50 protein-coding genes, 1 other RNA gene and 2 other annotated features (2 of these 53 running past the window's edge) are annotated in these 57,671 nt (G+C 40.9%); of the genes, 46 read left to right on the top strand and 5 right to left on the bottom strand.

Annotated elements, in window-relative coordinates:
* The 11 genes from obgE to yajC all read left to right on the top strand — a co-directional run.
* A protein-coding gene (gene obgE, locus ACFQ19_RS05000) for a GTPase ObgE (RefSeq protein WP_379591005.1) crosses the window boundary here: on the top strand, positions 1 to 1,232 show its 3' portion. Its footprint begins 49 nt before the window's first position; 1,232 of the gene's 1,281 nt are visible here — the last part of the coding sequence; the start codon falls outside the window, past its left edge; its stop codon occupies positions 1,230 to 1,232.
* A 45-nt stretch (positions 1,233 to 1,277) separates the two neighbouring features.
* Entirely contained in the window at positions 1,278 to 2,132 is an 855-nt protein-coding gene (pheA, locus tag ACFQ19_RS04995; RefSeq protein ID WP_379591003.1) for a prephenate dehydratase, read from the top strand.
* A gap of 275 nt (positions 2,133 to 2,407) precedes the next feature.
* Entirely contained in the window at positions 2,408 to 3,586 is a 1,179-nt protein-coding gene (gene safA, locus ACFQ19_RS04990) for a SafA/ExsA family spore coat assembly protein (protein WP_379591002.1), read from the top strand.
* Positions 3,587 to 3,643: 57 nt separating this feature from the next.
* Positions 3,644 to 4,144: a YhcN/YlaJ family sporulation lipoprotein gene (locus ACFQ19_RS04985; protein WP_379591001.1), complete on the top strand. Its 501-nt coding sequence runs from the start codon at positions 3,644 to 3,646 to the stop codon at positions 4,142 to 4,144.
* An 84-nt stretch (positions 4,145 to 4,228) separates the two neighbouring features.
* On the top strand, positions 4,229 to 4,960 hold the full coding sequence (locus ACFQ19_RS04980) for a YebC/PmpR family DNA-binding transcriptional regulator (protein ID WP_379590999.1): 732 nt from the start codon (positions 4,229 to 4,231) through the stop codon (positions 4,958 to 4,960).
* A gap of 62 nt (positions 4,961 to 5,022) precedes the next feature.
* A complete protein-coding gene (ruvA, locus tag ACFQ19_RS04975) occupies positions 5,023 to 5,634 on the top strand; it encodes a Holliday junction branch migration protein RuvA (RefSeq protein WP_379590998.1) in 612 nt (203 codons plus the stop codon).
* 18 nt (positions 5,635 to 5,652) lie between these two features.
* Positions 5,653 to 6,660, top strand: a complete 1,008-nt coding sequence (gene ruvB, locus ACFQ19_RS04970) for a Holliday junction branch migration DNA helicase RuvB (protein WP_379590996.1) — start codon at positions 5,653 to 5,655, stop codon at positions 6,658 to 6,660.
* Entirely contained in the window at positions 6,660 to 6,851 is a 192-nt protein-coding gene (locus tag ACFQ19_RS04965) for a DUF2905 domain-containing protein (RefSeq protein WP_379590994.1), read from the top strand. Before ruvB ends, ACFQ19_RS04965 begins: the two co-directional genes overlap by 1 nt.
* Before the next feature lie 34 nt (positions 6,852 to 6,885).
* Complete coding sequence (gene queA, locus ACFQ19_RS04960; RefSeq protein WP_379590992.1) at positions 6,886 to 7,914, top strand: tRNA preQ1(34) S-adenosylmethionine ribosyltransferase-isomerase QueA; 1,029 nt, start codon at positions 6,886 to 6,888, stop codon at positions 7,912 to 7,914.
* Between the two features lie 59 nt (positions 7,915 to 7,973).
* Positions 7,974 to 9,113 carry a tRNA guanosine(34) transglycosylase Tgt gene (gene tgt, locus ACFQ19_RS04955; protein ID WP_379590990.1) on the top strand — a complete coding sequence of 380 codons (1,140 nt, stop codon included), beginning with the start codon at positions 7,974 to 7,976 and terminating at the stop codon, positions 9,111 to 9,113.
* Positions 9,114 to 9,129: 16 nt separating this feature from the next.
* Positions 9,130 to 9,399, top strand: a complete 270-nt coding sequence (gene yajC, locus ACFQ19_RS04950) for a preprotein translocase subunit YajC (protein ID WP_379590988.1) — start codon at positions 9,130 to 9,132, stop codon at positions 9,397 to 9,399.
* A 66-nt stretch (positions 9,400 to 9,465) separates the two neighbouring features.
* On the opposite strand, the gene ACFQ19_RS04945 is transcribed toward yajC, so the two are convergent.
* Positions 9,466 to 9,846 carry a TIGR04086 family membrane protein gene (locus ACFQ19_RS04945; RefSeq protein ID WP_379590987.1) on the bottom strand — a complete coding sequence of 127 codons (381 nt, stop codon included), beginning with the start codon at positions 9,844 to 9,846 and terminating at the stop codon, positions 9,466 to 9,468.
* A gap of 367 nt (positions 9,847 to 10,213) precedes the next feature.
* Between ACFQ19_RS04945 and ACFQ19_RS04940 the strand changes: the two genes are divergently transcribed.
* Entirely contained in the window at positions 10,214 to 10,339 is a 126-nt protein-coding gene (locus ACFQ19_RS04940) for a hypothetical protein (protein ID WP_379590986.1), read from the top strand.
* Positions 10,340 to 10,726: 387 nt separating this feature from the next.
* Here ACFQ19_RS04940 and spoVB read toward each other — a convergent pair whose 3' ends face one another.
* Entirely contained in the window at positions 10,727 to 12,277 is a 1,551-nt protein-coding gene (gene spoVB / locus ACFQ19_RS04935; protein ID WP_379590984.1) for a stage V sporulation protein B, read from the bottom strand.
* Between the two features lie 183 nt (positions 12,278 to 12,460).
* On the opposite strand from spoVB, the gene ACFQ19_RS04930 reads away from it, so the two are divergent.
* From ACFQ19_RS04930 to ssrS, 12 genes are all read left to right on the top strand, one after another.
* On the top strand, positions 12,461 to 12,760 hold the full coding sequence (locus ACFQ19_RS04930; protein ID WP_379590983.1) for a post-transcriptional regulator: 300 nt from the start codon (positions 12,461 to 12,463) through the stop codon (positions 12,758 to 12,760).
* 44 nt (positions 12,761 to 12,804) lie between these two features.
* Entirely contained in the window at positions 12,805 to 15,057 is a 2,253-nt protein-coding gene (gene secDF, locus ACFQ19_RS04925; protein WP_379590981.1) for a protein translocase subunit SecDF, read from the top strand.
* 190 nt (positions 15,058 to 15,247) lie between these two features.
* Positions 15,248 to 15,622, top strand: a complete 375-nt coding sequence (locus ACFQ19_RS04920) for a LapA family protein (protein WP_379590979.1) — start codon at positions 15,248 to 15,250, stop codon at positions 15,620 to 15,622.
* Positions 15,623 to 15,714: 92 nt separating this feature from the next.
* Positions 15,715 to 18,030 carry a single-stranded-DNA-specific exonuclease RecJ gene (recJ, locus tag ACFQ19_RS04915; protein ID WP_379590977.1) on the top strand — a complete coding sequence of 772 codons (2,316 nt, stop codon included), beginning with the start codon at positions 15,715 to 15,717 and terminating at the stop codon, positions 18,028 to 18,030.
* Complete coding sequence (locus tag ACFQ19_RS04910; RefSeq protein ID WP_379590976.1) at positions 18,020 to 18,532, top strand: adenine phosphoribosyltransferase; 513 nt, start codon at positions 18,020 to 18,022, stop codon at positions 18,530 to 18,532. The genes recJ and ACFQ19_RS04910 overlap by 11 nt, the downstream gene beginning before the upstream one ends.
* A gap of 263 nt (positions 18,533 to 18,795) precedes the next feature.
* Complete coding sequence (locus tag ACFQ19_RS04905) at positions 18,796 to 20,988, top strand: RelA/SpoT family protein (RefSeq protein ID WP_379590974.1); 2,193 nt, start codon at positions 18,796 to 18,798, stop codon at positions 20,986 to 20,988.
* Positions 20,989 to 21,002: 14 nt separating this feature from the next.
* A complete protein-coding gene (dtd, locus tag ACFQ19_RS04900) occupies positions 21,003 to 21,449 on the top strand; it encodes a D-aminoacyl-tRNA deacylase (RefSeq protein WP_379590972.1) in 447 nt (148 codons plus the stop codon).
* A 75-nt stretch (positions 21,450 to 21,524) separates the two neighbouring features.
* Entirely contained in the window at positions 21,525 to 21,698 is a 174-nt protein-coding gene (locus tag ACFQ19_RS04895; protein ID WP_379590971.1) for a sigma factor-like helix-turn-helix DNA-binding protein, read from the top strand.
* 50 nt (positions 21,699 to 21,748) lie between these two features.
* Positions 21,749 to 21,968: a binding site (T-box leader), on the top strand.
* 99 nt (positions 21,969 to 22,067) lie between these two features.
* The gene (hisS, locus tag ACFQ19_RS04890; RefSeq protein ID WP_379590970.1) at positions 22,068 to 23,348 is read left to right on the top strand and encodes a histidine--tRNA ligase; all 1,281 of its coding nucleotides are present in this window, start codon (positions 22,068 to 22,070) and stop codon (positions 23,346 to 23,348) included.
* Positions 23,349 to 23,351: 3 nt separating this feature from the next.
* A complete protein-coding gene (gene aspS, locus ACFQ19_RS04885; protein WP_379590968.1) occupies positions 23,352 to 25,130 on the top strand; it encodes an aspartate--tRNA ligase in 1,779 nt (592 codons plus the stop codon).
* Positions 25,131 to 25,569: 439 nt separating this feature from the next.
* The gene (gene gdhA / locus ACFQ19_RS04880; protein WP_379590966.1) at positions 25,570 to 26,940 is read left to right on the top strand and encodes an NADP-specific glutamate dehydrogenase; all 1,371 of its coding nucleotides are present in this window, start codon (positions 25,570 to 25,572) and stop codon (positions 26,938 to 26,940) included.
* Positions 26,941 to 27,017: 77 nt separating this feature from the next.
* A non-coding RNA gene (gene ssrS / locus ACFQ19_RS04875) (6S RNA) lies at positions 27,018 to 27,200 on the top strand.
* Positions 27,201 to 27,276: 76 nt separating this feature from the next.
* Here ssrS and ACFQ19_RS04870 read toward each other — a convergent pair.
* Both ACFQ19_RS04870 and ACFQ19_RS04865 read right to left on the bottom strand, forming a co-directional pair.
* Complete coding sequence (locus ACFQ19_RS04870; protein ID WP_379590964.1) at positions 27,277 to 27,960, bottom strand: RsfA family transcriptional regulator; 684 nt, start codon at positions 27,958 to 27,960, stop codon at positions 27,277 to 27,279.
* Between the two features lie 455 nt (positions 27,961 to 28,415).
* Complete coding sequence (locus ACFQ19_RS04865) at positions 28,416 to 29,684, bottom strand: replication-associated recombination protein A (RefSeq protein ID WP_379590963.1); 1,269 nt, start codon at positions 29,682 to 29,684, stop codon at positions 28,416 to 28,418.
* A 204-nt stretch (positions 29,685 to 29,888) separates the two neighbouring features.
* On the opposite strand from ACFQ19_RS04865, the gene cymR reads away from it, so the two are divergent.
* From cymR to mtnN, 17 genes are all read left to right on the top strand, one after another.
* A complete protein-coding gene (cymR, locus tag ACFQ19_RS04860) occupies positions 29,889 to 30,314 on the top strand; it encodes a cysteine metabolism transcriptional regulator CymR (protein ID WP_379590962.1) in 426 nt (141 codons plus the stop codon).
* A gap of 21 nt (positions 30,315 to 30,335) precedes the next feature.
* Positions 30,336 to 31,478, top strand: a complete 1,143-nt coding sequence (locus ACFQ19_RS04855) for a cysteine desulfurase family protein (protein ID WP_379590961.1) — start codon at positions 30,336 to 30,338, stop codon at positions 31,476 to 31,478.
* Positions 31,479 to 31,490: 12 nt separating this feature from the next.
* Positions 31,491 to 32,603, top strand: a complete 1,113-nt coding sequence (gene mnmA / locus ACFQ19_RS04850) for a tRNA 2-thiouridine(34) synthase MnmA (protein WP_379590960.1) — start codon at positions 31,491 to 31,493, stop codon at positions 32,601 to 32,603.
* A gap of 15 nt (positions 32,604 to 32,618) precedes the next feature.
* Positions 32,619 to 33,293 (top strand): tetratricopeptide repeat protein, encoded by a 675-nt coding sequence (locus tag ACFQ19_RS04845; RefSeq protein ID WP_379590958.1) that lies wholly within the window; start codon positions 32,619 to 32,621, stop codon positions 33,291 to 33,293.
* 12 nt (positions 33,294 to 33,305) lie between these two features.
* On the top strand, positions 33,306 to 35,642 hold the full coding sequence (recD2, locus tag ACFQ19_RS04840; protein ID WP_379590957.1) for an SF1B family DNA helicase RecD2: 2,337 nt from the start codon (positions 33,306 to 33,308) through the stop codon (positions 35,640 to 35,642).
* 65 nt (positions 35,643 to 35,707) lie between these two features.
* The gene (locus tag ACFQ19_RS04835) at positions 35,708 to 35,896 is read left to right on the top strand and encodes a hypothetical protein (protein WP_379590956.1); all 189 of its coding nucleotides are present in this window, start codon (positions 35,708 to 35,710) and stop codon (positions 35,894 to 35,896) included.
* A gap of 94 nt (positions 35,897 to 35,990) precedes the next feature.
* Positions 35,991 to 37,067, top strand: coding sequence for an AI-2E family transporter (locus tag ACFQ19_RS04830; RefSeq protein WP_379590954.1), 1,077 nt, complete (start codon positions 35,991 to 35,993; stop codon positions 37,065 to 37,067).
* Positions 37,068 to 37,177: 110 nt separating this feature from the next.
* Positions 37,178 to 37,385: a binding site (T-box leader), on the top strand.
* Positions 37,386 to 37,586: 201 nt separating this feature from the next.
* Positions 37,587 to 40,229, top strand: a complete 2,643-nt coding sequence (alaS, locus tag ACFQ19_RS04825; protein ID WP_379590953.1) for an alanine--tRNA ligase — start codon at positions 37,587 to 37,589, stop codon at positions 40,227 to 40,229.
* Between the two features lie 91 nt (positions 40,230 to 40,320).
* A complete protein-coding gene (locus ACFQ19_RS04820) occupies positions 40,321 to 40,590 on the top strand; it encodes an IreB family regulatory phosphoprotein (RefSeq protein WP_379590952.1) in 270 nt (89 codons plus the stop codon).
* On the top strand, positions 40,587 to 41,012 hold the full coding sequence (gene ruvX / locus ACFQ19_RS04815; RefSeq protein WP_379590951.1) for a Holliday junction resolvase RuvX: 426 nt from the start codon (positions 40,587 to 40,589) through the stop codon (positions 41,010 to 41,012). The genes ACFQ19_RS04820 and ruvX overlap by 4 nt, the downstream gene beginning before the upstream one ends.
* Complete coding sequence (locus ACFQ19_RS04810) at positions 41,012 to 41,287, top strand: DUF1292 domain-containing protein (protein WP_379590950.1); 276 nt, start codon at positions 41,012 to 41,014, stop codon at positions 41,285 to 41,287. The genes ruvX and ACFQ19_RS04810 overlap by 1 nt, the downstream gene beginning before the upstream one ends.
* Before the next feature lie 268 nt (positions 41,288 to 41,555).
* On the top strand, positions 41,556 to 42,674 hold the full coding sequence (gene mltG / locus ACFQ19_RS04805) for an endolytic transglycosylase MltG (RefSeq protein ID WP_379590949.1): 1,119 nt from the start codon (positions 41,556 to 41,558) through the stop codon (positions 42,672 to 42,674).
* Positions 42,675 to 42,786: 112 nt separating this feature from the next.
* Positions 42,787 to 43,425, top strand: a complete 639-nt coding sequence (locus ACFQ19_RS04800; protein WP_379590948.1) for an O-methyltransferase — start codon at positions 42,787 to 42,789, stop codon at positions 43,423 to 43,425.
* Between the two features lie 21 nt (positions 43,426 to 43,446).
* Positions 43,447 to 44,085: a uridine kinase gene (gene udk / locus ACFQ19_RS04795; protein WP_379590947.1), complete on the top strand. Its 639-nt coding sequence runs from the start codon at positions 43,447 to 43,449 to the stop codon at positions 44,083 to 44,085.
* Positions 44,086 to 44,277: 192 nt separating this feature from the next.
* Entirely contained in the window at positions 44,278 to 44,754 is a 477-nt protein-coding gene (gene greA, locus ACFQ19_RS04790) for a transcription elongation factor GreA (RefSeq protein WP_379590946.1), read from the top strand.
* Between the two features lie 265 nt (positions 44,755 to 45,019).
* Positions 45,020 to 45,772 carry a YrrS family protein gene (locus ACFQ19_RS04785; protein ID WP_379590945.1) on the top strand — a complete coding sequence of 251 codons (753 nt, stop codon included), beginning with the start codon at positions 45,020 to 45,022 and terminating at the stop codon, positions 45,770 to 45,772.
* Positions 45,773 to 45,787: 15 nt separating this feature from the next.
* Positions 45,788 to 46,477 (top strand): 5'-methylthioadenosine/S-adenosylhomocysteine nucleosidase, encoded by a 690-nt coding sequence (mtnN, locus tag ACFQ19_RS04780; protein ID WP_379590944.1) that lies wholly within the window; start codon positions 45,788 to 45,790, stop codon positions 46,475 to 46,477.
* 351 nt (positions 46,478 to 46,828) lie between these two features.
* Here the strand turns inward: mtnN and ACFQ19_RS04775 are convergent, their stop codons facing one another.
* A complete protein-coding gene (locus ACFQ19_RS04775) occupies positions 46,829 to 47,722 on the bottom strand; it encodes a LysR family transcriptional regulator (protein WP_379590942.1) in 894 nt (297 codons plus the stop codon).
* A 120-nt stretch (positions 47,723 to 47,842) separates the two neighbouring features.
* Here ACFQ19_RS04775 and gltB point away from each other — a divergent pair, with 120 nt between their 5' ends.
* From gltB to ACFQ19_RS04750, 5 genes are all read left to right on the top strand, one after another.
* The gene (gene gltB, locus ACFQ19_RS04770) at positions 47,843 to 52,417 is read left to right on the top strand and encodes a glutamate synthase large subunit (RefSeq protein WP_379590941.1); all 4,575 of its coding nucleotides are present in this window, start codon (positions 47,843 to 47,845) and stop codon (positions 52,415 to 52,417) included.
* Positions 52,410 to 53,906, top strand: coding sequence for a glutamate synthase subunit beta (locus ACFQ19_RS04765; RefSeq protein ID WP_379590939.1), 1,497 nt, complete (start codon positions 52,410 to 52,412; stop codon positions 53,904 to 53,906). The genes gltB and ACFQ19_RS04765 overlap by 8 nt, the downstream gene beginning before the upstream one ends.
* Positions 53,907 to 54,620: 714 nt before the next feature.
* Positions 54,621 to 55,532, top strand: a complete 912-nt coding sequence (gene spoVK, locus ACFQ19_RS04760) for a stage V sporulation protein K (protein ID WP_379590937.1) — start codon at positions 54,621 to 54,623, stop codon at positions 55,530 to 55,532.
* Between the two features lie 67 nt (positions 55,533 to 55,599).
* Positions 55,600 to 56,841, top strand: coding sequence for a GTPase HflX (gene hflX / locus ACFQ19_RS04755; protein WP_379590936.1), 1,242 nt, complete (start codon positions 55,600 to 55,602; stop codon positions 56,839 to 56,841).
* 3 nt (positions 56,842 to 56,844) lie between these two features.
* A protein-coding gene (locus tag ACFQ19_RS04750; protein ID WP_379590935.1) for a methionine gamma-lyase family protein crosses the window boundary here: on the top strand, positions 56,845 to 57,671 show its 5' portion. The gene runs 415 nt beyond the window's last position; only the first 827 of its 1,242 coding nucleotides appear in the window; the start codon lies at positions 56,845 to 56,847; its stop codon lies off the right edge, out of view.

Genomic DNA, 57,671 nt, shown 5'->3' with positions numbered 1-57,671 from the left:
ACGGACTTGTAGCTTACCGCCGGGAAAAATATGTTCCTAAAGGCGGACCTGCAGGAGGTGACGGCGGAAATGGAGCGGATATCGTCTTTAAAGTCGATGAAGGTTTAAATACTTTAATGGATTTCCGTTACAACCGTCATTTTAAAGGAAAACGCGGGGAAAATGGCATGAGCCAGAACCAGCATGGGAAAAATGCAGCTGCCTATGTCATTGCTGTACCGCCGGGAACCACTGTGGCAGATGAAGATACCGGCGAAGTGATTGCAGATTTAACCACACACGACCAGGAAGCGGTTATCGCCAAAGCCGGGCGCGGAGGAAGAGGCAATTCAAGATTTGCCAACCCGCGTAACCCTGCACCGGATATGGCGGAAAACGGGGAACCGGGTCAAGAACGAAATATTAAAGTGGAGCTAAAACTGATTGCCGATGTGGGATTAGTCGGTTTTCCAAGTGTTGGTAAGTCCACATTATTATCTGTAGTCAGTGCAGCAAAGCCAAAAGTTGCAGCTTACCATTTTACAACGGTAGCTCCTAATCTTGGCGTCGTAGATACGGAAGATCACCGCAGTTTTGTGCTGGCGGATTTACCGGGATTGATTGAAGGTGCTTCCGAAGGGATTGGCCTTGGTTATCAGTTTCTGCGCCATGTGGAACGCACCCGGGTGATTGTTCATGTGATTGATATGGCCGGAACAGAAGGGCGCGATCCATACGAAGATTATATGAAAATTAATGAGGAACTGGCTTCATATGATCCGCAGCTTTTAGCCAGACCGCAGATTATTGCTGCCAATAAAATGGACATGCCTGATGCAGAAGCACATTTAAATGCATTTAAAGAAAAATTGGGAGAAGAGATCCCGATATATAAAATTTCAGCTATTACAAAAGAGGGTCTCAGAGATCTATTATTTGCTGTAGCAGATAAATTAGAAGAGATACCAAAATATGAACCGGAGATCGAGCAGGCAGATGAGACGGTTGTTTATCGCCATCAGAAGGAAGAAGATCCTTTCCATATTACCAGGGATCCGGACGGCGCTTACGTACTGTATGGCCACCGGATTGAAACTTTATTTAAAATGACAAACTTTCAACATGATGAAGCTGCACAGCGTTTCTCCCGTCAGTTACGAGGAATGGGTGTTGACAAAGCACTCCGTGACCGCGGAGCAAAAGACGGTGATACAGTCCGGCTGTTAGATTATGAATTCGAATTTATGGAATAGTTTTGAATAGGAACTTAGAGCAGTTCTTGATTTGTTTAGGAGGAAATGAAGTTGACGAGTATTGGTTATTTAGGCCCTAAGGGAACATTTACAAAATTAGCAGTAGACGCCACTTTTAACGGAGAACATAAAAAAGCATTTAAAACCATTCCAGAATGTATCGATGCCGTAAATAACGGGGAAATTGATATCGGTGTGGTGCCATTAGAAAATGCGATTGAGGGCACTGTGCAGCTTACGGTAGATTATTTGATTCATCAAGTACGGATACCGGTAGCTGGAGAAATTGTAGTACCTATTGAACAACATCTGCTTGTCCGGGACGATATTATTCACGACGAAGCTGAAATCAAAGAAGTACATTCCCACAGTCATGCAATCGCGCAGTGTCATCAGTATCTGCATCAACATTTGAAGAATGCACAGATAGCCTTTACCTCTTCAACGGGAAGAGCGGCGGAGATCGTCAGCAGTTCTGATGCTCCAATTGCAGCAGTTGGAAACCGTTCTGCTGCTTCAGAATATGGATTGAAAATATTTAAGGAAAATATTCATGATTATCCGAACAATCATACGCGCTTTCTTGTGCTTTCCCATCAACCGGAAAAAGTGAAAATTAAGAGTGAGCCCAAAGGAGATAAAACAACGCTCTTAATTACATTGCCAAGTGATAAGGCGGGGGCACTGCATCAGATTCTTTCTGCGTTTGCGTGGCGTAAAATGAACTTATCTAAGATTGAATCCAGGCCCACAAAAACCGGGCTGGGAAATTATTTCTTTATTATTGATGTGAATCAAGCTTATGATGACGTGCTTCTACCGGGCGCCAAGGCTGAACTTGAAGCGCTTGGATGTCAGGTTACGATTCTCGGATCTTATTCTGTATATAATATTTTATAAGTGCCCGATGATTTAAAATGACGTTAACCGTTTTATAGCAAATATAGAAAAAGTGCTGAGCATTTATATGTGCCGGCACTTTTTCTATATTTGGCTTCCATTTGCACAGTAGATCCATAGCTGCTGCCTATCACCCTGCCAGGCAATGTGCTGCTTTATTTCATTCCCGCTGTCTTTACGAACATATACTTATATGCAACTTTTTAGTTTTCATGCATATGCTGATATAGAGCATTAGCCCATTTCAATTACGAAAGGGAAGGGAGTACGTTATTTTGAAAATACACATTGTGCAGCTTGGAGATACATTATGGAAATTGGCAGAGAAGTATAATGCTTCTTTTGAAGAATTAAAAAAAGTCAATTCACATTTGGCTAATCCCGAAAAGCTTATGCCTGGCATGAAAATAAAGATACCCGGATCCAAAAAAGCCGTCCAAAAAAACAATGCCAAAAAAGAGCAAACAGCACCTGGTGCAACAAAAAAAGAAACGCAAACGTCGCCGAAAGAACAACAGAAACCTGTGCAAAAAAAGGAACAACAGAAGGAACAACCAAAAGAGCAGCAAAAAGCAGAGCATCCATATAAACAAAAATCACCGACGCCCATTGCTGTGTTAACAGAAGATGATCAAAAAGAAAAGAAAAAAGAACAGTTCGAAGCAGTTATGCCGAAAATGCCACAGGCTCCAGCGATGCCTATTTTAGAAAAGGAAATGAAGACAGACAAAAAACAAGTACAAATGAAACAGCCTCCGAAGCCGGAAAAACCGAAACAGGAAAAACATACATCAGATGAAAAGAAGCAGCCATCAAGTATGCCATCACCAAAACCGCAACAAACCGAACAGCCGGCAGAGATGCCTTGTGAACCAATTGCTTTCATTCCGCAAATGATGCCGGTCTTTTATATGCCTTGTCCGCCAATGCCGCCGCAGATGCATCCTTATCCTGTACAGCCGGCCATGCAGCAAGGATTTCCTATGATGCCGCCAATGGGGGATTGTGGTTGTGGCGGACAAAATTATTCTCAGCAGGTACAAGGTGATTTTTATCCAATGCCTGGAGGGTTCCCTGAAGGTCCGTTCGGGATGCCGGAGATGCAGTTTCAGGAAATGCCTAATCAGCAACACCAAGCGATGCATCCGCCGAATCAGCAAGCATCGAACCATGGGTCCTATAGGATGCCTTCATCAAATAACCCAAATAATCAAACATCTGCATCCAGCCCGAATACTGGTGATCCGTCCTTTTCAGCTTATCAACCAAACCCGATGCCGACATCCGCATCCTTTATGAATGCACCGAGACAGCCGGAAAGACCGTCCGGAAATCAACGTTATTTTCAGCCTGATTATACGGCGGCACCCAATTCTTCACAGGAGCATCCGTTTTTCCCGAAACCGCCATTTTATCCAGAACATCCCGATGAAAAACATGACTCCGATTCATAAAAAATGTGTAAAAAATCCTTCCTGATCCATACTAAAAGTATGAGGGAGGATTTTATTATGTTGAAAATACAATATATGTTTTACGCTATATCGATTATATTATTGATGACAGGCTGTGCGAACACAACAACAGAAAAGCATACAGACAATGAACAATCCGTTCAGCCGATTCACTATGAAGAGAACAATACGCAAACACCTGTGAAGCGAGGACACGAGATAGTAAGACAAAATGAAGCTCCGTCTTTGGAATCTTTTGATCGAGAAGAAGCGGCTGCATTTCAAGAAATGATTCGTAAGCATCCAGATGTAGAGGACGTACAGGTGGTTACCGAAGCAAACCGGATTGTTGTGGCTGCTCAGATGAAAAAAGGAACAGACAGTAGTGATTTTGAGGAAATAAGTCAGGATATTGAACAAATGGTGGATACAGACAAACAGCTGTTCATTTATAATAATACGGCAAAATGGGAACGAGCAAAAGATTTTAATGCACGTGAGGAAGCAAATCAAATGGGAGAAGATACGGAACGTCTGTTTCAAAATTTATTTGAATAACGGCGATAAAAAGAGGGTTTTCCTTTTCTGATGGGACTTTTTTTGATATAGTAAAAAAAGAGTTTCGAGAGAGGAGTATGTCTAATGGCTGGACATTCCAAATGGAAAAATATACAAAAGAGAAAAAATGCGCAGGATGCCAAAAAAGGTAAAATTTTCATGAGGCATGCCAAGGATATCTATATTGCTGCAAAAAGCGGAGGCGGAGATATCGAAACCAACGCTGCTTTAAGAACCGCTGTGGATAAAGCCAAGGCAGATAATATGCCGAATGATAATATAGAGAGAAATATTAAAAAAGCAACCGGAACATTAGATGGCGCCACTTACGAGGAAATCACCTATGAAGGTTATGGACCTGGCGGTGTAGCGGTCATTGTAAATGTGTTAACAGATAATAAAAATCGGACTGCTGGAGAAATCAGACATGCTTTTAAAAAGCATGGCGGAAACCTGGGCGAAAATGGAAGTGTCTCCTTTATGTTTGACCGTAAAGGTTATATCGTCGTTGAGAATGAAGACGGGTCGATTGATGAAGACTCAATAACTTTAGATGCACTGGAAGCAGGTGCAGAAGATGTCAGTGTCGACGATGGCGCTTATGAAATTTACACAAGCCCGGAAGATTATCAGGACGTTGTCTCTTATTTAGAAGAGCAGTCTTACAAGCTTGCTGATGCAGAAGTCACTTATATTCCGCAAAATTATAACCCACTGTCTTCTGAAGACGAAGAGAAGATGATGAAGTTAGTGGATGCATTAGAAGAAAGTGAAGACGTGCAAGATGTTCATCATAATCTGGAGTCGAATGAATAAACTTCTATTTACTAAAATAGAAGTTTATTCATTGATTCCATTTAAAGCAAAAGGAGCTTAACATGATTGCATATATAAAGGGAAAACTTACTTCGATAAAAGAGAATGCTGTCATTGTGGATGTACACGGGATTGGGTATGAGATTCATTGTCCCAATCCTTATGTATTTGAACCGGAAATGAATCAGCAAGTCCAAATACATACGCACCATCATGTCAGAGAGGATGCACAAATCTTATTCGGTTTTCGGAATACAGATGAGAAATATTTATTCACGAAACTTATTTCCGTATCCGGAATTGGCCCTAAAGGTGCATTGGCAATACTGGCAGGTGTGAATATACAAGGTTTTATTGCAGCAGTTGAGAATGAAGATGAACGTTTTTTAACGACTTTTCCAGGAGTCGGGAAGAAAACAGCCCGCCAGATTATTTTGGACTTAAAAGGAAAATTAGTTCATGATTTTGCGATAGAAAATACAGTAGAACAACCTTCTGAAGCTGCAGTAAGTACCGGGGAGCGTGAAATTGTTTCTGAAGCGCTGGATGCATTGAAAGCATTAGGCTTTACCTCGAGTGAACTGAAGAAGATCACGCCGCAGTTGAAAGCAGATAACACGCTCACAAACACGGATGAAGTGATTCGTAAAGCATTCAGTCTGTTAGCAAAATAATAGAAAGGAGCGTTTGCCTTGGATGAACGGATGATTGACGGAAACTTGCAAGATGAGGACGTATCTGTAGAGCAAAGTATAAGACCGCTGCAGTTAGAAGATTACATTGGTCAACCAAAGGTAAAGGAAAATTTAAGTATCTTTATCCAAGCAGCAAAAATGCGGGAAGAACCGCTTGATCATGTATTGCTGTTCGGGCCGCCGGGATTGGGTAAAACGACACTGGCTTCTATTATTGCAAATGAGATGGGAGTACAATTCCGATCTACTTCTGGACCTGCCATTGAGCGGGCAGGAGATTTAGCGGCAATTTTGTCTTCATTGGAGCCGGGGGATGTATTATTTATTGATGAAGTACATCGCCTCCCGCGCTCTGTGGAAGAAGTATTGTACCCAGCAATGGAAGACTTTTTTATTGATATTGTGATAGGAAGCGGACCAAGCGCCCGCAGTGTCCGCATTGATTTGCCTCCGTTCACCCTTGTAGGGGCGACAACACGTTCTGGGCTGTTAAGCGCACCGTTACGTGACCGGTTTGGGGTGCTCAGCCGGCTGGAATATTATGATGTAGCGGACCTGCGGCAAATCGTCATGCGTACAGCCGATATATTTCACATGACTATAACGGAAGATGCCGCTGTAGAAATTGCCAGCAGATCCAGAGGAACACCGCGAATTGCCAACCGTTTACTGAAAAGAGTGCGGGACATTTCCCAGGTAAAAGGAGAAACAGAAATTAGTTATGAAACATCACGACAGGCTTTAAAAATGCTGCAGGTCGATGATGCCGGCTTGGATCATATTGATCACAAGTTGTTAAAAGAAATTATAGAAGGTTTTCATGGCGGTCCTGTCGGCTTGGATACCATCGCAGCGACGATTGGGGAAGAATCGCAGACCATTGAAGAAGTATATGAGCCTTTTCTGCTTCAATTAGGTTTTATTCAGCGGACCCCAAGGGGCAGGAAAGTTACATCAAAAGCCTATGAACATTTCGGAATACCAACGATAAACGGAGAAGAATGATGGGAAAAATCTTTATCATTGCCGGAATTGTTCTGATTGTCATTGGTCTCATTTGGTCATTCATCGGAAGACTGCCGGGTGATTTTACGTTTCAAAGAGGTAATATGACTTTTCATTTTCCGTTGATGACTTCTATTCTCGTTAGTGTTATATTAACGTTGATTTTGTTTATTATAAATAGATTCAGATAAGGTTTGAACGCCAAGAAGAAAGCAAGGGATGAACATGAATATAGAAGATTTTGATTTTGACCTGCCTGAAGAATTAATTGCGCAAACGCCGCTGCAAGATCGGAGTGCGTCCAGACTCTGTGTGTTAGATAAGCAGACAGGCCATATACAACACCAGCATTTTTCCGATATTATAGATTATCTTCAGGCAGGAGACTGTCTTGTATTAAACGATACGAAGGTGCTTCCTGCCCGTTTGTATGGCGTGAAAGAAGATACCGGTGCGAAACTGGAAGTTCTTTTACTCCATCAGGAAGAAGGCGATAGCTGGGAAGTGTTAGTAAAACCTGCGAAGAAAGTAAAAGAAGGAACAGTCATTGATTTTGGGGATGGCTTATTACAAGCAATTTGTACGGATATCAAAGAGCATGGCGGGCGTACGCTGGAATTTTCTTATCAAGGTATTTTTTATGAAATATTAGATCAGCTTGGTGAAATGCCGCTGCCGCCTTATATTAAGGAACAGCTGTCTGAAAATGACCGGTATCAGACGGTTTATGCAAGAGAAAAAGGGTCAGCCGCTGCACCCACTGCCGGCCTTCACTTTACCGATGAATTATTACAGCAGGTGAAGGATAAAGGAGTCGAGATTATTTTTATTACCCTCCATGTCGGACTCGGTACATTTCGTCCAGTCAGCGTAGATTCTGTAGAAGATCATACGATGCACAGCGAGTTTTATCGCATGTCGAAAGAGGCTGCTGACGCATTAAACAAAGCGAAGCAAGAGAGAAGAAGAATTATTTCCGTAGGCACGACTTCGACCCGTACATTGGAAACCATTGCTCGCGATCATGAAGGCGCCTTTGCAGAAGCAAGCGGCTGGACAGATATTTTCATCTATCCGCCATATCAATATCAGGCGATTGATGGATTGATTACGAATTTTCATCTTCCTAAATCGACACTTATTATGCTTGTCAGTGCTTTGGCAGGGAAAGATGAAGTGCTTCATGCCTACCGTGAAGCGGTGAAAGAGCGTTACCGCTTTTTCAGTTTTGGAGATGCCATGCTAATTATCTAGCCTTATCATGTATAAATACGTTATGATATGTTTAGGCTGAAGAAAAGGGAAGATGAATGATGACACCGATAACGTATGAATTAATAAAAACAGATAAACAGACAGGAGCGAGGCTTGGCCGAGTCCATACACCGCATGGTTCGTTTGATACACCTGCTTTTATGCCGGTCGGCACGCTCGCAACAGTAAAAACAATGAGTCCGGAAGAATTGCATTCGATGCAGGCAAATATTATCTTATCGAATACCTATCATTTATGGCTGCGGCCGGGTGAAGATATTATTGAGGAAGCCGGCGGTCTGCATAAGTTTATGAATTGGGATAAAGCTATTTTGACAGATTCGGGCGGTTTTCAGGTATTCAGTTTAAGTGATATGCGCCAGATAGAGGAAAAGGGTGTTCATTTCCGGAATCATTTAAATGGAGAGAAACTGTTCTTATCACCGGAAAAAGCAATGCATATACAAAATGCATTAGGTTCTGATATTATGATGGCATTTGATGAATGTCCGCCATACCCTGCAGCATATGATTATATGAAGTCATCTGTTGAACGGACATCCAGGTGGGCGGAACGTTGTCTTGAAGCGCATAGGCGACCGGAAACCCAAGGGCTTTTCGGAATTGTTCAGGGCGGCGAATATGAGGAACTGCGAAAACAAAGTGCAAGGGACTTAGTCTCCCTCGACTTTCCCGGCTATGCGATTGGCGGGTTATCGGTTGGCGAACCAAAAGATGTTATGAACCGCATGCTGGAATACACGACACCATTATTGCCGTCAAATAAACCGCGGTATTTAATGGGGGTAGGTTCTCCGGATGCACTCATTGATGGTGCAGTGCGTGGAATTGATATGTTTGACTGTGTACTCCCGACCCGGATTGCTAGAAACGGAACTTGCATGACGTCAAACGGCAGATTAGTCGTCCGGAATGCAAAATATGCACGTGATTTCACACCGATAGACGAGCATTGTGACTGTCATGTTTGTAAAAATTACACACGAGCTTACATCCGGCATTTAATAAAATGCAACGAAACATTTGGATTCCGACTTACGACTTATCATAACCTGTATTTTCTGTTAAAATTAATGGAGCAAGTCCGAACTGCTATAAAGGAAGATCGACTTGGTGACTTCAAAGAGTCATTCTTTGAACAATATGGATTGAATCAAGAGAATCCAAAGAACTTTTAGGAAGGAGTGGGAACATATGGGAGCTGAAATGATTACACCAATTTTATGGATTGTACTTATGTTTGCTATTTTTTACTTCTTACTTATTCGTCCGCAGCAAAAGCGTCAGAAACAAGTAAGACAGATGCAGGATAGTCTTCAAAAAGGCAATGACATCATAACTATCGGCGGTCTTCATGCGAAAATCCATGCGATTGATGAAGGCACCATCGTGTTAATTACGGAAGAAGGAACCAAATTAACATACGATCGTTCTGCAATCAGAGAAGTAAAACAAGAATCGTAATGAAAAAAAGCTAATGACATAGTCGTTAGCTTTTTTATTAGATTTACGATAGCGTCTCAAGTTTTATTACTCTTCTGCGGGACTTGAAAAATTAACACCGATAATGCCGCCTAAAATAGCCGCAATCAGGTAAAAGCCGTGATACATCACTTGTGTTAAAGTGAAACCTTGCTGGTATCCGAGAAACTGCACCAGAAAAACAAATCCTGTAAATCCTGCTCCGATGCACACACCTAGTAACCATCCTTTTGCTTTTCCTTTTAAACCGGTAATGCATCCGCATGAGAATAGAATGAGCAGTCCGATAATAAAGGTAGTCCAGGATAATGTTGCTTCTGTCATGTTTATCATTTTTAAAAATAATCCCAACGCAAAGCTCGAGATAAAAAGTAAAACGAACAATATAATCCAACCATAAAGCAAGGACGTCCATTGAATTTTTTCCATTGTTTTATCTCCTCTCCAGTTTGATCCTTATTCTAAATTTATGCTTGGACATTTCATTTAGAAGAATTATTTACTCAACTTTTGCACTTTAAAGAGTAACTTCCATTTCATAGGCACAGGGGTTGATTGTTTCTTCTATGCAGCTGAAGATGGGAAGGTAAGGTGTAAGGCGACCGCTGCGGCGGACCGTTTTGCTTTCCGACGTACAGGACGTACTAGTGCAGACGTTGCAACAACGGTTTTAATGGGGTGAGTAAGCGCAACCCCAGGACGTTGCGACTTTAGTCTGCCTAGGGGCACGCTCTTCAGCTAACTTTTGCCAAGAAGAGCGCTTGGCAAAAGGGCATCTTCAGAGGGTGCTGATCCCTTGTCCAGCTACAAGCGTCAAAAACTAGACAACTTCCCGAAAGCGCCCTACGATAAAGAAGACTTAGCGATTGGCAAGCCGGCAGGCGCAGACAGAGCTAAAGTCGCACTTATGCCCCGCGGGTGAAAGTCATCATCCGTTCGTAAGCTCACGGTGATTCCTTTATCTCGTAAGCGATGGAAGTTCGACCAAGGTCGAACCACCCCCAAAGATCGGGGGCGCAGTTGTTACGTTTTTAAACGACGCTTTCCGCTTTCCTCACAGGAGTCAAAACGATCCGCCTCCGCTAGTGGGATTTTCTATACAGATAAATAGCTGAAGCCGTCCCCATGGAAAGCGTAGGGCTTGGCCGGAGCGGTTGCTATACGCCATACCCTGTTCAAAAAAATAGAAGGAAGCTCTAACGAAAAGCAAGTATGGTAATAGAAAGCATGTTCATCCTGGAACAGCAACGTTTATATGCTTATTCTTAGCTGCGAAAGTCGAGTTATTTAAAAGACAGATGCCGGAATATCATTTCTTTTTTGATAAAAAAGGCAGTTGTTTTAATTCTTCTTTTCGGATGAAACGTAATAGAATCAGTAAGATAAGATAAATCAAAACAATGACTGCCAGCAGCAAGATCAACGTAATGACATTGGTATCTGCTGTGTAGAATTGATTTTTTATATATAAGGTCAGGAGAAAAGTAATTCCCGCTAAGGTAATCATTCGAACAATTTCTTTTGCGGCAGGGAAATAATTGATTTCTTTTTTCAGTACGGTGAGATGAAGTAAAGTAACAAGAACAACATTGGCGCAGATAGCAATTGCTGCTCCCCGGATACCTAAATGAGAGCTTGTTGCCAACAGCAGCATCGTACCGAATTTTAAGATAACCCCAATCAAGGTATTCCACATGGCCGGTCTGGCTAAATCCAAAGCTTGGAGTGCTGCTTGAAGCGGTGCCTGGATGTATAAAAATAAGAAAAAAGGCGCCATGATAATCAGTAACGGAGCTGCGGAATCCGAATCATACATCAAATGGAGCAAATCTGCTGCAAATAAAGTCATGATAATCGTAGCGAGTGCACCGGATGCAAAAGAAATACGAATAGACTGGTGAATACGATTATGAATGAGTTCTGTTTGATTTTTAACTGCTGCTTCTGAAATAGAAGGAACCAGTGCAATGGATAAGGAACTTGTAATAAATGTCGGTAAAAATAATAATGGCATGGTGTAACCCATTAATTCTCCATATTGCCGGGTTGCGACTGCTGTTGTAATACCGGCCAAAGCAAGCGACTGAACGATAATAATCGGATCGAGAAAGTTCGAGATGGAACCAATCATTCTATTTCCCAGTGTAGGCATGGAAATAGATAACAGTTCTTTCGCTGTTTTCTTTCCAGTTAGAACGGTTTCTGTAAAATGTTTTCGTATTTTCAACTTTCTTTTTTGGCGAAATTTTCGAATCATGTATAGAAGCGATGCAAATTCACCGATAATAATACTGAACATAGCACCAGCAGCTGCGTATTCTACGCCATAAGGCAGCAGAATGTAAATAAATATACCGACAAATGCAATGCGGACGATCTGTTCCAATACTTGGGCAATGCTTTGGGGTTTCATATTTTGTTTCCCTTGAAAATAGCCCCTTAATACTGCTGACACAGCTGCAATCGGGATAATGGGGCTAATAACAACCAAGGGCAGCAATACGCGTTCATCCGTAAACAAGGTAACAGATAATAAAGGAGCAGCCAGTATCAGCAGCACTGTAAATAAGATGCTTGCGCTTAAGGTGATTGCGAGAGACACTGCAACTATCTGTTTTATTTTTTTCGAATCATTTTGCGCGTCTGCTTCTGCTACACGCTTAGAAATGGCAACAGGAAGACCAAATTGTGTCAAAGTTATCACTAAAAATAAAGTAGGCAAAGCCATCATATAGAGCCCGACACCTTCCTCACCCATAAAGCGAGCTACCACCATGCGGTTAATAAAGCCCATAAAACGGGTAAGCATCCCGGCGATAATTAAAATCAATGCTCCTTGGATAAAGGATTGTTTTGTCATTTGTGTTGCCCCGCCTTCTCAAAAAAATAAATTTGATATACAATGATATATATGCTGAATGATGGACAAACCATGACAGTTGAATAAAAAAGGCGTACAATAAGGAGTCGTATTAAAAAAACTATCAAATACGGCTGACAAACACGTCATAGAGATGAAACAGAAATGGTGGGATGAAATGAAATGGATAATCAACATGTAGATGCATGGAAAGATATGATTTATCCGGCACTGATAAGCAAGAAGGAAGAATTGGAAATGCTGGGTTATGAACAGGCAACCCCGGAAGATGTATGGAAGTGTCTTTCCGTGAAAGTTTGGAAGGGTGAGCCTGAAAAAAGGCTGCATGAAATGGTGCAGGATATTTTTCATTTGAAATCATCTGTTTATTTAAGCTATTTAACCATTCAATCCTATGAAAATGATGATCTGGCTGCTTCCGTGGAAGCATTGCTGGGGAATACGGAAAACAAGGAAAGTTAACGTTCGTTAGAAAAGGTTGATATACGAAGGAGGAAGTGCAAACGATGAAAAAAAGAGGCAGAATCGTTGCCTTTTTTCTTGTCATCGCAGTTTTGGCAGGAGTAATTGGAACAACGTTCAGCAGTCTGGCAAAAAACGTGAATCTTGGTTTGGATTTGCAGGGTGGCTTTGAAGTACTATATGAAGTTGAACCTGTGGAAGAAGGCCAGGAAATCTCAGACAGTTTATTGGAAGGAACCGTTGAAACGCTGAATGACCGTGTGAATCGTCTCGGAATCAGTGAAGCGGACATTAATATAGAAGGAGAGGACAGGATCCGGGTACAGCTTGCTGGAGTGGAAAACCAGGCGGAAGCAAGAGAGCTGTTGTCCTCATCGGCTCAATTGTCTTTCCGGGATGTGGATGACAATGAATACCTGGACGGATCAGACCTTGTAGATGGAAGTGCCAGCCAGGATTATAATCCGAATACGAATGCACCCATTGTTACTTTACAATTGCAAGATGCATCCAAGTTTGGTGAGGTAACGGAAGAAATCAGCCAAATGGCAGATAACCGCATGGTCATCTGGATGGATTATCAGGAAGAGGAAGATTCTTTCCAGGAGGAAATGACCAAAGAAGACCCTAAATATGTCTCTGCTCCGGGAGTAAGTGAACCCATTCATTCCAATGATGTCATGATTGAGGGAGACTTTACCGTAGAATCAGCACAGCAAATGGCTGACATTATTAATTCCGGTTCACTGGATGTACATATGAATGAAATTTTCTCTACATCTGTAGGTGCACAATTCGGTGAACAGGCATTGAATGAAACGGTGATTGCAGGAATGATTGGGATTGCTTTAATCATTCTTTATCTATGCGCATTTTATCGCTTCAGCGGAATCATTGCTTCCATTAATTTAGTGGTCTATGTATTCCTGGTCGTATTAATATTTGAATTGCTCAATGGCGTACTGACATTGCCGGGTATAGCTGCCCTGATCCTGGGAGTGGGAATGGCAGTCGATGCGAACGTAATTACGTTTGAACGTATTAAAGAAGAGTTACGTGTCGGTAAATCTGTAAAAGCTGCTTTCCAATCTGGAAACAAAAACTCACTCATCACTATATTAGATGCGAACTTAACGACCTTAATCGCTGCAGCTGTTCTATTTGCATTTGGTACAAGCTCAGTTAAAGGTTTTGCGACCATGCTGATTATCAGTATCGTTGTCAGCTTCATTACAGCTGTATTCGGTACGCGCTTTTTCTTAAACTTATGGGTTCAAAGCGGCTTCTTAAGAAAGAGAAAAGGCTGGCTTGGTGTGAATAAAAACAACATCCAGGATATTGAAGACGGTGAAGTACGTGAGGCAACCATTTTTGGAAAGCAAGCTCATATTACCAATCACCGTAAGAAGTTCTTTACTTTCTCTTTACTGTTAATTGTTATCGGAGCTGTCGCCCTCGGCGTCTTCCGAATCAATCCGGGTGTTGATTTTACTAGCGGCACAAGGGTGGAAGTTGTAGCCGACGAAGGCTTGACAGAAGAGGAAATAGAATCCGAATTTGCGACGTTAGGTTATGAAGCAAACTCCGTCAACTTATCTGGAGAAAATAATGAGATTGCCGTTGCGCGTTTTGATACTGTTCTGGATGAAGGCGAAGTGGATACCGTACAACAGCATTTTGCGGATTTATATGGGCAAGAGCCAAGTACTAGTGTTGTATCACCGATAGTCGGACAGGAACTAGTGAGAAATGCCATATTTGCAGTGGCCATTGCTTCCATATTCATTATTGCATATGTGGCCATCCGCTTTGAATTCTTCTTTGGTGTTACAGCTATTCTTACGCTCTTGCATGATGTATTTTTCATGCTGGTCGCTTTCAGTGTGACACAAATAGAATTCGATGTAACCATTGTGGCCGCGATTTTGACGATTATCGGTTATTCCTTGAATAATACCATTGTTATTTTTGATCGGATCAGAGAAAACATCCGTCTGGAAAAACAGGTCAAGTCCTTTAAAAAACTTACAGAAGTGGTGAACCGAAGTATTGTTCAATCGTTTACCCGGACAATGAACACCTCGATCACGACCGTTATTGCAGTGGTTGCCTTTATGGTGCTTGGCGCATCCTCCATATGGAGTTTCGCTTTTGCATTATTAGTCGGATTAATCGCCGGAACGTATTCGTCCTTATTCCTTGCTTCCCAGCTTTGGCTGATATGGAGAGGACGGAAAGTAAAAGACAAGCCGGTTGATTTCAGAAAGAAAGAAAGAGTAGATGGTCCGCAAGTATAGATACGAATAAGCAGTAAATAAAAAAGAGAGCTTTCAATATGGTTATGCCGGAGAAATTTGCAAATGATTTTTTTAGGCAGTATCATAAATAAATGGAAGCTCTCTTTTTTTATTGTATGGAATGCTTAAAAACATACTTAATCGGGTAATGAATGGATAGCAACAATTTTTTAATGATGGAGGAAGATTTATGAATGGACAAGTCTATGTCATACTAGCAATTATATTTGTTATTATTATTGCGGTGTTTGCTGTTATCAACGTGGATCCTGTCGCAGTGGATTATTTATTCTGGACGGCGGATTCCCCTTTAATTCTGGTTATTCTCTTTTCTGTATTAATGGGAGGCTTAATCACTGCAGCAGTTGGAGCAATTCGACTTTACAGAGCACATCACGAAGCCAAAAAACTCCGTTCAGAAAATGACCGTTTAAAAAAACGGCTGGCAGCACATGGGATTACAGATGAGCAAACGGAGAAAAATAATAACAGGAAAGAAGAGGCAACATCCCGAAAAGAAAAGCGTAATGAAGACAAACAGACGAAAAGAACAAATAAAGAATAATCTGTCTTATTCATTTTTGTTCATGAATGTGAGAAATCTATTTGATGCCCCTGGCTTACTTTGTGTATAATAAGTAGGTCAGGGGTGAATTTATGCTATCAAGTAAAGCAAATTGGAAATATATAAACCAGCCTCCTGTGGAGGAGAGAGATTCGATAGACATAGCGATATCGCCTATTGTAAAGGATCTGTTTTTACAAAGAGGAATGAAGACGACGGAAGAAGTCAAACAATTTATGCAGCCAGATTTAAATCACCTGCAGGATCCCTTCTTATTAAACGGAATGGATAAAGCAGTAGAGCGGATTCATGAAGCAGTTGAGCGTCATGAGAAAATTGTTGTATACGGAGATTATGACGCGGATGGAGTAAGTTCCACTGTTGTATTACTGCATGCATTGAAAAAAATTGGCGCAGAATGTGAATACTATATTCCGAATCGGTTTACAGAAGGATACGGCCCGAATGAGGCTGCATTCAGAAACCTTCAGCAATCAGGATTCGATTTGATTATTACGGTCGATACAGGAATTGCTTCCGTCCATGAAGCGGAAGTAGCCAAAGAGATTGGAATAGATGTTATTATTACGGATCATCATGAACCGCAGTCAGAGATACCGGATTGCTATACCATTATTCATCCCAAGTTATCTGAGGGCTATCCCTTTAAAGAACTTGCAGGTGTCGGTGTTTCTCTAAAATTAGCACAAGCTTTAATTGGTGAATTGCCTGTGGAAATACTTCCATATGCGGCTATCGGCACTATTGCGGATTTAGTTCCATTGGTTTCGGAAAACCGAATTCTGGCAACATTTGGATTAAAAGAAATGCAATCGACCGCTTATGCTGGATTGAATGCTTTGAAACAAGTCTGTCGTATAGAGGGTGATCCGACAGAAGAAGATATCGGTTTTCGAATCGGCCCGCGATTAAACGCAGTAGGTCGACTGGGAGACGCAGATTTAGCCGTTGACCTTTTACTGGAAGAAGATGCGGAAATTGCTTTGGAAATGGCCAATGAAATCAATCAGGTGAACGAACAGCGTAAGAAGATTGTCCAAGATATTGTGGATGAAGCAATGGAAATGGTCCAAACGGATAAACGGGTTATTATTGTAGCTAAAGAAGGCTGGAATGAAGGAGTATTAGGCATCGTTGCTTCCAAATTAGTCCAAAAATATGACCGTCCGGCAATTGTGCTTGCTGTGAAGCCGGAACAAGGTGTTATAAAGGGTTCCGCAAGAAGTATTCCGGCATTTGATCTATTTGAGGGCTGTATGACCGTCAGAGAGTTGTTTACCCAATTTGGGGGACATGCGCAGGCAGCAGGGATGACATTGCCTGCTGAAAATATGGAACCGCTGGAAACAGCTTTGAACGATTTACTTTTTGAGCGTTTGTCAGAAGAAGATTTTAAGCAGGAATTATATATTAATGCTATATTAGATATGGAAGATATTGATGTATCTATGATTGAGGAAATGGAAAAACTTTCTCCATTCGGTATGGGGAATCCGAAACCGTTATTCGAGATAAATGGCGTTCCCAAGGAAGTGCGTCAAATCGGAAGCAGAAAGAACCATTTGAAATTGCAGTTCGCTTCTGCTGATACAAAGATGGATATGGTCGGTTTTGGATTCGGGGAGTTGAAAGAAGCGATTTCTCCGTATACAGAGGTATCGGTTGCGGGTGAACTTTCTATTAACGAGTGGAATGGCAGCAGGAATGCCCAATTAATGCTGGAAGACTTAAAAATTACAGCGTGGCAGCTTTTCGACTTTCGTGGCAAGAAAGCGGAGCAATTGCTTCCGGATACAGGAAAAGAAGTCTTTGTATGCAAGGACCTGGATCTGACCCAAATTGCTGAACAGCAAGAGACTTACACGTATCAAGAGGCGCTCTCTACGGATCTCCGTTCTTATCAGACAATCGGTTTTACAGAGCTTCCGGCGTCATTACACGATATGGAGGAAATTATCCGGCAGATGAATCCGGATAATATTGTTATTGCCATACGACGGGTGCCAAATCAATATCCATTTCAGTTTCCTTCCCGGAAAGAATTTATAGACTATTACACCTTGATTAAACAGCATAAGAAGTTTCGGGTTGCAGAAATGCAAAAAGCAATTGAGCAGCACCGAGGCTGGAATGAAGCAAAAGTCAATTTTATGTCAGACGTATTTGCAGATTTAGGTTTTGCTGAGAAAAAGGAAGGCTGGCTTCGCTATACGACACCAGCAACGAAAAAAGATTTATCCGAATCGATGATATATCAACATTGTATCAAACAAAAAGAAACAGAGCGTATACTTATTTATTCTAATTACCAGGATTTGAAAAAGTGGTTTGAATCTTGTATGGATACGTCTATGAACCAAAAGGAGGAAGCAATGTATGGATTATAAAGAGTATATAGAAATAGTAGAGAATTGGCCAAAAGAAGGAATCCGTTTTAAAGATATTACACCATTGATGGCTGATGGTCCGGCATTTAAATCAGCTGTAGATGAAATTGTCGAATATGCGAAAGAAAAAGAAATTGATGTCGTTGTAGGTCCGGAAGCAAGAGGGTTTATTGTCGGCTGTCCCGTGTCTTATGCGCTGGAAATCGGCTTTGCACCGGTGCGTAAAGAAGGAAAGTTGCCAAGGGAAGTTATCAAAGTGGATTATGGCCTGGAATACGGAAAAAATATATTAACTATCCATAAAGATGCAATCAGCCCTGGTCAGCGTGTGCTTATTACAGATGATCTTCTGGCAACAGGCGGTACCATTGAAGCAACGATTAATCTAGTAGAGCAGCTCGGCGGAATTGTTGTCGGCTGTGCTTTTCTGGTCGAATTAGGTTATCTGGACGGCAAGGATAAATTAGACGGCTACGATGTGCTTACTATCATGACCTACTAGAGAATATGTAAAAAGAGTCAAACAGAGCTGCATCCTGTCTGGCTCTTTTTGTATAGATTTTTAATAACCGCACATCAGGTTTATAGTTGGACATACATATATGAAAAGTCTTATAATAGTAATTATTATCGAAACCTGTTTAAAAACGGAGAAGTATAAACGATTGTAAACAAAAGGAATGGCTTCAAGCTTTTAAGCACTTGTTGCTATTTTTATTTTATAAAATAATATATTGAATATTGAAGGTTAATAAAGGTGATTACATGGCAAAAGATGAAAATGTCAACATTACAGATATTGTAGAAAAAACAAGCGAATATTTATCTGATGAAGATGTTGCCTTAGTTGAACGTGCTTATGAATTTGCGAAAGAGTCGCATAAAGACCAATTTCGTAAATCCGGTGAGCCATATATTATTCATCCGGTACAAGTAGCAGGAATCCTCGCTGAACTGCAAATGGACGCAGAAACGATTTCAGCCGGATTTCTTCATGATGTGATTGAGGATACCAATGTCACTTTTGAACAATTGGAAGAAGCATTCAATCATGAAATAGCTGCACTTGTTGACGGGGTAACCAAACTCGGGAAAATTCGCTATGAAACAAAAGAAGCACAACAGGCAGAAAATCATCGTAAAATGTTTGTAGCAATGGCAAGAGACCTCCGGGTTATCATGATTAAACTCGCTGACAGGCTGCATAATATGAGGACGTTAAAACACTTACCTCCTGAAAAGCAAAGACGTATTTCCAATGAAACACTGGAAATCTTTGCTCCGCTGGCCCACCGTCTAGGAATCTCAACCATTAAATGGGAGCTGGAGGACACAGCTTTGCGGTATCTGAATCCGCAGCAATATTATCGTATTGTCCAGCTGATGAAACAAAAAAGGGAAGAAAGGGAATCGTATATTCAGGAAGTGATTGATGACCTTTCCCAAGAATTTGACGCTGTCAATATTAAAGCAGAAATGTCCGGAAGACCCAAACATTTATACAGTATTTATCAGAAAATGGTTAATCAGAAAAAGCAATTTAATGAGATATATGACCTGCTTGCTGTCCGGATTTTAGTTGATAATATCAAAGACTGCTATGCTGTTTTAGGTATTATTCATACAAATTGGAAGCCGATGCCAGGCAGGTTTAAGGACTACATTGCCATGCCGAAACAAAACCTGTACCAGTCCCTGCACACGACGGTAATCGGCCCGAAAGGTGATCCGCTTGAAGTGCAAATTCGAACAAAAGAAATGCATGATATTGCAGAATATGGTATTGCTGCCCACTGGGCTTATAAAGAAGGCAAGGCGAAAGGAAAAAGCTCCTTTGAAGAAAAATTATCATGGTTTCGGGAAATTTTGGAATGGCAAAGCGACACACATGATGCAGAAGAATTTATGGAATCGCTGAAAATCGATTTATTCTCGGATATGGTTTATGTTTTTACGCCGAAAGGAGAAGTTATTGAGCTGCCGTCCGGGTCCATTCCAATTGATTTTGCATATAAAATTCATACAGAGATTGGCAACAAAACAATCGGTGCAAAAATTAATGGCAAAATGGAGCCTTTGGACTATACATTACGAAATGGAGATATCGTGGATGTCATGACATCGAAGCATTCTTATGGTCCATCTCAAGATTGGTTGAAAATGGTGCAAACTTCTCAGGCGAAAAGCAAGATAAAACAATTTTTCAAAAAACAGCAGCGTGATGAGAATATTGTAAAAGGAAGAGAAGCTGTAGAAAGAGAAATTCGTGCTTTTGATATTGAACCGAAAGAAGTACTGACGCACGATAATTTACAGCGTGTTTTTGATAAATTTAATTTCACAAACGATGAAGATATGTATGCTGCTGTCGGTTATCAGGGCATTACAGCATCACTTATCGCTACGCGGCTGACAGAAAGAATCCGCCATTCAAGAGAACTCAATCAAGATCTGGAAACAAAGATAGAAGAAGTCAAAACAGATAAAGCCAGACCATCGTCCAAGAAAGATTCAGGCATTGAAGTGGCTGGGGTAAATAATTTACTTGTGCGCATAGCCAAATGTTGTAATCCGGTTCCAGGGGATGATATTTTAGGTTATATTACAAAAGGCAGAGGAGTATCTGTTCACCGTGCGGACTGCCCGAATGTACAAACCGATGAAGCAAGACAGCGTTATATTGATGTAAAATGGAAAACACAGTCTGCGGAAAACAAGCAATATCACGTGGACCTGGAGATTACAGGCTATGACCGCCGCGGATTGCTGAATGAAGTATTGCAGGCAGTTAATGGAACAAAAACAAATATTACCCATGTGAACGGCAGATCCGACCGTAATAAAATGGCCGTGATTCAGATAACTATTTTAATTCATAATACTAATCACTTGAAAAAAGTAGTAGAACAGATTAAACAAATTCGGGAAGTATATACCGTTACCAGAACAGTTCAATAAGGAGCGTTTATTTCATGAAAGTTGTATTGCAGCGCGTAAAGGAAGCTTCAGTCACCGTCCGGCAAGAAAAAATCGGCGCCATACAAAATGGGTTTCTTCTACTTGTCGGTGTGACGCATGAAGATGCAGAGGAAGATGTAAACTATCTCGTTAATAAGATTGTCCATTTACGTATTTTTGAAGATGAAGACGGGAAAATGAATCGTTCCTTGAAAGATATAAAGGGAAGCATATTATCTGTCTCTCAATTTACCTTGTATGGAGATACAAAAAAAGGCAGACGTCCAAGTTTTACCAAAGCAGCGAAACCGGACCATGCTGAAACTGTATATAATACGTTTAATCAAGCCTTGCGCGCAGAAGGTATTGTAACAGAGACAGGTAAGTTTGGCGCCATGATGGACGTACAGTTGGTTAATGACGGTCCGGTTACGTTAATTATTGACAGTAAAGACAGATAAGAAATGGTTTCGAATAATGCTGGCTTTTGTGGGGATGCTATAAAAACTTATCAAGGTTAAAGGAGATGGTAAGGGATGCATCAAAACACAAAGCAGCATAAAAGCAGTCATTTTTCAGATTTGCTGATGATTGATTTTCATCATTTTTTACAGATGGAAAAGACAGCAACGTATTTAGAAATTGCAACAGAGCTTGGTATTTCCATTGAGGAAATAAAACAATTGAAAAAAAGAACGGGTCGTTCTTGACATTGTGTGAAACTCACCTTATTATTATAATCATTCCATAAATTTAATGAATTAAACCGTTGAAGGAAAAAGTAATATAAGTACAGGTAGCAAGAGAGTAGTTGTCATTGGCTGGAAGCAACTATCTATACAGCTTATATGAAAGACATTCTGGAGGATTTATATCGAAATAGATGAGTAGATATAAGCGTGTTGCAGGCGTTAACTGATAAAAGTGGATATCTTTTTGGTATCAACTAGGGTGGCAACGCGGGTAAACCCGTCCCTTATTTTTCTATAAGGGACGGGTTTTTTGTATTGTCTGTGAAAATAGGATGTATAACTGTCAGTAACACCGGTGTCTTGTATATTTGTGAAGGAGGAAACAAAATGGCTATGAAAGCGCCGAGAGGAACTGTGGATATTTTGCCGGAAGAAACGGCAAAATGGCAATATGTTGAAAACAAAATCAAAGAAATTTGTGATGCTTATTATTATCATGAAATTCGCACGCCGATCTTCGAGCATACAGAAGTTTTCCAGCGCGGTGTCGGGGATTCTACCGATATTGTTCAAAAGGAAATGTATACCTTTGAAGACCGGGGAGGAAGAAGCATCACACTCCGGCCGGAAGGAACTGCTGCTGTAGCCCGTTCCTTTGTTGAAAATAAATTGTTTGGCAGCCCGGATTTACCGGAAAAGCTGTATTATTTCGGTTCCATGTTCCGTTATGAACGGCCGCAAAAAGGAAGAATGCGCCAATTGAATCAATTTGGTGTAGAAGCAATGGGAAGTGAAGATCCAGCAGTGGATGCGGAAGTAATTGATTTGGCAATGCAAATTTATCAAAGCTTAGGTTTGTCTTCTTTGAAGCTGGTGATTAACTCATTAGGTGATAAAGAAAGCCGTCAAGCACATCGTGATGCACTTGTAGCTCACTTCGACCCGCATCGGGAGGAACTTTGCGCCGATTGTCAAGCACGGCTGGATAACAATCCGTTACGTGTACTGGATTGTAAAAAGGATCGGGATCACCCGGCGATGAAAACTGCGCCGTCCATCTTAGACTATTTAAACGAAAAATCACAAACGTATTTCGAACAGGTAAAGACTTATCTGGATGCCATGGAGATTTCTTATGTAGTCGATCCGAACTTAGTCCGCGGATTAGATTACTATAATCATACAGCCTTTGAAATTATGAGTGAGGCAGATGGTTTCGGAGCTATCACAACATTAGCAGGCGGCGGAAGATACGATGGTTTAATTAATGAATTTGGCGGTCCCAATACACCAGGAATTGGTTTTGGAATGGGATTAGAGCGTTTATTAATGGCACTAAAGGTAGAAGGTGTTGAAATTCCTGTTGATACCGGGCTGGACTGTTATGTAGCAGGCTTTGGGTCTGAACAAGTACGTTTAGAAACCGTCAAACTGGTGCATAAGCTGCGTTCAGCGGGAATCCAAGTGGATACCGATTATCAGTACCGCAAAATGAAAGGACAACTGAAAGCCGCTGACCGACTAGGAGCAAAGTTTGTCTTCTTTTTAGGTGATGATGAGGTTGAACAACAAATCGTAACCGTTAAAAATATGAATACCGGAAATCAAAAAGAAATTCCGATAAATGATGTAACAAACCAATTTAAAGCGTTATTGGAGGAGATTTAGAAAATGACAGAACGTGTTTTATCTGGAAATGTAACAGAAAATGAAATAGAAAAAGAAGTCAGGCTGAAGGGATGGGTTCAAAAACGCCGTGATCTTGGTGGACTTATTTTCATTGATTTACGTGATAAGTCGGGCGTAATGCAAATTGTTTTTAATCCGGATTATTCTCAGGAAGCATTAGAAATAGCAGAAAATATCCGTTCTGAATATGTGATAGATGTGATCGGCAAGCTCGTTTTGCGTGATGAGTCAACCGTTAACCCAGCAATTGCAACCGGGAAATTGGAAGTGATTGTCAATTCTATCACCGTGCTGAATAAAGCAAAAACACCGCCGTTTATGATTCAGGATGATGTCAGTATTGCAGAAGATATCCGGTTGAAATACCGTTATTTGGATCTGCGTCGTCCAGGCTTGCAAGAAACGTTTCAATTACGGCATCAAACAACACAGAGCATCCGTAACTATTTAAATAATAATGAATTCTTAGAGATGGAAACACCGATTTTAACAAAAAGCACACCGGAAGGAGCGCGTGATTATCTCGTGCCGAGCCGGGTTCACCCAGGTGAATTTTATGCTTTGCCGCAATCTCCGCAGCTATTTAAACAATTAATTATGATGGGCGGATTTGAGCGTTATTATCAAATTGCACGTTGTTTCCGCGATGAAGATTTGCGTGCAGACCGTCAACCGGAATTTACACAGGTGGATATTGAAACGTCCTTTTTAACAAGCGATGAAATTATGACCTTGACGGAAGAAATGATGAAGCAGGTTATGAAAGAAGTGAAAGGTGTTGATATTCAACTTCCTTTACAGCGGATGCCTTATGATGAAGCAATGGACCGCTTTGGTTCGGATAAACCCGATACACGATTTGGTTTAGAATTAATTCATGTATCCGATATTGTAGCGGATTCTGGGTTTAAAGTATTTAGACAAGCAGTAGAGAATGGCGGAAAAGTAGCTCTCTTGAATGTAGCGGGTGCTGCAGATAGTTATTCTAGAAAAGATATTGACCAATTAACAGAATACGTCAATGTGTATGGTGCAAAAGGCTTAGCTTGGTTGAAAGTGGAAGAAGAAGAAGTGAAAGGCCCGATCAGCAAATTCTTATCCGACGAAGAAAAAGCAGCTATTGTAGATAAAGCCCATGCTCAAAGCGGAGATTTACTGTTATTTGTAGCTGATAAATCTTCCGTTGTTTATGATAGTTTAGGGGCTTTGCGTCAGAAGCTGGGTAAAGATTTACAATTGATTGATGAAGAGGCATTCCATTTCTTATGGGTAACGGACTGGCCATTATTTGAATATGATGAGGAATTAGGCCGTTATTTTGCAGCGCATCATCCGTTTACGTCACCGGTAGAAGCAGATAAAGAAAAGTTATTAACGGATCCTGTCAATGTTCGTGCCAATGCATATGATTTAGTCTTAAATGGATATGAGCTCGGCGGCGGATCGGTTCGTATTCACCAAACAGAACTTCAAAACCAGATGTTTCAAGCGTTAGGGTTTACAGAAGAAGAGGCAAGAGAACAATTTGGCTTTTTACTGGATGCATTAGAATATGGAGCACCGCCTCATGGAGGTGTTGCACTTGGTTTAGACCGTATCATTATGCTGTTGGCAGGCCGTTCTAATCTGCGTGATACAATTCTTTTCCCTAAAACAGCATCTGCTTCTGACTTGATGACAGAAGCTCCAAGTGAAGTAAACGAAGAGCAGCTGCAAGAATTGTCGATTACTTTAACGAATCAAAACGAAAATAAAGCTTAAAAGAGGGAGACATCAAAATCAATAGCTGAAAGATGCAGTGAAACATAGTCCCCATGTCTATCTAGCGATGGAGTTGTGAGGGGGCGAGGAAGCACTGTATTTTCCGTTGCGGAAGAAATGCTTTAAATGTAATGGATCAACTATTGATTTTGATGAAGAACCTAAAAAAGATGTCAAAAAAGAAAAGATGCGTGATAAGTTATAAGTGGTGCATCTTTCTTTGACACTTATAAGGATGAGAAGCTTTTCAGACCGGGGCTGGAAAGAAAGCATCTTATCTAACGGAAATAGTTCAAATAGTGCTAAAAAATTCATATTTTTGTCAGTTTCATGCGAAAAAACTTGATTATTCTTGTTTTCAGTCTTTTTTTCGTATAGAATATAAAAATCACCCGAATTTAAAACTTGGTTTAATTAAAGGAGATGAACGTTAAATATTATGGGGAATAATGTAAAGAAATATAATCAAACAGCAAAAGAATATGTTCAGACAGTTTATGAAGAGTTAAACCAAAGAAATCATCATGAAACCGAATTTTTACAAGCAGTAGAAGAAATCGTACAATCATTGGAAGGTGTTTTTGAAAAACATCCGGAATACATGGAAGCAGGAATTTTAGAGAGAATTATAGAACCGGAGCGCTTGATTGCTTTCCGTGTTCCTTGGGTTGATGAAGCGGGACAGGTTCAAGTGAACCGTGGATACCGTGTGCAATTCAGCAGCGCAATCGGACCATACAAAGGTGGTCTTCGTTTCCATCCAACAGTAAATACAAGTATTATTAAATTTCTAGGTTTTGAACAAATTTTCAAAAACGCTTTAACAGGTCAACCTATCGGCGGAGGAAAAGGCGGATCGGATTTTGATCCCAAAGGAAAGTCAGATTTAGAAATCATGCGATTTTGTCAAAGTTTTATGTCAGAATTATCACGACATATCGGCCCGGATACGGATGTACCTGCAGGAGATATCGGTGTAGGCGCAAGAGAAATCGGTTATCTTTATGGCCAATATAAGAAAATAAGAGGCACTGTTGAACCAGGTGTTCTGACAGGTAAAAGCCTGAGTTTCGGCGGAAGCTTAGCACGAAAAGAAGCAACTGGTTTTGGATTGGTTTACTTTATGCAGGAGATGCTTCAAGATAATGGACTAGATTTTACTGACAAAACGGTTACTGTATCCGGTTCAGGGAATGTATCCATTTATGCAATGGAAAAAGCAGTTGAATTTGGAGCAAGAGTTGTTGCATGCAGTGATTCCAACGGGTATATTTATGATAAGAATGGGATCGATATTGAACTGGTAAAGAAGATTAAGGAAGTAGAAAGAGGACGTATAAGCGAATACGTAGAAAAGTATCCTGATGCAGAATATGTAGCTGATGGAAATGTGTGGGAAGTTCCTTGTGAGATAGCTTTACCTAGTGCGACTCAAAATGAAATTGACGAAGAGACCGCTCAAACGTTAATAAAAAATGGTGTTATTGCTGTAGGAGAGGGCGCTAATATGCCGTCATCTTTAGAGGCTATCAATCAATTTCAGGAGAGCAATGTTTTATTTGCCCCAGCAAAAGCGGCAAATGCAGGCGGGGTAGCTGTATCGGCATTAGAAATGGCGCAAAATAGCAGCCGTGTAGCTTGGAGCTTTGAGAAAGTAGATGGCAAACTGCAAGATATTATGAAGGATATTTATCAAAATAGCATTCAAGCAGCAAATGAATATGGAGAACCTGGAAATCTTGTAGCAGGTGCGAATATCGCAGGCTTCTTAAAAGTGGCAGATGCAATGGTGGAACAAGGAGTTATCTAAACGAGATAAAATTCCTCATTTTATGATTTGTACTTTCCATAAATGTATGCTAATATGTTAGAAAATAAAACGTTAACCAAATCCTGATGTGTTCGTTAACAATTGGTATTTTGACCGAACACCTATAAGTTAGGGAGTCCGTAAAGTCTTTAAAGTGCGTGCATGCCTTATAAAGGAAGCACAATAACTTTAAAGCAGGACACCCACCTGCTAAAAGCGGGATCAAAACTTTATTGTGGAACGGCACTATCGGGATTACGTAAAAATACTGCACAAATCTGTGCAGTATTTTTTGTATACAGCCGATTTGTATACAAGCCGGCTGTCCTTTTGAAATTAATTGGAACCTTGTGCAAGCTGCTCCAGATTCCCGTTTTTATCCATGCGGAAGGCCGGTGCGCTGACTGGATTTTTATCCTCAAAAACGGTCATTTTGCGGGCGCGATCCATAATCTGGATAAATGTTTGATAATCTTCTTTCATCGCTTGCAGCTGTTGCTCCGTATCTGTTAACTTCTGTTGTAATTCTTCTGCTTTCGTCTTTAAAGCACTGTTCTCGCTTTCTAACGATTGTATGGAAGACTTCGACTGATTCGAAGTATATAATTCTTTCTTCAAAGATTTTAAATACGTAATCACAGAATCTAGATTCACTGTTGTAGTCGGTTCGAGATTGGTTTGCGGCTCTGGTACCTTGTCCTTTTCCGCTGATTCTTCTTCGGAAGGTGTATATTCTGGCAGATTAACAGGGCTCGCCTTCGGAACAGCTTGAACCGTTTTATTTAATGCTCTTTTTCGTTCTTTTCGCTGTCGCTTAGCTAAATCTATTGCATTTTCATATTTATTGCGTACTTCTGCATTCCATCTGAACCCGCAAGCAGCAGAAGTACGGTTTAAGTGATCTCCTACTTCTTCAAAAGCGTTCAGCTGCGTACTTCCTTCCCGAATATGTCTCAGTACTGTTTCTGCCAATAATAAATCATCTTCATGAGACCAGGCGTCTTGTCTCACTTTTACCATGTTATTCACTCCTCGTCATTTAGAAAACATACAAACATCTATTATTGGATGCCTGTATGGCTTTTCCTGTATTTGGCACGTTAAAATATCACATTTTCCTAACGTACTAGAAAGATTATAGTAAACTCTATTCTTTCCAGAGGAGTTTGAAAATATACATCGCTTTCTAATTATATATGCAACTTTCACATTTAAAAAGTAACTTTTTCCATACATCTGTTGCTGAAGAGGAGGAGGTAAAGTGTAAGGCTACCGTTGATATGCTACCGCTGCGGCGGAGGGTTTGGCCGGAGCGGTTGCTATACAGCCTATCCTGTTCAAAAATAAAAGTATGATTGAACAAAAAGCAAGTATGATAATAGAGATTATGTTCATCCTGAAACAGCAAGGTTTATATACTTATTCTTAGGTACGAAAGTTGAGTTATAGAGTGTATTTTTAAAAGTTTTTAGTGCTTAATCTTTTTTTACCCGCTCATATACTTGTTTAAGAGCACTTTCAAATTTTCCAGTGTCTTTTGGCGCATAGTATTGCCGATTTTTAATTGTGTCTGGCAGGTATTGCTGTTTTACCCAGGCTCCGGGGTAGTTATGCGGATATTGATAATCGTTTCCTCTGCCGAGTTTATTGGCTCCTGCGTAATGGGCGTCCTTTAAGTGAGCAGGAATGTCGCCGCTTTTTCCATTTCGTATATCTGTTAAAGCTGCATCCAGTGCTTTGTAAGCCGTGTTTGATTTAGGAGAGAGGGCTAACTCTACGACAATATCAGCTAAAGGGATGCGCGCTTCCGGAAACCCGAGCCGTTCAGCAGCTTGTACAGCTGACACTGCACGAGGTCCTGCCTGCGGACTTGCCAGACCAATATCTTCATAAGCAATGACAACCAGCCTTCTAGCGATACTGTCCAAATCACCAGCTTCGATAAGACGTCCTAAATAATGAAGCGCAGCATCAGCGTCACTTCCTCGAATCGATTTTTGAAAAGCACTTAAAACATCATAATGGGCATCTCCGTCTTTATCGTGCGTAAAACTTTTCTTCTGCATACATTCTTCTGCGATGTCCAATGTTATTTTTATTTGCTCCGAAGCATCCGGCGGGGTAGAGCTGACTGCCAGTTCCAAACCGTTTAATGCAGCTCGTAAATCTCCGTTTGCTGCAATCGCAAAATGTTCCAGTGCGTCTTCATCCATGTGGACATGTTTTTCCCCATACCCGTTCGTTGCATCTTCTATCGCACGATGGAGTGCTGTTTTCACATTCTCAAATGTTAAACCGTGCAGTTCAAATAAGTGACAGCGGCTTCTTATTGCCGGGTTAATGGAATGATAAGGATTGCTTGTTGTACAGCCGATTAACGTCAGCAGATTATTCTCTAAATGCGGCAGTAAAAAATCTTGCTTGGCTTTATCAAGGCGATGGACCTCATCCAAGATAAGCACAGTTTGTCCCTGCATTTTTGCCTGCTCGACAACAATTTCCATATCCTTTTTCTTATCTGTGACAGCATTTAACGTTTTGGAGGGCAAACCTGCCGTTTCTGCAAAAGCAAATGCCATGGATGTTTTCCCGGTTCCGGGCGGGCCAAACAGGATCATGGAAGAGAGCTGGTTCGCTTTCACCATGCGATCAATGATTTTTCCTTGACCTACCAAGTGTTCTTGTCCTATAATATCATCTATGTTTTTTGGTCTCATTCGATATGCTAGTGGTTGTTTATACATGAAATAACACCTTTCCTCTAAATCGTATTCTATTAGCTTAAAGCGGATATAGAAGAAATGCAAGAGGTTAGCAGTCGTGCTATAATAGGTGTAACGTGAATTATATTTGTGTAAATGGTATGAAATAATGTACGGTATTTCATGCATGATATAGATTAGATAATACGAAAAAGTGTAATGATAGTTAAAAATGAGGTGTATTTGATGAAAATTTCAACTAAAGGAAGATATGGACTGACAATAATGATAGAGTTGGCAAAGAATGAAGGAAACGGTCCGATATCTTTGAAAGTAATTGCCAAAGACAATGATTTGTCGGAGCATTATTTAGAACAGCTTGCTTCGCCGTTAAGAAATGCTGGTCTTATTAAGAGTATCCGCGGAGCATATGGCGGCTACCAGCTTGCGAAAAAGCCGAATGAAATTAAAGCAGGCGATGTGATTCGTGTACTGGAAGGTCCTTTAACCATTGTAGAGGGCATGGAAAACGAAAAACCGGCACAAGCTTCATTATGGCTGGAAATCAGAGATGCGGTGAAAGGGATATTAGATAAAACCACCCTTGAAGACCTGGCCAATTATGATGGCGATGATGAAGAACCTGCAGAAGCGTACATGTTTTATATTTAAGGCTGGAAAGGATTTTGACTCATGGAAGCAATCTATTTAGATCACGCCGCTACATCCCCTATGGCAAAGGGAGTTGCGGAAGCGATGATTCCTGCTTATGAAGGGATCATCGGCAATGCATCAAGTGTGCATTCCTTTGGACGAAAGGCAAGACAGCAGCTGGATGCTTCAAGACAGGCGCTTGCAGCATCCATTGGTGCCAATGAGAAGGAACTTATTTTTACAAGCGGCGGCACCGAAGCGGATAACATGGCTCTTGTCGGCGTTGCAGAAGCGAATCAGGCCAAAGGAAAACATATTATCACAACCACGCAGGAGCATCATGCAGCACTGCACACAGCAGAAAGACTGGAAAAACAAGGATTTCGTATCACTTATTTACCTGTCAATGAACAAGGGCTGGTCTCCGCCCGGGATGTAGAAGCAGCTTTAACGGATGATACGATTCTTGTTTCTATCATGTATGTCAATAATGAGACTGGCGTTATCCAGCCTATCAGCGAAATTGGTTCATCGGTAAAAGACCATCAAGCTTATTTTCATACAGACGCCGTTCAGGCTTATGGACTGGTTGATATCGATGTGCACGCGCAGCATATTGACTTATTGACCGCCTCTGCCCATAAAATCGGCGGACCTAAAGGTATCGGTTTTTTATATGCGAGTGAAGGAGTGTCAATGAACCCGATTCAATCCGGCGGAGAACAGGAACGGAAACGCCGGCCGGGAACCGAAAATATCCCGGCAGCAGTCGGTTTTGAAATGGCATCTGCTATAGCGATGGAAACAAAAGCAGCAAGAAATCAAGAGTATCAAGCATACAAACAGATATTAACCGATACATTTTCAGAAGCAGGCATTGCTTTTGATATTAATGGAGATCCTGAAAAAACCGTTTCGACGATTATAAATATCCGCTTTCCGGGAGCGAATGTAGAAGCATTGCTAACCAATTTTGATTTAAGCGGTGTTGCGGCTTCCAGCGGCAGTGCATGTACTGCCGGAAGTGTCGAGCCATCTCATGTATTATCAGCTATGTTTGGTCCGGACAGTCCGGTTACCACAAACTCCATTCGTTTCAGTTTTGGATTGGCTAATACAAGTGAAAATGTAAAAGAAGCAGCAGATAGAATTGCACGTATTGTACAAAGATTAACAAATTAAGGAGGGGCGACAATGAAAGAGAATAAAGACACACGTGTTGTCATCGGGATGAGCGGCGGGGTCGACTCTTCCGTTGCAGCATTACTATTAAAACAGCAAGGATATGACGTGGTCGGTATCTTTATGAAAAACTGGGATGATACGGATGAATTTGGTGTTTGTACGGCGACAGAAGATTTTGATGATGTGGTACGAGTATGTAACCAATTAGATATTCCTTATTATTCCGTGAACTTTGAAAAACAGTACTGGGATAAAGTGTTTACGTATTTCCTGAATGAATATAAAGCAGGAAGAACACCGAACCCGGATGTCATGTGTAATAAAGAAATCAAATTTAAAGCATTTCTGGACCATGCGCTCTCTTTGGGAGCAGATTATTTGGCAACTGGACATTATGCGCAAGTAGCCAGGGATGAAAACGGCGAAGTGCAAATGCTTCGCGGTGTTGATGATAATAAAGATCAGACGTATTTCTTAAATCAACTGAGTAAAGATGTACTGGAAAAAGTCATGTTCCCGCTAGGTCATCTGCCGAAGCCGGAAGTACGCAAAATTGCAGCAGACCACGGTTTGGCTACCGCAACGAAAAAAGACTCTACTGGGATCTGTTTCATTGGCGAACGGAATTTTAAAACTTTCTTAAGTGAATATTTGCCAGCACAGCCAGGTAAAATGATGACGATGGATGGTGTGGAAAAAGGAACACATGACGGTTTAATGTATTATACTTTGGGACAGCGTCAGGGCCTTGGCATCGGCGGATCCGGTGATCCATGGTTTGTGGTCGGAAAAAATTTACAAGATAATTATTTATATGTCGCACAAGGCTATCATAATGAATACCTTTATTCAGATGCATTAGTGGCAACGGATATGAACTGGATTCAGCCGGATAGATTGGAAGAAACGTTTACTTGTACCGCGAAGTTTCGTTATCGTCAAAAAGATGCAGAGGTAACTGTAACGGTACAAGATGATAAAGCATATGTCTCGTTTAAAGACAGTCAGCGGGCTATTACCCCGGGACAAGCTGTCGTATTTTATCAAGGAGATGTTTGTCTCGGCGGCGGAACAATTGATGAAATTATAAAAGACGATAAAGCACTGCAATATGTCGGCTAACAGGGGGATGCACGGATGGATAAAAATCAACAGGCTATTACACTATTAAATGAAAAAAAGTATGAAGAAGCAGCACAGCTGTTTAATGAAGTGATTGAAGAGTCTCCCGATGATCCTTTAGGGTATATTAATTTCGGTAATCTATTAATGAAATTGGATGAGGCTGAGCGTGCGGAACGTTTCTTTTTACGCGCCATTGAACTGGATGAAAAAGCAGCGGCTGCGCATTATGGGCTGGGAAATCTTTATTTTGAGCAGGAACATTATGAGAAAGCCGGACAATCCTTTTTAAAAGCAATCGAAGAAGGACTGGAAGAAGCAGATGCTTACTTTATGCTCGGTATGTGCTTCCGGAACCAGGAACAATGGAAACTCTCCTTGCCATATTTACTGCGGGCGACAGAAATAGAACCAAATGATGAAAACTTTCTATTTCAATATGGTCTTTCTCTGGCACAGGCTGAGTTTTTAGAAGAAGCACAGCAGACATTTGAAAAAGTGCTCGAATTAGATGAAGCGCATAGTGATGCTTATTATAATCTTGGTGTGATTGCATTATTCCATGAAAAAATAAAAGAAGCACAACATCATTTTGAAACAGCGTTGGAGTTGCAACCGGACCATATGCTGGCTGCAAATGGAAAGAAAATAGCTTTACAGTATATGGAGGAGCAATCCGAGGACAAATAAGGGGTAATCAGCATGGGAAATCAGATAGAAGCGAAGGAAGCACTGCCCTTTGTGACAGGAAGTGTCATAAATACGATATTTCGTAATGAGGCAGAGCATTTCTCTATCGTTCGAATTAAAATCTCAAAAACAAACCTTGATTATGGCAATAAAGAAATCATTGTAAAAGGGTATTTTGATCAGCTTCAGGATCAGACTGCCTATTGTTTTTATGGAGCGATGGAAAAGCACCCTCGCTACGGACCACAATTAAAAGTACAATCTTATGAGACAATTTTGCCGACAACCAAGGACGGGCTTATCCAATACTTGTCCAGTGATCTATTTTATGGTGTCGGTAAAAAGAGTGCTGCCAAAATTGTGGAGAAGCTGGGGGAAAATGCGGTTTCTAAAATTATTGATGACCCATCGGTTTTAGATAATGTTTCCGGATTATCACAGGAAACAGGAGGAAAATTAGCTGAGCGCCTCAGGGAAAACCAAGGTTTTGAACGAGTTGCAGTCCAACTATCTGAATATGGGATAGGCCTCAAAATGGCTCAGGTCATCTACCAGACCTATCACGATAAGGCGTTAGAAATATTGGAAAAAGACCCATATCAATATGTTTTTGATATTGAGGGATTCGGTTTTAAAACGGCAGACCAAATAGCCTCCACTCAAGGTATTTCACATACCCACGAGAGCCGTATCGGCGCAGGGGTTATCTATATTCTGCAACAGAGTATGCAGGCAGGACACGTCTATTTGCCCTTTGACAAATGTGTGCAGGAGGTTATTGCTCTGCTTCATCTTCCGGATCCAGATCAGGGCTATGTTTCCGATGTTATCATGCAGTTAAATACAGAGAAAAAAATCATTGGTGTGGATGAACGCATCTATCTGCCTTCTTTATATTATGCAGAGGATAACTTTACTGCCAGTCTGAAAAAAATTCTCAGCAAACCGGTGGAAGAGGAAATACCTTTAGCAGAACTTTTGAAAATAACAGGTGACATCGAAGAAGCAGAGTCCTTGAGCTACGGAAAAGAACAGTTTGATGCTATCGTGCAGGCGATCCATTCCAAAATGATGATTTTAACGGGCGGACCGGGAACTGGAAAAACAACGGTTATTACTGGAATTATTCAAGCTTTTGCCGAGATTCACGAGCTTTCCTTAGAACCGTCGGATTATAAGAAAAAAGGGGACTTTCCGTTTGTATTAACTGCTCCAACCGGCCGGGCTGCAAAACGGATGTCAGAATCTACTGGTTTGCCGGCTGTCACCATCCACCGGTTACTCGGCTGGAATGGGATGGGCAGTTTTGAAAAAGATGAGCAGGAACCGTTATCCGGCAAATTGTTGATTGTCGATGAATTCTCGATGGTGGACACCTGGTTAGCCAATCATTTATTTAAAGCTATTCCAGATTCGATGCAAGTTATCCTGGTTGGAGATGAAGACCAGCTTCCATCAGTGGGTCCGGGGCAGGTTTTAACAGATCTGATGAAAAGCGGCGTTTTGCCGGTTATCTCTTTAACGGATGTGTATCGTCAGAAAGAGGGTTCTAAAATTATTCAGCTTGCTCACCAGATTAAAAATACGGATTATGATAACCGCTCCTTGGAAAATGCGCGTGATTTCAGTTTTATTCCCTGTTATGACTACCAGATGACAGACGTATTGACCTCGATTATTGAAAAAGCACAGAATAAAGGGATTGATCCTGCTTCTATTCAGGTTTTGTCTCCCATGTATCGTTCCCAAGCCGGTATCCATGCGATTAATGAAGCACTGCAGCAGTTAATCAACCCGCCAGGAGAAAAGAAACGGGAGATTGTTTATCAAGAGGCTGTTTTTCGTGTAGGAGATCGTGTGATTCAACTGATTAATCAGCCTGACGATGGCATTTACAATGGAGATATCGGCGAAATTGTCGCCATCTTTAAACCGGAAGAAAACGAAGAAAATGAAGAGCAAATTGTCATTGCTTTTGAAGATAAAGAAGTTGTCTTTATCCGAAAAGATTATAATAATTTTACACATGCTTTTTGTATCTCCATTCATAAGTCACAGGGGAGTGAATTCCCGATTGTGATTCTTCCTGTTGTTTATTCCCACCATCGTATGCTGCGGAAAAATCTCTTATATACAGCGATTACAAGAGGAAAAGAATCACTAATTATCTGCGGGGAAAGAGATGCATTTTTCAAAGGTGTGCAAACAGAGGACACAAACCGGAGATATACTTCCCTGCAGGAAATGTTGAAGATACAATTAGCTGATCAAAAAGCAGAGAAAAAAGAATATGAAACAATCGAGGACATCCCCGAAGAAGAATTATCTCCTTATGATTTTATGGAATAGATGTATATATTTAAAATTTCAGGGCAATACTTGGATGATACCAAGCGGAAAAAGGATGAAGGAATATGCTGGTATGTCCAAATTGCCGGGAAAAACAAATAGGAAAATTAAGCCCCACAAGTTATTATTGCTGGGTTTGTTCGATTGAACTAACCGTTTCCGGGGAGGAATTGCACATCCATCAGATAGAATCGGATGGAACGCTCAGTTCATTAGATGATTTATTTTCTAAAGAAGAGCGGAGACTATTATAAAAAGTGAAGCTTCCTCCATTGGAATCGTACGCATAATTATTTGTGATAAACTCCCAGTCTGTTGGTTACACTACCATGGACTGGGAGTGATTATATGTGGAGAAAACTAAACGTTAAACAAATCCTTTATTTTCTGGTAATTGCGATTCTCTCTTTTATCCTTTTATACTTTTTAGCGATTACCAAACCTTTTTATGCGGCATTTTTTTCTTTTATCGGTAAATTGCTCCTTCCATTTTTAATTGCCGGCATGATAGCTTTTCTTCTGCATCCGTTTATTGAATGGATGCACCGGTATCGCATTCATCGGGGCGTAGCGGTATTAGTTATCTACTTATTCTTTTTTGGAGGAGCCGGTTATGCGATTTATCGGGCATATCCGCTAATAGTGGAACAAATAAAGGAAGTGAGCCAAAATTTTCCAGAATTTATTTCCTTATATCAGAATGGCCTAAACAAGGTATACACATCTACTTCCTTTCTGCCGGAAACAGTGCATGACCGTCTGGATATGTTCATTCAATCGTTAGAGGATACGATGAATAACCTTTCAGGAAGTGTGATTGGCGGTTTTAATGATATGATGGACGCCATTATCCTCTTGACTGTTATCCCAGTGCTTGTATTTTATTTCCTGAAAGATTACCCGTTTATCAAATCTTTTTTATTTCGATTTGTTCCAGCAACCTATCGGGATGAAACAGGGAACATCTGTAAGGAAATAAGCAAGGGACTGGGCGGCTATATCCGCGGTCAGTTCATTATTAGTGCGGTAGTAGGTGCTATTTCTACACTTTGTTGGATGTGGCTGGACTTGCCGTACGCTTTATTATTAGGAATTATTCTGGCAATCGTCAATATTATTCCTTATTTTGGACCAATTATTGGTGCTGTTCCGGCTGTCACGGTAGCTTATATGATACAGCCTGAAAAAGCCCTGTTCGTCATATTGATTATCTTTGTCATCCAATTGATAGAAAGTAATCTGTTATCGCCGTATATTATGGGGAAAACCGTCAAAATTCATCCAATCGGTATTATCTTTGCTTTATTATTAGGCGGACAGCTGGCTGGTGTCATAGGTATGATTATTTCCGTTCCTGTTTTCACAATGCTGAAAGTACTGATTCAACAGTATCAGCTTTCCAAAAGCCGTCAGCGGGAAACTTAAATTTCATATGGCTTCAAGTAAGAAAAATTGACAGAGAGCCGAAAAATCAATATAATAACGCTAGAATCATACGAAACAACAGAAAATAACACAACCTGTTATATATGATGTTAATCACGCTGAAGGTGCTGAGTACATGACATAATATTCTAAGAGAGGGAGTCCCCCGGCTGAAAGGATTCTTGAATAAATGGTTATGGAAAGCTACACCGGAGTACGGCTAATCCCCGTCGGTATCATACCGTTATAATGCTGAAAGTGATGAACGCATTTTTTTCGTTCATAATAAGGGTGGTACCGCGAAATCTCGTCCCTGCAATCATGCAGTGAGGAGATTTTTTATGTTCATACATAAATGAAGGGTTCAACACCCAAATGTATGGTTGATATTATTTCATGAATTAGTTAATGAAACTGGTTAGCGTAGTGTTTTTCCGCAGCGGTTGATATTAGCAAAATTATATCCAATTGTCACCCATAGATTTTGGAGAAGACCTAAATGAAGGAGGCAAAAATAAATTGAAATCTTTGAGTTCCGCAGAAATCAGGCAGATGTTTATTGATTTTTTTAGAGAGAAAGGGCACCAGGTGGAGCCAAGTGCTTCACTGGTACCGCATGAGGATCCTACACTGTTATGGATTAATAGCGGCGTAGCAACATTAAAAAAGTATTTTGATGGTCGTATCATTCCAGAGAATCCAAGAATTGTAAATGCGCAAAAAGCAATCCGCACAAATGATATTGAAAATGTCGGATTTACTGCCCGCCACCATACTTTTTTTGAAATGCTGGGCAACTTCTCCATCGGGGATTATTTTAAAAAAGAAGCAATTGAATGGGCATGGGAGTTTCTTACAGATGAAAAATGGATTGGTTTTGATCCGGAAAAAATAGCAGTCACGGTTCACCCGGAAGATGATGAGGCGTATGATTTATGGCTGCAAAAAATTGGTCTCCCTAAAGAACGCATTATCCGGTTGGAGGAAAATTTTTGGGATATCGGGGAAGGCCCGAGCGGACCAAATACCGAGATTTTCTATGATAGAGGAGAAAGTTATGGAAATGATTCGTCTGATCCGGAACTTTATCCGGGCGGAGAAAACAGCAGATACCTAGAAGTCTGGAACTTGGTGTTTTCTCAGTTCAACCATAATCCGGACGACACCTATACGCCGCTTCCGAAGAAAAACATTGATACGGGGATGGGGCTAGAACGGTTAACATCGATTATCCAAGAGGTACCTACAAATTATGAAACAGATTTGTTTATGCCGATTATTCAGGCAACAGAAATGATTGCCGATAAAAAATATGGAGAAAACGAAGCTGCAGATATAGCATTTAAAGTAATTGCAGATCATATTCGTACAGTAAGCTTTGCTATTGGCGACGGAGCAATGCCGTCTAATGAAGGCAGAGGATATGTTCTCCGCCGGTTATTGCGCCGTGCTGTCCGGTTCGCCATAGATATCGATATCCAGGAAGCTTTTATGTATCGGCTCGTTCCGGTAGTAGCAGAAATTATGAAGGATTTTTATCCAGAAGTAGTCAAAGAGACAGATTATATCCAAAAAGTCATTAAAGTAGAAGAAGAACGTTTTCATGAAACATTAAATGACGGTCTGGAGATTTTGACAAAGCTGATGGAGTCAGAAAAAGAAAAAGGAAGTAATGTATTTCCGGGAGAAGAAGTCTTCCGTCTCTATGACACGTACGGGTTTCCAAAAGAATTAACCGAAGAATACGTGGAAAAAGCAGGCTTCACCGTGAACCAGGAAGGTTTCGAAAAGGAAATGCAACTGCAGCGGGAAAGGGCTCGAAATGCACGTCAAAAAGTGGATTCCATGCAGGTGCAGGATACCATATTTTCAACCATTCATGTAGATAGTGAATTTGTAGGGTATTCGACTTTAGAAAAAAATACTGTTATTCAGACGATTATTCAGCATAAAGCAGTAACAGAATATGCTGAAGCAGGACAAGAAGCGTATATTTTGCTGAAAGAAACCCCTTTTTATGCAGAAAGCGGCGGGCAAGTTGCTGATATTGGTTCTATTAAAACGGACAATGCATATGCAGTAGTCAAAGATGTTCAAAAATCGCCGAATGGACAGCATATCCATCGTGTTGAAGTGACAGAAGGCGTATTGCAAGTTTCTGAAGAAGCAGAAGCTGTCGTGGATAGAGCGTTCCGCAATGATGTTATCAAAAACCATACTGCTACGCATTTGCTGCATCAAGCATTAAAAGATGTACTTGGATCACACGTAAACCAAGCTGGCTCATTAAATGAAAGAAATCGGCTCCGCTTTGATTTTTCCCATTTCAGCAGTGCAACAGAAGAAGAACTGGAAGAAATCGAAAAAATAGTGAACGAAAAAATATGGGAATCACTGCCGGTTATCATCGAGACCAAAGAACTAGAAGAAGCAAAATCCATGGGCGCAACGGCATTATTCGGTGAAAAATATGGCGATGTTGTCCGTGTTGTTCAAATCAGCGACTACAGTATCGAATTATGCGGCGGATGCCATGTAGGCAATACAGCAGAAGTCGGCCTGTTTAAAATCGTTTCCGAAAGCGGCATCGGAGCAGGAACAAGAAGAATTGAAGCTGTTACCAGCAAAGAAGCTTATGCGTATCTGAACAGCAAAATTGAATTATTACAACAGTCAGGCGCATTATTAAAAGCAACTGAGGAACAAGTTCCTCAAAAAATAACAGCATTGCAAAATGAATTAAAAGAAACACAAAAACAAGTTGATTCTTTGCAAGCTAAACTATCGAATATGGAAGCTTCGTCTATTTTAGATGACATAATCGAGGTAAATAATGTAAAAGTCCTGGCCAAACAAGTTGATGTAAAAGATATGAACCAGCTGCGTTCTATGGTAGACGAATTAAAACAGAAAGTAGAGTCAGGTGTAATTCTTCTCGCAGCTGTCAATAATGATAAAGTACAGCTTGTTGCAGGGGTAACAAAGGATGTCATGAATCAAAATCTCCATGCAGGTCATTTAGTAAAGCAAGCAGCTACGATTTGCGGCGGTGGCGGCGGCGGTCGTCCAGACATGGCTCAAGCTGGGGGTAAAGACCCATCTAAAGTTACAGAAGCATTACAAAGTGCTTTAACTTATGTAAAAGACATGACAAATGCTTAATCCTTGGTTGTATCTTTCCTCATTAATAAGTATAATGAGAAAGATAAACATGTTAAAATAGTAGAAGGTTAATGAAGGACGAGGTGTCATTATGAGTTCAATTGATAAAACAATGAAATTCAACTTTTCCGAAGAACCATTTGACCAGGATATTAAAAAGATTTTAATGACTGTTCATGCATCATTAGAGGAAAAGGGATATAATCCGATTAACCAAATAGTCGGTTATCTACTATCAGGTGACCCAGCTTATATTCCTAGGTATAATGATGCGCGTAATTTAATACGTAAAGTGGAGCGGGATGAAGTAATTGAAGAACTTGTCAAGTTTTATCTAGAACAAAATAAGGAGAATTCATGAAAGCAATAGGTTTAGACGTCGGTTCAAAAACAATAGGTGTTGCGGTAAGTGACGCCTTTGGGTGGACTGCCCAAGGATTGACCACCATTTATTGGAATGAAGCGGAAATCGAATCGGCCGATGAAGAACTCAACAATCTGATAGATGCAAATGATGTATCTCAGATTGTTGTCGGCCTGCCGAAAAATATGGATGGATCAATTGGTGAAAGAGCTGAGGCATCCAAGCGCTATGCTGAATATGTCGAAGAAAAATATCAATTGCCTGTTGTGATGTGGGACGAGCGTTTAACCACCATGGCAGCGGAACGTGTGCTTTTGGAAGCAGATATGAGCCGCAAAAAAAGAAAAAAAGTAATTGATAAGATGGCAGCTACAATGATTTTACAAGGTTATCTTGACTCGAAAGGAGGCGTTATTTAATGTCATTAGAAGAAAAAGAACGAATTGTTATTCCGGATGAAAATGGGGACGAACATCTATTTGAAGTGCTTTTCACATTTGATGTGGATAAAACAGAGCAATCCTATATAGCTGTTGTACCCGCTGAACAAGCTGAGGAAGAAGAAGTAGAAGTATACGCATTTCGTTACGAAGAACAGGAAAATGAAGATTTTACACTTTACCCGATTGATTCCGATCAAGAGTGGGAAATGGTCGAAGAAATGTTAAATACATTGGCAGACGAAGAAGAGTAAATGCTAAAAGAAAGCGGATGTCCATACCTGATGGCGTCGGCTTTCTTTTACGGTGAATTTGTATACACTTTTGACGAAACAAAGAATCACGTCTTTCATCTGAATTGGCAAACCTTTCATTACCTGCTAAAAATATAACTTTCTCCAATATTCCTGATAAAAACAATCAATTTTGTTAAAAATGTAGAAGGATGAAATAAAACAACAGGAATATTGGATAAATATATATGAATTTAGTATAATGAACCGGATGAAAGGGGGATACACGGTGTCAAAAGACGACAAGCATAATGGATTCCAAAAAAACCTTATTCAAAGAGGAAAAGAAGCTTCGAAAGTCAGAAAGATTGTAGCAATTATTATTATAAGTTTTACCCTGATTATAATAATTGGAGGAATATCCGGTTATTTATATATTCATTCTGCACTGCAACCGGTGGATGAGGAAAATTCCACCCCGGCAGAAGTAGAGATTCCGATTGGTTCTTCCAGCTCAACGATTGCCGGCATACTTGAGGAAAATGGCATTATCAAAGATGAACGCATCTTCCGGCTCTACACGAAATTTAATAATGTGAACGAATTTCAGGCCGGAAATTATACATTTAATACGGCCATGAGTATGGATGACATTATTGAATCCTTACAGAGCGGAAGAATCATTATAGATGCTGCGTATACCATAACTATTCCGGAAGGGTTAACGATTGAAGAAATTGCAGAAATATACAGTGACAATTTCAATTTCTCCCAGGAAGAGTTCATGGAAGTAGCCAATGACCCTGATTTTATTGAGGAATTAATGGAGGAATACCCTGATCTATTAACGGAAGATATTCTGGACGAAGATATTCGGATGCCTTTAGAAGGTTATATGTTTGCTTCTACTTATGAATTTTATGAAGAAGAACCAACTATTGAATCCATTATCGATTGTATGGTTGAACAAACAAATTCTATTTTCCAGCAATATGAAGGCGAAATAGCGGAACAAGATTTTACACCGCATGAAGCTATCACATTTGCATCGGTAGTGGAGAAGGAAACCGCTCATGAAGAGGAACGTTCACAAATTGCAGGTGTATTTCATAACCGTTTGGACGATGAGTTAAAGCTGCAGACAGATCCGACGGTGTTATATGCCATAGGAGAGCATCAATCAGTTGTTACTTTTGAAGATTTAGAAGTGGAATCTCCATACAATACGTATATCGTAGACGGACTGCCGGTAGGGCCTATATCTAATTTTGCTGAAAACTCTTTGCGAGCTGTCCTGAATCCGGAAGAATCAGACTATCTTTATTTCTTACATGATGAAGATGGTAATATTCACTTTTCAGAAACCTTTGAAGAACATGTTGAAAATCGGGAAGAATATATAAATTAAAGCGTGTGTTTTAACGTACACACTTAAACGGATTAATGGAGACTCTCTCCATTTTCCGTTTTCTTTTTTAAACATGACGGCCAAAAGATTTTTAGTAAAAGGAAATGGTGAGATGGATAAAGAAATCGAAAGGTACCTCGAATCACTGCTGCCGGCATCCTCTGCTTCTGTTGAAATGCTGGAAAATGATGCAGAAGAGAATCATGTGCCAATCATAGACAGAAACAGTATGCATATGATTAACCTTATTTTAAAGGTAAAACAGCCGAAAAAAATATTGGAAGTAGGTACGGCTATTGGTTATTCTGCCTTGCGTATGCTGGAAGGTGCGACGGATGCTGATATCATTACCATTGAAAAAGATGAAACACGCTATTATGAAGCAATCAGCAATATTCAATCCTGGCAGCGTGATAACCAGATAGAAGTGATTGCAGGTGATGCAGCGGAAGTCATGCAGGACTTAGCTGAAAGTAAAAAGCAGTTTGATGTTATTTTTATCGATGCTGCAAAAGGGCAATATCAATCTTATTTTAACCTGGCTGATCAAATGCTCCCTGCCGGCGGTATATTAATCACGGATAATGTATTGTTCCGGGGCATGGTATGTTCAGATGAGGAAGCGCCCAAAAAATATAAAACGTTGGTACGGAAATTAAGAGCGTACAATGAAATGCTAATGAATCATCCTGATTATCATACGTCTATCATACCGATAGATGATGGTGTTTCTATTAGCTATAAAAGATGAAAGAAGTAAGGAGACAGCAGCATGGAAAAGAATAAACCCATCGTAATTGGTGTTGCAGGGGGGAGTGGCAGCGGAAAAACTTCCGTAACCAGATCGATTTATGATCGTTTTAAAGATACATCGATTTTAGTACTTGAACAGGATGCTTATTATAAGGATCAGTCGGATCTTCCTTTTGAGGAAAGACTGAAAACAAATTATGACCACCCATTAGCATTTGATAATAATTTATTGGTAGAGCACCTTAAACAATTGATTGCATATCAGTCGATTGAAAAACCTGTTTACGATTATAAGATACACAATCGTTCCAATGAAACCATTCAAGTTGAACCAAAAGAAGTTATTATCGTAGAAGGCATTTTGATATTAGAGGATGCGAGTCTGGTCGATTTGATGGATATCAAGGTGTTTGTTGATACAGATGCTGATTTACGAATTATACGGCGTCTGGTACGAGATATTAAAGAGCGTGGCAGGACATTAGATTCGGTTATTGACCAGTATATTCAAGTTGTTCGGCCCGCGCATATGCAATTTATCGAGCCTTCTAAGCGTTACGCTGATTTAATTATTCCAGAAGGCGGAGAAAATCATGTTGCGGTGGATATTCTGGCGTCTAAAATAGAAAATATATTAGCAAAAAATGCATTTAAATAATTATTTCGCTTGCTAATTTAGGTAATATCTGCCATAGTATTGATTAGTATATTTTGAATAGTTGCGTCATAAGCTATATAGCTTATTTTAATTAATAATATACATGGAATAAAGAGCTTGATGAATAATGATGCTAACATTGAATAAGCTGTGATTATTCCTTGATAGAAAAGAAAAAAGGAGTGTATCGAGATGGCTGCAGAAAAAAGCTTTTATATGACACAAGAGGGGAAGGCTAAATTAGAGGACGAACTGCATTATTTAAAAACGGACCGTCGTCAAGAGGTTGTTGAAAGAATAAAAGTAGCTCGTGATTTCGGAGACCTATCCGAGAATTCCGAATATGATGCTGCTAAAGATGAGCAGGCTTTTGTTGAACAACGTATTACACAAGTAGAGAATATGATTCGTAATGCTGAAATTATTGAGAATGATAATGCAAATCCGGACGTTGTTGCACTTGGAAAAACCGTTACTTTTGAGGAATTACCTGATGGTGATGAAGAAACGTATACGATTGTAGGAAGTGCAGAAGCAGATCCGTTTGAAGGAAAAATATCCAATGATTCTCCGATGGCAAAAAGCCTGCTTGGACATGAAATTGGAAGAGAAGTAACCGTAACAACACCAGCTGGTGAAATTGAAGTTCGGATTACGAATGTAGAATAAAAAATAGGAAGCGATTGCACAAATGTATATCCTTTCACAAAAAACTTACAGTTGTTAAAGCTGTAAGTTTTTTAATTTCTAATCCAAACGTTAAAAATCAGCTCTCCTGAACGAATAGTATGTTGAAAATAGAGAGAGTTTCTTCTTTGTTTTTTAAGTTTTAAGAAGAGACAAACCGTATTTTTGTGCTAGAATAGAATAGACAATAATTGCTGAACTCGATATGATAGTATAGAGCAAATAATGCAGTTAGGAGGATTTTTAGGTGAGTCAAACAAGATCAAATAAATTTGAAAAAAGAAGAAAAAATACGAAAGCCATTACTATTCTATCTATTATTGGAGGGGTTGTGCTGGTTTTCTTCCTTTCCATATGGGTATTTGGCGGTGGAGATGAGACAACCGAAGAAGGAACGGAATCCGACGCATCCGAAAACACCTCTCCAGATGAGGAAAACGGTGAAGGTGATGGAGAAGAAGATAATGGCTTTTTAATAAGAGATCCAGATTCAGAAGACGAAGATAGTAATGGAGAAGATAGTGACAACGAGTCTGAAAACGAAGATGCCAATCGAGAAGAAGAAAATGAAGATGAAGATGAAAACGAGGATGAAGATGCATCGAACGAAGAAGACGAGGAAGAGAATGAGAATGAGAACGACGAAGAAAATGAAGATGAAAATAGAGAATCAACAGAGCCATCGGGTGATGATGTAGAAGAGGCCTATACTGGTGACTGGGATCCGGTAGGTACAGAACAAGAAGGAGATCATAATACGGATTTTAGTGACGGGTCTCAAGATCGTACTGAAATTAAGAGAGCTACTTCTATGGTTACTGGTTTAAATGAGGATAATATGATTGAACATTGGGTTGGGAATAATGGTCCTGACAAAGTCATTGCTACCGTTTCTGATTCAAATAACGAACAATTTTATCGTGTATTCTTAGATTGGGTAGACGGTGACGGCTGGCAGCCGACGCAAGTAGAAGAGCTGAGCGAAAACGACGCAGGGTAATAATGGAGGATAAAGATGACAATCGGAATAATCGGAGCAATGGACGAAGAAATTGAATTGCTGAAACAAAAAATGACAGATGTAAAAGAAACAGAAGTAGCAAACACTTCTTTTTATCAAGGTTATCTGGAAGGAATAAAAGTTGTCCTACTACTGTCTGGCATAGGAAAAGTGAATGCAGCTATGTCTACGACGATTTTACATGAGCAATTTAATCCGGATAAAATTATTAATACAGGTTCTGCCGGAGGATTTGCTGATAATCTGGAGGTAGGTGATGTCGTTATTTCCACGGAGGTATTGCATCATGATGTAGACGCGACAGCATTTGATTATGTGTATGGACAAGTTCCAGGTATGCCTGCAGTTTATACTGCTTCTTCGGATTTGATAGAGTTAGCAAATCAGATTGTTTTAGAAACAGGTATTCAGGCAGAAACAGGTACCATCGCAACCGGCGATTCATTTATGCAACGTAAGGATCAGACAGCAATTGTGCAGGAGCGATTTCCAGATATGCTTGCATTGGAAATGGAAGCCGCTGCGGTAGCGCAGGTTTGCTATCAGTATCAAACGCCGTTTGTTATTATTCGCGCATTATCTGACATTGCCGGAAAAGAATCATCGATTTCCTTTGATGATTTTTTAAATAAAGCAGCACAGAATGCAGCAGAGGTAATTATAAAAATGGTTCAAAAATTATAAGCTGTAGTTTAAAAAACTCGTATTCGTTGAAAAAGCGAATACGAGTTTTTTTGTTGCATAGGAAATTATAGAATTATTGCCTTGTGGATAACTATTTATAGTAAAACAGCCACGTCCAGCTCCGAGCGCCAAAAACTAGGAGATTTCACGTCGCGCCCTACGATAAAGAAGACTTGGCGATTGGCAAGCCGTCAGGCGCAGACAGAGTTAAAGTCGCACTTATGCCCTGCGGGTGAAAGTCAACATCGGTTCGTCACCTCACCGTGTTTCCTTTATCTCAGTTGCGCCGCTCCAATCTCTACGTTTTTAAACAGGCGCTCTGCGCTTTTGTTCTATTCCTTATTGAAATCTTTACTCCCATGCTTCAAAGTAATTCTGAATAAAATCATAAAAGACCTGTTCAGATGGTGCTAAATTACGGTTTTTAGGAATGATGATACCAACTGTCCGCTTAAGTGGCGGGCCATCAATAGCAACTTTAGCACTATAAGCGGTGCTTAAATCGTTAAAGGCACTTTCCGGAAGCAGCGTAATCCCCATTTCAGCTGCAACCAGCCCTTTTATTGCATCTAAATCCTCCCCTTGTGATTGAATTTTTGGTGTGAATCCTGACTGGAGACAAGCATCAATGACAAGCTGATGGAGTACATATCCTTCTGGAAACAATACGAAATTTTCATTTTCTAAATCGGTTACAGTTATTTTTTCTTCTTTCGATTTGGTATGATTTCTAGGAATAAGTGCATAAAAATTTTCCATAAACAAAACTTTGCTAATAATATCTGGCTGGTTATCGGGTACAGGGCCGAGAAAGGCTAAATCAATTTCTCTGTTTCGCACAGCTTCAATCAAAAAGTTATAGGAACCTTGTCTTAATTGAAAACGGATATTTGGATAACGATTCTTGAAGGCAGATAAAACAGTCGGCAACAGGTTGCTTGCTAAGCTTGTCGGGAAACCGATTTTTATTGAACCCCGTTCAGGATCTAAATATTCATCCACCTGCTTCTTTGCATAATCCACTCCTTTTAAAGCAGATGTAATATAGGTTAAAAATATTTTTCCAATGGGTGTTAAATGCACATTTCGACCAGTTCTTTCAAATAGCTGCACGCCTAATTCACTTTCTAAATTGGAAATCTGCCGGCTGATGGCAGATTGAGCCACATGCAGTTCCAGAGCAGCTTCGGATACGTGTTCTTTTTCTGCTACCGCAACAAAATATCTTAATTGACGCAGTTCCATATTTCCACCTCATATCAATATTAGATTATTATTATGTTTATTATATATTGTTTCGATAAATAAAAAAACATAAAATGTATCTTACCCACTTTTAGAGTACATGGAATGGAGGAACACAGAATGACTTTTCAAGATTTTCCGGAAGCACAAGGACTGTATCACCCGGATTTTGAACATGATGCTTGTGGAATTGGCTTATATGCACACATTAAAGGAAAACAGACGCACGACATTGTTATGAAAGGATTAAGTATGCTTGGAAAACTAGAGCATCGGGGCGGGCAGGGAAGCGATCCGATGACCGGAGATGGTTCTGGTTTGATGGTACAAATTCCAGATCAATATTTCAGAAGAGTATGCCCGGATTTTCGTCTGCCGGCTGTTGGAGAATACGGTGTCGGCATGGTCTTTCTTTCTCAAGATAAACAAGAACAAGCAAAAGTTATCGAACAGGTCAATACGTTAATTGTTGCAGAAGGGCAGCAGCTGATTGGCTGGAGAGATGTGCCAGTTGATCCTTCTTGTATTGGAAAAGGCGCTATAGATACATTGCCGGACATCAAGCAAGTATTTATTCGAGCAAATGCGTCTGCTGATCATCTGGCGTTTGAGAGAAAACTGTATGTTATCCGCAAACAGGCGGAGCATTGGGCAGAAGAAAAGGATATCCGTTTTTATGTACCAAGCCTCTCCAGCAGTACCATGGTATATAAAGGATTGTTGACCCCTGATCAGGTAGATAGCTTTTATTTCGATTTACAAGAAGAAGATTTTATTTCTGCATTTTCCTTGGTCCACTCCCGGTTCAGTACAAATACATTTCCATCCTGGGAACGTGCGCATCCAAACCGCTATTTAATCCATAATGGCGAAATCAATACATTGTGGGGAAATATGAATTGGATGCAAGCCAGGGAAAAACAATTTGTTTCTGATGCATTTGGAAAGGACATGGATAAAATTTTACCCATTATCCGACGTGACGGGAGTGATTCTGCAGCACTGGATAATGCCCTAGAATTTTTAACGCTTGCTGGCAGAGAGCCAGCCCATGCGGCAATGATGCTGATTCCTGAGCCATGGGATAAAAATAGCCATATGAATCAAAAAAAACGCGCTTTTTATCAATATCACAGCATGCTGATGGAACCATGGGACGGTCCCACGTCCATCACGTTTACAAACGGAAAACAAATTGGGGCGATTTTAGATAGAAATGGTTTGCGCCCGGCAAGGTATTATGTGACGAAAGACGATTATATGATCTATTCTTCCGAGGTCGGGGTTGTTGATGTGGAAGAAAGCAATATTTTATTCAAAGAGCGGTTGAGCCCCGGTAAAATGCTGTTAGTAGATATAGAGAAAGGCAAAATTATTTCGGATGAAGAAATAAAAACTACCATGACAACGGCATATCCTTATCAACAATGGGTCGAGGAGCAAACCATGACACTCGATCCGGAAGTTGATGAAGAGATGGAAAAGGATCCGCAATTGTTCTGTAAACAGAAAGCATTTGGTTACACCGTTGAGGATATTGAAAAGTATTTGATTCCATTGGTAGAAGACGGAAAAGACCCGATCGGCGCAATGGGATATGACGTGCCGTTAGCTGTTTTATCGGAACATCCGCAAAGTTTATTCCATTATTTTAAACAGCTTTTTGCACAGGTAACCAATCCGCCGATTGATGCTTATCGGGAACAATTAGTTACTTCCATGCTGACATGGCTTGGCAGTGAAGGAGACATCCTTCATCCGGAGATGGAAAAGAAAAGACGCGTCCGCTTGGATTCGCCGATTCTATCCAATGGGCAAATGCGAAAGTTGGAAAATGATGACATTGCCGGGCTGCATATGGAAATGATAGATACATTGTTTACGAATAATCTAGAAACTGCCCTGGAACGGGTATTTCAACAGGCAAAAAAAGCGATTCAAAACGGAAAAAATATACTGGTACTGCGGGATACAGGAATGGATCAGGAGCACAAAGCAATACCGGCGCTGCTTGCGGTCAGCGGACTGCACCAATTTTTGATTCGTAAAGGAATTCGGACCAAAGCAAGTATCATTATCCAGTCAGGGGAAGCGCGGGAAGTGCACCATTTTGCCGCATTGCTTGGTTATGGAGTGGATGCCATTTATCCATATCTCGTTTACCAAACCTATCAGCAGACATTTCAAGATGGTAAATTAACATACCATCCCAAAGAAGCCCAGGCGAAATTTATTGCCGCTGCTACAGAAGGTATTATCAAAGTCATGTCTAAAATCGGCATTTCGACTGTACAAAGCTATCGCGGTGCACAAATTTTTGAAGCTGTCGGTATTAGCAAACAAGTTATTGAAGATCATTTTACCGGAACAGCTTCGCAAATCGACGGAATTGGTTTGGAACTGATTCAACTCGAAACGGAGAAACGTCATCACGAAGGATATCAACAAGTGTTTCATCAGCTGCTGGACTCCGGAAGTGCATTTCAATGGCGGAAAACCGGGGAACATCATGCATTTAATCCGTCAACGATTTATAAGTTGCAATGGTCTTGCCGCCGGGGAGATTATAAATTGTTTAAGCAATTTTCGAAAGAATCCAACGAAGAACGAATCGGGTTTTTGCGGAATCTATTTGATTTCAAAAAATCAACAGCTATCCCCATCGAGGAAGTAGAATCCGTTGACTCTATTGTGAAACGATTTAAAACGGGCGCGATGTCATTTGGTTCAATCAGTAAAGAGGCGCATGAAACACTGGCAATAGCGATGAACCGTCTTGGAGGGAAAAGCAACAGCGGGGAAGGCGGAGAAGATACTTCCCGTTTTACACCTGATGCGAATGGCGATTTCCGATCCAGTGCTATTAAACAAGTAGCGTCCGGCCGTTTTGGTGTCACCAGCAACTATTTAGTAAATGCGAAAGAATTGCAAATCAAAGTGGCGCAGGGAGCAAAACCGGGTGAAGGCGGCCAGTTACCCGCTGAAAAAGTGTATCCATGGGTTGCGGATGTGCGCAGATCAACACCCGGGGTAGATTTAATATCTCCACCGCCGCATCACGATATTTATTCGATAGAAGATTTGGCGCAATTGATTTATGACTTGAAAAATGCGAACCGGAAAGCGAGGGTGAGCGTGAAACTTGTTGCCAAATCAGGTGTCGGGACGATTGCTGCCGGGGTAGCTAAAGGAAATGCAGATGTAATTTCAATTGTCGGTTATGACGGCGGAACAGGCGCTTCGCCAAAAACAAGTATGAAACATACCGGCTTGCCATGGGAATTAGGTTTGGCCGAAGCGCATCAGACGCTGATGTTAAATGGATTGAGAGACCGGGTTATTTTAGAAACGGATGGAAAACTGTTAACAGGAAAAGATGTGGTCACCGCAGCTTTGCTGGGAGCGGAAGAATACGGATTTGCTACGGCACCGCTGGTTACGGTCGGTTGTGTGATGATGCGTGTCTGTCATAAGGATACTTGCCCAGTTGGTGTTGCAACACAAAATCCAGAGCTTCGTAAAAAGTTTGGCGGAGACCCGGACCATGTGGTGAACTATATGCGATTTATCGCAGAAGAGGTTCGTGAAATAATGGCAGAGCTTGGTTTCCGGACAATGGATGAGCTGATTGGGCGGACTGAATATCTGGAAAGGTCTGCACGTACTGATGCGCATTGGAAAGCGAAACATCTTGACTTATCGGCATTGGTTTATCAGCCGGCCGGAACAAAAAGAAATACAAAGCAGCAGGACCCCCAACTAGATCAAACGTTAGATATGCAAGAAATTCTGCCTGCTGTCCAGGAATCACTGAGAACAGAGGAAGCGATGGAAGCCAATTTCACCATTAACAATACAGATCGCGCGACAGGAACAATTGTTGGAAGTGAAGTGACTGCGAAATATGGAGAAGAGGGGTTGCCTGAAGATACGATGAATTTACATTTTACTGGTTCCGCTGGGCAAAGCTTCGGTGCTTTTATTCCATCCGGTATAACAATGACAGTAACAGGTGATGCCAATGACTATGTCGGAAAAGGGCTTTCAGGCGGGAAAATCATTGTCCGGACACCCAAAACGACGACAATAGATGCGAGTCATAATGTTATTGCAGGTAATGTATCTTTTTACGGTGCAACAAGCGGAGAAGCATATATCCAGGGGTATGCAGGCGAACGTTTTGCGGTCAGAAACAGCGGTGCGAAAATGGTTGTAGAAGGTGTCGGCGACCACGGCTGCGAGTATATGACAGGAGGACGCGTTGTTATTCTCGGCAATGTGGGTAAAAACTTTGCAGCAGGCATGTCAGGAGGCATCGCTTATGTCAGGCCCGATGATATACCTTCTTTTCAGTCTTTAACCAATACTGGGCGTATTCAATTTGAAGCTATTACAGATTTGGAAGAGCAAGAAGAAGTAAAGGACCTGATTATTAACCATTTAGATTATACTAATAGTGTAAAAGCAACGATGATATTAAAGAACTGGAAAGAAGAAAGGAAGAAATTCGTCAAAGTTATTCCAACCGATTATAAATTAATGCTTCAGCAGATAGCTTGGTTTCAAGAAAAGGGATTTAGTACGGAGGAAGCCCGCTATGAAGCGTTTATGGCCAAGAAAAATCATGAGATGACAGTGCATCTGGATGAAAATACTGTTATCAAAGAAGCGAAAGGAGCTGGCATAAATGGGTAAAGCAACCGGATTTATGGAAATAAAAAGAAAAGAAATAACGAAGCGTAAACCGCTTGAAAGAATAAAAGACTGGCAGGAATACGCCGGTACTTTCTCTGATGAAGCAGCAAGTCAGCAAGGTGCACGTTGTATGGATTGCAGTATTCCGTTTTGTCATATTGGCATGGAAATAGAAGGGGCAACATCAGGTTGTCCTATCTATAACCTGATTCCGGAGTGGAATGATCTTGTCTATAAAGGAAGATGGAGAGAAGCGTTAGATAGATTAATGAAAACCAATAATTTTCCGGAATTTACCGGCAGGGTATGTCCTGCGCCATGTGAAGGTTCTTGCACGGTAGCGATTCATGATCCTGCCGTAACGATTAAAAATATCGAGCAGAAAATTATTGACAAAGGATTTGAAGAAGGGTGGATCGAACCGCGTATTCCTGCCGGGTGTACGGGTAAAAAGGTCGCAATTATTGGTTCCGGACCAGCCGGATTAGCGGCAGCGGATCAGATGAATCAAGCGGGCCATGAAGTGACGATTTATGAACGGGCAGACCGTGCGGGCGGACTATTAACCTATGGTATTCCTAATATGAAGCTGGATAAAGGCATTGTGGAACGACGTATCCAGCTCCTTCGTCAAGAAGGGATCCATTTTGTGTTCCATACAGAGGTAGGTAAAGATGTGTCAGCAGAAGATATCAAAGCAAGCTTCGACTCCGTGATTCTTTGTACGGGCGCGCAGAAGCATCGTGATTTGCCGCTGGAAGGCAGAGACAGCAAAGGAGTACGTTTTGCGATGGATTACCTGACACGCTCAACCGAAACCCTGCTTGATGACGAGGCGGAGATAGAGGAGGAGTTAAACGCAGCAGGAAAAGATGTTATCGTCATCGGCGGCGGAGATACAGGTGCTGATTGTATTGCAACGGCTATGCGCCAAGGTGCTAAAAGCATTGTCCAATTCGGGAAGCATCCGCAGCTTCCAGTGAAACGTGCTGATCATAACCAATGGCCTGCTTTTCCGCAGGTATTCAGTTTGGAATACGCACATAAAGAGGCGGAGGAAAAGTTTGGAGAGGATATCCGCGAATATTCCATTCAAACACAGAAATTTGTGACCGATGAACAAGGGAAGTTAAAAGCGTTGCATACGGTGCAAATGGCGAAAAAACAGGACGAAAATGGTGTTTCCTTTTTTGAAGAAATACCGGGAACAGAAAAGGTATGGCCTGCACAGCTTGTATTGATTGCTATTGGATTTGAAGGAGGCGAAGAGCCAGTTTTAGATGCTTTTGGAGTAAAAACAATGCAAAAGCGGGCGCTTGCAGCATACGGAGAATTTAAAACAACAGCAGAAAATGTGTTTGCGGCAGGAGATGCCCGCAGAGGTCAGAGTCTGATAGTCTGGGCAATTAATGAAGGAAGAGAAGTTGCCTGCCAGGTAGATGCCTATTTAATGGGATCCACTTCCTTGCCGAGCGTGGCAAATATGTAGATGGAAAAGAACGGGTTAGAAAGTCCTGAAACAGAGGGGTTCTAACCTGTTTGTTTTTTCAATACATATATATTGGAACTCCATTTTCGCACTTTAACAGTAACTTTCTTACCTTAGGAACAAGGGTTGATCGTTTCTTCTATACAGCTGAAGATGGGGAGGTGAAGTGTAAGGCGACCGCCTCCGCTAGTGGGATGTTCATTATATGAAATAGCTGAACGAATAAACGTAGATCAGACAAAACACATTTTTCGAGGTGTACGGTAAAAATGTTCAGCAATTATTCCTTTCTGCGCATGAAAGCTGTACTCGATATAACGATCCATGCTCTCGTGCAATGAAGCATCAGAATAATTGTTTATTTAAGCTACAAAGCGATTCTTTTATCCCACTTCATCAGGATGTTATTTCTTTCAAACGCTGTAGCATCCCATCAGAGCGCAGCCCCAGTGGGAAGACCCCGCAGAAAAAGCGATCTTCTTTTTCGAGTAGGCTGAGCGCAAGCCCATGGAAAGCGGAGGGCTTGGCCAAAGCGGAAGCTATACACTAAAAGAAATCATATTCATCCTGGTACAGCAAGGGTTATATACTTATGCTCAGGTGCAAAAGTTGAGGATGAAAGCTCCTATTCTAACTGTGATGAAATCCATAGGCATCTGTCACCCCTCCGCCTTTCTTTGCGTATATTGTTAAGGAATAAGGGGTGATGGAGAATTGGCACAGGCAGAAGGGTATAAAAATGGACGTATCAATATCATATTACACGAGAAGACACAGCAACCCGGCAGAGAGGTCCGTGTAAAAAAGCAAAAACATTCGCCGCTGGAAATGATCGATAAAGAATTTGCATCTTTTGTTGGATTAGATGACTTAAAAACGTCCATTAAAGAGATTTATGCCAGTATTCTTATCAACGAGAAGAGAAAGGAACAAGGGTTAAAAAGCTCTAAACAGGTTCTGCATATGTTATTTAAAGGAAACCCTGGAACGGGAAAGACGACGGTGGCCCGAAAACTGGCAAAACTTTATCATGATATGAATGTACTGTCAAAAGGACATTTTATCGAAGCAGAACGTGCCGATTTAGTCGGAGAATATATTGGGCAGACGGCACAAAAAACAAGAGCAATTATCCAGAAAGCCATGGGCGGTATTTTATTTATTGACGAAGCTTATTCCTTATCGCGCGGTGGAGAAAAAGATTTCGGCAAAGAGGCCATCGATTTGTTAGTAAAACATATGGAAGACGGCCGGGAAGATATGGTCCTTATCCTGGCTGGCTATCCGCGTGAAATGGATCGCTTTCTTTCAATGAATCCTGGACTTGAATCCCGCTTTCCGTTTATTTTAGACTTCGATGATTATTCTGTGGACGAATTATTAAATATAGGAAATCATATGCTGGGGGAAAGACAGTATCAATTATCAAAACCGGCGGAATGGAAGCTCCGCAACCATTTAGCAAGAAAATTGCGGGAGGAGTCCTTTAATTTTTCAAATGCGAGGTATGTGCGAAACGTTATTGAAAAGGCAATCCGCATGCAGGCAGTCCGTTTACTTACTTCTGACAAAATCGTATCCAAAGATTTAATTGTTTTAACGGAGGAGGATTTGTTGCTAGAATAGAAATAATGGGTATGATAAATGGTATGAACTATTTTAAGGATATTCTATTCTAAGAAAGAGGTAAACTATGACAGCAGAAAATGTATTAGTAATTGCGGTTAATCAGAACGAGAAATCTGAACGCCAATTCCAGTCTTCTTTAGATGAACTTATTTCTCTTTGTAAAACGGCTGGAGGTCAGGTGCAGCATGTCATTACACAAAATCGGGGACGCATCCACCCGGCTACTTATATTGGAGAAGGGAAACTCCAGGAAGTAAGCCGGGTGGTTGAAGCATCTGAAATTGAATTAGTAGTGGCAAATAATGAATTATCTGCCGGCCAAGTTCGCAATTTGGCAGATACATTGGATGTCCGTGTTCTGGACAGGAGCCAATTAATATTGGATATTTTTGCTATGCGTGCACAAACAAAGGAAGGGAAGCTCCAAGTGGAACTTGCTCAATTGGAGTATTTGCTTCCTCGTTTGCATGGACAAGGAGCGAACTTGTCCAGACTTGGAGGCGGAATCGGAACAAGAGGTCCGGGGGAAACAAAATTAGAAACAGACCGTCGGCATATCGAAAGAAGGATTTATGATATCAAACGCCGGTTGCAGTTAGTTGTAAAGCAGCGTGAACAGTACCGGAAGCGCAGACGATCCAACGATGTTTTTCAGATAGCCATTGTTGGATATACGAATGCAGGTAAATCAACTATTTTTAACCGGTTAACCAGAAGCAGTTCCTTAGAAGAAGATCAACTGTTTGCTACACTCGATCCGCTCACGCGACGTATTCAGTTCCCGAGCGGGCTGAAAAGTTTAATAACGGATACGGTTGGTTTCATTCAGGATTTGCCAACCTCGCTGATTGCTGCTTTTAAATCGACCTTAGAGGAAGTGGCAGAAGCCGATTTTCTCCTGCATGTCGTCGATGTTTCCGATCCAGACTTAGTGCAGCAGCAGGAAACCGTACGCAAACTTTTACAAGAATTAGATGCTGGTCACATCCCGGCATTGACAGTATATAATAAAAGTGATCAGCTGGGAGATGATTTCTTTATAGCGAACCAGTTCCCTAATATTCAAATGAATGCATTCGACGAAGAAGATGTACAGGCATTGTTCCTGAAAATCGAAGAAGTATTAAAAGACGAATGGGATTTATTTGACGTTGTTTTGGATTCCAGTGAAGGAGATTTGTTGTATCAGCTGCAATCATCAGCACTTGTTGTAAAAAAAGAGCTGGTGGAGGATACAAATCAATTTCATGTTCAAGGTTATGTCAGAGAAAATCATCCATTTCATCGTTTTGTAGAGGAGAAATAAAATATGCAAGAAGATCGACTTATGATAGAAGCCGAAAAAGATTGTTTCGAAGGACATCAATATATCCAAGGGATTGTGGAAGAAAATCAACGACGTGTACTGGAAGCATTTCGAGAGCACCGAATCAGCGATGCACATCTGCAGGGAACCACGGGCTATGGATATGACGACTTGGGCAGAGAAGGATTAGAAGCAGTGTATGCACAAGTGTTTGGCGGAGAAGACGCTGTTGTGCGTCCGCAAATTGTGTCGGGGACACATGCCATCACAACAGCCTTATTTGGTGTATTACGCCCGCAGGATGAACTCGTCTATATCACGGGGCATCCATATGATACATTAGATGACGTCATTGGCAAACCTGGGAAAAAAGAGGGATCCCTTGCTGATTTTCAAATCGGTTATCGTGAGGTAGCTTTAAAAGATACAGGTACAATTGATTTGGAAGAAGTCAAAAGAAGCTGGACAAAAGAGACAAAAGTAATTGCAATCCAGCGTTCGAAAGGGTATGACGAAAGACCTTCTTTCACTATCAATGAAATCGCGGAAATGATCGCCTTCGTGAAAGAAATCGATCCAAATGTTATTGTCTTTGTTGATAATTGCTACGGAGAGTTTACGGAAACACAGGAACCATTACATGTTGGAGCGGATTTAATTGCCGGTTCTCTCATCAAAAATCCAGGCGGCGGATTAGTACGTGCCGGCGGGTATATCGCCGGTCGCGAAGATTTAATACATCTATGTGCAAATCGGCTGACAGCACCCGGGCTTGGCAAAGAAACAGGAGCCTCCTTGGGTATGCTCCAGGAAATGTATCAAGGTTTTTT

Source organism: Oceanobacillus locisalsi (assembly GCF_042675985.1).
Lineage (GTDB): Bacteria > Bacillota > Bacilli > Bacillales > Amphibacillaceae > Oceanobacillus > Oceanobacillus locisalsi.
Note: the sequence above shows the minus strand (reverse complement) of the source record. Positions and strands in the feature narration are given on the sequence as shown.

Excerpts from the sequence above, each read along its gene's own strand:
- ACFQ19_RS04910 (WP_379590976.1), top strand. The coding sequence starts at position 18,020 with ATGGATTATAAAGAGTATATAGAAATAGTAGAGAATTGGCCAAAAGAA.
- recD2 (WP_379590957.1), top strand. The coding sequence starts at position 33,306 with ATGGGAAATCAGATAGAAGCGAAGGAAGCACTGCCCTTTGTGACAGGA.
- pheA (WP_379591003.1), top strand. The coding sequence starts at position 1,278 with ATGAAGTTGACGAGTATTGGTTATTTAGGCCCTAAGGGAACATTTACA.
- secDF (WP_379590981.1), top strand. The coding sequence starts at position 12,805 with ATGAAAAAAAGAGGCAGAATCGTTGCCTTTTTTCTTGTCATCGCAGTT.
- ACFQ19_RS04820 (WP_379590952.1), top strand. The coding sequence starts at position 40,321 with ATGAGTTCAATTGATAAAACAATGAAATTCAACTTTTCCGAAGAACCA.
- dtd (WP_379590972.1), top strand. The coding sequence starts at position 21,003 with ATGAAAGTTGTATTGCAGCGCGTAAAGGAAGCTTCAGTCACCGTCCGG.
- mnmA (WP_379590960.1), top strand. The coding sequence starts at position 31,491 with ATGAAAGAGAATAAAGACACACGTGTTGTCATCGGGATGAGCGGCGGG.
- mtnN (WP_379590944.1), top strand. The coding sequence starts at position 45,788 with ATGACAATCGGAATAATCGGAGCAATGGACGAAGAAATTGAATTGCTG.
- gdhA (WP_379590966.1), top strand. The coding sequence starts at position 25,570 with ATGGGGAATAATGTAAAGAAATATAATCAAACAGCAAAAGAATATGTT.
- recJ (WP_379590977.1), top strand. The coding sequence starts at position 15,715 with ATGCTATCAAGTAAAGCAAATTGGAAATATATAAACCAGCCTCCTGTG.
- ACFQ19_RS04980 (WP_379590999.1), top strand. The coding sequence starts at position 4,229 with ATGGCTGGACATTCCAAATGGAAAAATATACAAAAGAGAAAAAATGCG.
- gltB (WP_379590941.1), top strand. The coding sequence starts at position 47,843 with ATGACTTTTCAAGATTTTCCGGAAGCACAAGGACTGTATCACCCGGAT.
- ACFQ19_RS04800 (WP_379590948.1), top strand. The coding sequence starts at position 42,787 with ATGGATAAAGAAATCGAAAGGTACCTCGAATCACTGCTGCCGGCATCC.
- ACFQ19_RS04905 (WP_379590974.1), top strand. The coding sequence starts at position 18,796 with ATGGCAAAAGATGAAAATGTCAACATTACAGATATTGTAGAAAAAACA.
- ACFQ19_RS04855 (WP_379590961.1), top strand. The coding sequence starts at position 30,336 with ATGGAAGCAATCTATTTAGATCACGCCGCTACATCCCCTATGGCAAAG.
- aspS (WP_379590968.1), top strand. The coding sequence starts at position 23,352 with ATGACAGAACGTGTTTTATCTGGAAATGTAACAGAAAATGAAATAGAA.
- ruvA (WP_379590998.1), top strand. The coding sequence starts at position 5,023 with ATGATTGCATATATAAAGGGAAAACTTACTTCGATAAAAGAGAATGCT.
- ACFQ19_RS04810 (WP_379590950.1), top strand. The coding sequence starts at position 41,012 with ATGTCATTAGAAGAAAAAGAACGAATTGTTATTCCGGATGAAAATGGG.
- ACFQ19_RS04965 (WP_379590994.1), top strand. The coding sequence starts at position 6,660 with ATGGGAAAAATCTTTATCATTGCCGGAATTGTTCTGATTGTCATTGGT.
- ACFQ19_RS04870 (WP_379590964.1), bottom strand. The coding sequence starts at position 27,960 with ATGGTAAAAGTGAGACAAGACGCCTGGTCTCATGAAGATGATTTATTA.
- ACFQ19_RS04865 (WP_379590963.1), bottom strand. The coding sequence starts at position 29,684 with ATGTATAAACAACCACTAGCATATCGAATGAGACCAAAAAACATAGAT.
- greA (WP_379590946.1), top strand. The coding sequence starts at position 44,278 with ATGGCTGCAGAAAAAAGCTTTTATATGACACAAGAGGGGAAGGCTAAA.
- spoVB (WP_379590984.1), bottom strand. The coding sequence starts at position 12,277 with ATGACAAAACAATCCTTTATCCAAGGAGCATTGATTTTAATTATCGCC.
- udk (WP_379590947.1), top strand. The coding sequence starts at position 43,447 with ATGGAAAAGAATAAACCCATCGTAATTGGTGTTGCAGGGGGGAGTGGC.
- hflX (WP_379590936.1), top strand. The coding sequence starts at position 55,600 with ATGACAGCAGAAAATGTATTAGTAATTGCGGTTAATCAGAACGAGAAA.
- cymR (WP_379590962.1), top strand. The coding sequence starts at position 29,889 with ATGAAAATTTCAACTAAAGGAAGATATGGACTGACAATAATGATAGAG.
- ACFQ19_RS04985 (WP_379591001.1), top strand. The coding sequence starts at position 3,644 with ATGTTGAAAATACAATATATGTTTTACGCTATATCGATTATATTATTG.
- ACFQ19_RS04930 (WP_379590983.1), top strand. The coding sequence starts at position 12,461 with ATGGATAATCAACATGTAGATGCATGGAAAGATATGATTTATCCGGCA.
- ACFQ19_RS04765 (WP_379590939.1), top strand. The coding sequence starts at position 52,410 with ATGGGTAAAGCAACCGGATTTATGGAAATAAAAAGAAAAGAAATAACG.
- ACFQ19_RS04775 (WP_379590942.1), bottom strand. The coding sequence starts at position 47,722 with ATGGAACTGCGTCAATTAAGATATTTTGTTGCGGTAGCAGAAAAAGAA.
- ACFQ19_RS04920 (WP_379590979.1), top strand. The coding sequence starts at position 15,248 with ATGAATGGACAAGTCTATGTCATACTAGCAATTATATTTGTTATTATT.
- ruvX (WP_379590951.1), top strand. The coding sequence starts at position 40,587 with ATGAAAGCAATAGGTTTAGACGTCGGTTCAAAAACAATAGGTGTTGCG.
- ACFQ19_RS04945 (WP_379590987.1), bottom strand. The coding sequence starts at position 9,846 with ATGGAAAAAATTCAATGGACGTCCTTGCTTTATGGTTGGATTATATTG.
- ACFQ19_RS04895 (WP_379590971.1), top strand. The coding sequence starts at position 21,525 with ATGCATCAAAACACAAAGCAGCATAAAAGCAGTCATTTTTCAGATTTG.
- queA (WP_379590992.1), top strand. The coding sequence starts at position 6,886 with ATGAATATAGAAGATTTTGATTTTGACCTGCCTGAAGAATTAATTGCG.
- ACFQ19_RS04830 (WP_379590954.1), top strand. The coding sequence starts at position 35,991 with ATGTGGAGAAAACTAAACGTTAAACAAATCCTTTATTTTCTGGTAATT.
- hisS (WP_379590970.1), top strand. The coding sequence starts at position 22,068 with ATGGCTATGAAAGCGCCGAGAGGAACTGTGGATATTTTGCCGGAAGAA.
- ACFQ19_RS04835 (WP_379590956.1), top strand. The coding sequence starts at position 35,708 with ATGCTGGTATGTCCAAATTGCCGGGAAAAACAAATAGGAAAATTAAGC.
- ACFQ19_RS04845 (WP_379590958.1), top strand. The coding sequence starts at position 32,619 with ATGGATAAAAATCAACAGGCTATTACACTATTAAATGAAAAAAAGTAT.
- tgt (WP_379590990.1), top strand. The coding sequence starts at position 7,974 with ATGACACCGATAACGTATGAATTAATAAAAACAGATAAACAGACAGGA.
- yajC (WP_379590988.1), top strand. The coding sequence starts at position 9,130 with ATGGGAGCTGAAATGATTACACCAATTTTATGGATTGTACTTATGTTT.